Annotated in this window: 46 protein-coding genes and 2 riboswitches (1 of these 48 cut by a window edge); of the genes, 37 read left to right on the top strand and 9 right to left on the bottom strand. The window is 56.3% G+C overall.

What is annotated here, in order from left to right:
- Positions 1-126 precede the first annotated feature (126 nt).
- Positions 127-891, top strand: a complete 765-nt coding sequence (locus tag AC0B60_RS04365) for a VC0807 family protein (RefSeq protein ID WP_465084336.1) — start codon at positions 127-129, stop codon at positions 889-891.
- Positions 892-1,007: 116 nt separating this feature from the next.
- On the opposite strand, the gene gyrB is transcribed toward AC0B60_RS04365, so the two are convergent.
- The 5 genes from gyrB to dnaA form a co-directional block, all read right to left on the bottom strand.
- The gene (gene gyrB, locus AC0B60_RS04360; protein ID WP_465084334.1) at positions 1,008-3,422 is read right to left on the bottom strand and encodes a DNA topoisomerase (ATP-hydrolyzing) subunit B; all 2,415 of its coding nucleotides are present in this window, start codon (positions 3,420-3,422) and stop codon (positions 1,008-1,010) included.
- A 72-nt stretch (positions 3,423-3,494) separates the two neighbouring features.
- A complete protein-coding gene (gene recF / locus AC0B60_RS04355) occupies positions 3,495-4,637 on the bottom strand; it encodes a DNA replication/repair protein RecF (RefSeq protein ID WP_465084332.1) in 1,143 nt (380 codons plus the stop codon).
- Positions 4,638-4,739: 102 nt separating this feature from the next.
- On the bottom strand, positions 4,740-6,011 hold the full coding sequence (locus AC0B60_RS04350; protein ID WP_465084330.1) for an ABC1 kinase family protein: 1,272 nt from the start codon (positions 6,009-6,011) through the stop codon (positions 4,740-4,742).
- A gap of 49 nt (positions 6,012-6,060) precedes the next feature.
- Positions 6,061-7,164 (bottom strand): DNA polymerase III subunit beta, encoded by a 1,104-nt coding sequence (gene dnaN / locus AC0B60_RS04345; protein ID WP_465084328.1) that lies wholly within the window; start codon positions 7,162-7,164, stop codon positions 6,061-6,063.
- A gap of 56 nt (positions 7,165-7,220) precedes the next feature.
- Positions 7,221-8,672, bottom strand: coding sequence for a chromosomal replication initiator protein DnaA (dnaA, locus tag AC0B60_RS04340; RefSeq protein WP_465084326.1), 1,452 nt, complete (start codon positions 8,670-8,672; stop codon positions 7,221-7,223).
- Between the two features lie 643 nt (positions 8,673-9,315).
- On the opposite strand from dnaA, the gene rpmH reads away from it, so the two are divergent.
- From rpmH to AC0B60_RS04300, 8 genes are all read left to right on the top strand, one after another.
- Complete coding sequence (rpmH, locus tag AC0B60_RS04335) at positions 9,316-9,450, top strand: 50S ribosomal protein L34 (RefSeq protein ID WP_008172542.1); 135 nt, start codon at positions 9,316-9,318, stop codon at positions 9,448-9,450.
- A gap of 15 nt (positions 9,451-9,465) precedes the next feature.
- Positions 9,466-9,873, top strand: a complete 408-nt coding sequence (gene rnpA, locus AC0B60_RS04330) for a ribonuclease P protein component (protein WP_465084324.1) — start codon at positions 9,466-9,468, stop codon at positions 9,871-9,873.
- The gene (yidD, locus tag AC0B60_RS04325; protein WP_465084322.1) at positions 9,873-10,166 is read left to right on the top strand and encodes a membrane protein insertion efficiency factor YidD; all 294 of its coding nucleotides are present in this window, start codon (positions 9,873-9,875) and stop codon (positions 10,164-10,166) included. The genes rnpA and yidD overlap by 1 nt, the downstream gene beginning before the upstream one ends.
- A 4-nt stretch (positions 10,167-10,170) precedes the next feature.
- On the top strand, positions 10,171-11,883 hold the full coding sequence (gene yidC / locus AC0B60_RS04320) for a membrane protein insertase YidC (protein ID WP_465084321.1): 1,713 nt from the start codon (positions 10,171-10,173) through the stop codon (positions 11,881-11,883).
- 90 nt (positions 11,884-11,973) lie between these two features.
- Complete coding sequence (gene mnmE / locus AC0B60_RS04315; protein WP_465084319.1) at positions 11,974-13,344, top strand: tRNA uridine-5-carboxymethylaminomethyl(34) synthesis GTPase MnmE; 1,371 nt, start codon at positions 11,974-11,976, stop codon at positions 13,342-13,344.
- Positions 13,345-13,430: 86 nt separating this feature from the next.
- A complete protein-coding gene (locus AC0B60_RS04310) occupies positions 13,431-14,282 on the top strand; it encodes a tetratricopeptide repeat protein (RefSeq protein WP_465084317.1) in 852 nt (283 codons plus the stop codon).
- A 24-nt stretch (positions 14,283-14,306) separates the two neighbouring features.
- Entirely contained in the window at positions 14,307-16,676 is a 2,370-nt protein-coding gene (locus tag AC0B60_RS04305; RefSeq protein WP_465084315.1) for a bifunctional diguanylate cyclase/phosphodiesterase, read from the top strand.
- Between the two features lie 147 nt (positions 16,677-16,823).
- Positions 16,824-17,558: a substrate-binding periplasmic protein gene (locus AC0B60_RS04300; protein WP_465084314.1), complete on the top strand. Its 735-nt coding sequence runs from the start codon at positions 16,824-16,826 to the stop codon at positions 17,556-17,558.
- Between the two features lie 25 nt (positions 17,559-17,583).
- Here AC0B60_RS04300 and AC0B60_RS04295 read toward each other — a convergent pair whose 3' ends face one another.
- Positions 17,584-19,404 (bottom strand): acyl-CoA dehydrogenase C-terminal domain-containing protein, encoded by a 1,821-nt coding sequence (locus AC0B60_RS04295; protein WP_465084312.1) that lies wholly within the window; start codon positions 19,402-19,404, stop codon positions 17,584-17,586.
- Positions 19,405-19,623: 219 nt separating this feature from the next.
- On the opposite strand from AC0B60_RS04295, the gene AC0B60_RS04290 reads away from it, so the two are divergent.
- From AC0B60_RS04290 to AC0B60_RS04280, 3 genes are read left to right on the top strand one after another with little or no spacing between them, the layout of a single operon-like run.
- Complete coding sequence (locus tag AC0B60_RS04290; RefSeq protein ID WP_465084311.1) at positions 19,624-20,184, top strand: DUF3833 domain-containing protein; 561 nt, start codon at positions 19,624-19,626, stop codon at positions 20,182-20,184.
- Between the two features lie 58 nt (positions 20,185-20,242).
- Positions 20,243-21,337 (top strand): efflux RND transporter periplasmic adaptor subunit, encoded by a 1,095-nt coding sequence (locus AC0B60_RS04285; RefSeq protein ID WP_465084310.1) that lies wholly within the window; start codon positions 20,243-20,245, stop codon positions 21,335-21,337.
- A 3-nt stretch (positions 21,338-21,340) separates the two neighbouring features.
- Positions 21,341-24,490, top strand: a complete 3,150-nt coding sequence (locus AC0B60_RS04280) for an efflux RND transporter permease subunit (protein WP_465084309.1) — start codon at positions 21,341-21,343, stop codon at positions 24,488-24,490.
- Positions 24,491-24,500: 10 nt separating this feature from the next.
- On the opposite strand, the gene AC0B60_RS04275 is transcribed toward AC0B60_RS04280, so the two are convergent.
- A complete protein-coding gene (locus tag AC0B60_RS04275) occupies positions 24,501-25,775 on the bottom strand; it encodes an EAL domain-containing protein (RefSeq protein WP_465084307.1) in 1,275 nt (424 codons plus the stop codon).
- Positions 25,776-26,424: 649 nt separating this feature from the next.
- Between AC0B60_RS04275 and mnmG the strand changes: the two genes are divergently transcribed.
- The 19 genes from mnmG (at position 26,425) to nhaB (ending at position 48,115) form a co-directional block, all read left to right on the top strand.
- Complete coding sequence (gene mnmG, locus AC0B60_RS04270; RefSeq protein ID WP_465084305.1) at positions 26,425-28,311, top strand: tRNA uridine-5-carboxymethylaminomethyl(34) synthesis enzyme MnmG; 1,887 nt, start codon at positions 26,425-26,427, stop codon at positions 28,309-28,311.
- A gap of 8 nt (positions 28,312-28,319) precedes the next feature.
- Positions 28,320-28,997, top strand: coding sequence for a 16S rRNA (guanine(527)-N(7))-methyltransferase RsmG (gene rsmG, locus AC0B60_RS04265; protein ID WP_465084303.1), 678 nt, complete (start codon positions 28,320-28,322; stop codon positions 28,995-28,997).
- The gene (locus tag AC0B60_RS04260; protein ID WP_465084301.1) at positions 28,985-29,779 is read left to right on the top strand and encodes a ParA family protein; all 795 of its coding nucleotides are present in this window, start codon (positions 28,985-28,987) and stop codon (positions 29,777-29,779) included. Before rsmG ends, AC0B60_RS04260 begins: the two co-directional genes overlap by 13 nt.
- 52 nt (positions 29,780-29,831) lie before the next feature.
- On the top strand, positions 29,832-30,704 hold the full coding sequence (locus AC0B60_RS04255) for a ParB/RepB/Spo0J family partition protein (RefSeq protein WP_036212072.1): 873 nt from the start codon (positions 29,832-29,834) through the stop codon (positions 30,702-30,704).
- A gap of 312 nt (positions 30,705-31,016) precedes the next feature.
- Positions 31,017-31,415, top strand: a complete 399-nt coding sequence (locus AC0B60_RS04250) for a F0F1 ATP synthase subunit I (RefSeq protein ID WP_465084299.1) — start codon at positions 31,017-31,019, stop codon at positions 31,413-31,415.
- A gap of 19 nt (positions 31,416-31,434) precedes the next feature.
- The gene (atpB, locus tag AC0B60_RS04245; RefSeq protein ID WP_465084297.1) at positions 31,435-32,307 is read left to right on the top strand and encodes a F0F1 ATP synthase subunit A; all 873 of its coding nucleotides are present in this window, start codon (positions 31,435-31,437) and stop codon (positions 32,305-32,307) included.
- Positions 32,308-32,380: 73 nt separating this feature from the next.
- Positions 32,381-32,638 carry a F0F1 ATP synthase subunit C gene (gene atpE / locus AC0B60_RS04240; protein ID WP_012138088.1) on the top strand — a complete coding sequence of 86 codons (258 nt, stop codon included), beginning with the start codon at positions 32,381-32,383 and terminating at the stop codon, positions 32,636-32,638.
- A gap of 66 nt (positions 32,639-32,704) precedes the next feature.
- A complete protein-coding gene (locus tag AC0B60_RS04235; RefSeq protein WP_465084295.1) occupies positions 32,705-33,175 on the top strand; it encodes a F0F1 ATP synthase subunit B in 471 nt (156 codons plus the stop codon).
- Between the two features lie 15 nt (positions 33,176-33,190).
- Entirely contained in the window at positions 33,191-33,727 is a 537-nt protein-coding gene (locus AC0B60_RS04230; RefSeq protein WP_465084293.1) for a F0F1 ATP synthase subunit delta, read from the top strand.
- Between the two features lie 28 nt (positions 33,728-33,755).
- Positions 33,756-35,300 carry a F0F1 ATP synthase subunit alpha gene (atpA, locus tag AC0B60_RS04225; RefSeq protein WP_465084291.1) on the top strand — a complete coding sequence of 515 codons (1,545 nt, stop codon included), beginning with the start codon at positions 33,756-33,758 and terminating at the stop codon, positions 35,298-35,300.
- A gap of 71 nt (positions 35,301-35,371) precedes the next feature.
- Positions 35,372-36,235, top strand: coding sequence for a F0F1 ATP synthase subunit gamma (gene atpG, locus AC0B60_RS04220; RefSeq protein ID WP_465084289.1), 864 nt, complete (start codon positions 35,372-35,374; stop codon positions 36,233-36,235).
- Between the two features lie 54 nt (positions 36,236-36,289).
- Positions 36,290-37,684 carry a F0F1 ATP synthase subunit beta gene (gene atpD / locus AC0B60_RS04215; protein ID WP_465084288.1) on the top strand — a complete coding sequence of 465 codons (1,395 nt, stop codon included), beginning with the start codon at positions 36,290-36,292 and terminating at the stop codon, positions 37,682-37,684.
- Positions 37,685-37,731: 47 nt separating this feature from the next.
- Positions 37,732-38,154 (top strand): F0F1 ATP synthase subunit epsilon, encoded by a 423-nt coding sequence (locus AC0B60_RS04210; protein WP_465084287.1) that lies wholly within the window; start codon positions 37,732-37,734, stop codon positions 38,152-38,154.
- 142 nt (positions 38,155-38,296) lie between these two features.
- Positions 38,297-39,661 carry a bifunctional UDP-N-acetylglucosamine diphosphorylase/glucosamine-1-phosphate N-acetyltransferase GlmU gene (gene glmU, locus AC0B60_RS04205; protein WP_465084286.1) on the top strand — a complete coding sequence of 455 codons (1,365 nt, stop codon included), beginning with the start codon at positions 38,297-38,299 and terminating at the stop codon, positions 39,659-39,661.
- A gap of 34 nt (positions 39,662-39,695) precedes the next feature.
- Positions 39,696-41,528 (top strand): glutamine--fructose-6-phosphate transaminase (isomerizing), encoded by a 1,833-nt coding sequence (gene glmS / locus AC0B60_RS04200; RefSeq protein WP_465084284.1) that lies wholly within the window; start codon positions 39,696-39,698, stop codon positions 41,526-41,528.
- A 146-nt stretch (positions 41,529-41,674) separates the two neighbouring features.
- Positions 41,675-41,773: riboswitch (glycine riboswitch) on the top strand.
- Positions 41,774-41,936: 163 nt separating this feature from the next.
- Positions 41,937-43,181, top strand: a complete 1,245-nt coding sequence (locus AC0B60_RS04195; RefSeq protein ID WP_465084282.1) for a D-amino acid dehydrogenase — start codon at positions 41,937-41,939, stop codon at positions 43,179-43,181.
- The gene (locus AC0B60_RS04190; RefSeq protein WP_465084280.1) at positions 43,181-44,143 is read left to right on the top strand and encodes a helix-turn-helix transcriptional regulator; all 963 of its coding nucleotides are present in this window, start codon (positions 43,181-43,183) and stop codon (positions 44,141-44,143) included. The genes AC0B60_RS04195 and AC0B60_RS04190 overlap by 1 nt, the downstream gene beginning before the upstream one ends.
- 111 nt (positions 44,144-44,254) lie before the next feature.
- Positions 44,255-46,357, top strand: a complete 2,103-nt coding sequence (locus AC0B60_RS04185; RefSeq protein ID WP_465084278.1) for a TonB-dependent siderophore receptor — start codon at positions 44,255-44,257, stop codon at positions 46,355-46,357.
- A gap of 252 nt (positions 46,358-46,609) precedes the next feature.
- Positions 46,610-48,115, top strand: coding sequence for a sodium/proton antiporter NhaB (gene nhaB, locus AC0B60_RS04180; RefSeq protein ID WP_288353156.1), 1,506 nt, complete (start codon positions 46,610-46,612; stop codon positions 48,113-48,115).
- Here the strand turns inward: nhaB and AC0B60_RS04175 are convergent.
- Positions 48,102-48,836: a DUF3047 domain-containing protein gene (locus AC0B60_RS04175; RefSeq protein WP_465084276.1), complete on the bottom strand. Its 735-nt coding sequence runs from the start codon at positions 48,834-48,836 to the stop codon at positions 48,102-48,104. The genes nhaB and AC0B60_RS04175 overlap by 14 nt on opposite strands.
- A gap of 101 nt (positions 48,837-48,937) precedes the next feature.
- Positions 48,938-49,146: riboswitch (cobalamin riboswitch) on the top strand.
- Positions 49,147-49,256: 110 nt separating this feature from the next.
- Between AC0B60_RS04175 and AC0B60_RS04170 the strand changes: the two genes are divergently transcribed.
- Positions 49,257-52,022 (top strand): ribonucleoside-diphosphate reductase subunit alpha, encoded by a 2,766-nt coding sequence (locus AC0B60_RS04170; RefSeq protein ID WP_465084274.1) that lies wholly within the window; start codon positions 49,257-49,259, stop codon positions 52,020-52,022.
- A gap of 34 nt (positions 52,023-52,056) precedes the next feature.
- Positions 52,057-53,115, top strand: coding sequence for a ribonucleotide-diphosphate reductase subunit beta (locus AC0B60_RS04165; RefSeq protein WP_465084272.1), 1,059 nt, complete (start codon positions 52,057-52,059; stop codon positions 53,113-53,115).
- 4 nt (positions 53,116-53,119) lie between these two features.
- On the opposite strand, the gene AC0B60_RS04160 is transcribed toward AC0B60_RS04165, so the two are convergent.
- On the bottom strand, positions 53,120-54,022 hold the full coding sequence (locus tag AC0B60_RS04160; protein ID WP_465084271.1) for a LysR family transcriptional regulator: 903 nt from the start codon (positions 54,020-54,022) through the stop codon (positions 53,120-53,122).
- 91 nt (positions 54,023-54,113) lie between these two features.
- Here AC0B60_RS04160 and AC0B60_RS04155 point away from each other — a divergent pair, with 91 nt between their 5' ends.
- The 4 genes from AC0B60_RS04155 to AC0B60_RS04140 all read left to right on the top strand — a co-directional run.
- Positions 54,114-54,986 carry a sterol desaturase family protein gene (locus AC0B60_RS04155; protein WP_465084269.1) on the top strand — a complete coding sequence of 291 codons (873 nt, stop codon included), beginning with the start codon at positions 54,114-54,116 and terminating at the stop codon, positions 54,984-54,986.
- A 249-nt stretch (positions 54,987-55,235) separates the two neighbouring features.
- Complete coding sequence (locus tag AC0B60_RS04150) at positions 55,236-56,291, top strand: diguanylate cyclase domain-containing protein (protein ID WP_465084267.1); 1,056 nt, start codon at positions 55,236-55,238, stop codon at positions 56,289-56,291.
- Between the two features lie 126 nt (positions 56,292-56,417).
- A complete protein-coding gene (locus AC0B60_RS04145; RefSeq protein WP_091644436.1) occupies positions 56,418-56,930 on the top strand; it encodes a hypothetical protein in 513 nt (170 codons plus the stop codon).
- Positions 56,931-56,999: 69 nt separating this feature from the next.
- Positions 57,000-57,671, top strand: partial view of a surface lipoprotein assembly modifier gene (locus AC0B60_RS04140; protein WP_465084265.1) — the 5' portion only. It continues 297 nt past the right edge of the window; only the first 672 of its 969 coding nucleotides appear in the window; it begins with the start codon at positions 57,000-57,002; its stop codon lies beyond the right edge, outside the window.

The following is a 57,671-nucleotide window of genomic DNA, read 5'->3' as shown; positions in this document are numbered from 1 at the left end:
GCGTTGGCGGGCCGGTACCGCCGACCTCGGTTACTCACACTCACGGTTTCATCGTATACTGCCTGACGACTTTTTCGGTATGCTGGATTTCACCGGCATCACTTCCCCGAACGATCAGGCTGATTTATGACCGACCCGGAAACCCAATCACCACCGACCCACAAGCCAAGGCCCTGGGTTGATCTACTCGTCAGTATCGTCATTCCCTCCGTCATTCTCATGAAGTTGAGCGGGGATGAATACTTGGGCAGTGTCCTGGCCTTGGTCATCGGGCTTGCGTTCCCCCTTGGATGGGGGTTGTTCGAATTGGTTCGCTATCGTAAATATAACTTTATTGCGGTACTCGGCATCGTCAGCGTGGGCCTGACCGGCGGTATCGGCTTGATGGAGCTGGATGCAGGCTGGCTGGCAATCAAGGAAGCTGCTGTGCCCGCCGTCATCGGTATAGCAGTGCTTGTTTCAACCCGTACACGCTATCCGCTGGTTAGAACGTTGCTCTACAACCCGTCCGTGCTGAACGTCGACAAGATTCAGGCGGTGCTGAAAGAGAACGGAAGTGAGGAGGAGTTCGACGCGCGCCTGCTCAAGGCCAGTTATTTCTTCAGCCTGACCTTCCTGTTCTCCTCCATCATGAATTACGTGTTGGCCAAGTGGATTGTTACCAGCCCGTCTGGAACCCAGGCGTTCAATGAGGAATTGGGCAGGATGACGCTGGTGAGCTACCCCATGATTGCCATTCCCTCGATGATCATGATGATCGCCATTTTCTACTACCTTTGGCGCTCCATCCGCCGTCTTACCGGCTACACCCTTGAGGATGTTATGGCGCCACACCTTGGGGCCCAGCACGACGGCAAGTCCTCCGACACATCCACGGGTAACGGTGGTTGATCCCGGAATCCCACGTTTAATTCAGTCAACTTACTGAATTAAAAAGAAAAAGGCGACCATCTGGTCGCCTTTTTCATGGGCCCGGATAAACCGGGCCAGACCACGAAGCCCCGCAATCACACGTCCAGGTTAGTCACCTCAAGGGCGTTACTCTGGATGAACAGGCGCCGTGGTTCGACGTCATCGCCCATCAGGGTAGTGAAGATCTGGTCCGCCGCAATGGCATCCTCAATGGTAACCTTCATCATGCGACGAGTCTCCGGATCCATGGTGGTTTCCCACAACTGCTCCGGGTTCATCTCGCCCAGCCCCTTGTAGCGCTGAATGTTCAAGCCCCGCTGGGCCTCCTTCATCAGCCAGTCCAGTGCGCCCTCGAATGAAAGCACCGCTTGCTTGCGCTCGCCACGCTGGATGTAGGCGCCGTCTTCAATCAACCCGTCAAGCGTCTCACCCATCCTGGCAATAGCCGTGTAAGAGGACGACTCGAAGAACTCATGGCTGAACACGTGGTTATGGGGAATCCCGTGCACATAAATCACCACCTTCGGCAGGTAGAGATTACGTTCCGTGTCCTTTTCCACCGAGAATGTGTACTTGGTACCGGTGCGGGTATCCAGCTGCAGCCCGTCACCCAGGCGGGCCACCCAACGAGCCACTTCCGTCTCTTCCTTCAGGTGTTCCGGCTTCAGGGTCACGTTGTCCAGCATTTGTTGGAGTACCTTGGCCGGATAGGCCCGGGACAGACGATCAATCATCGCCATCACCGCCTGGTAATCCTTCACCATCGTTTCCAGAGCGGAGTCCTTGATGGCCGGTGCTTCCGGATTCACATAGAGCTGGGCGCCTTCCAGGGCGGTCTGTGTCAGGTAAGCTTCCTTGGCCTTTTCGTCTTTCAAGTACTGCTCCTGCTTGCCACGCTTGACCTTGTACAGCGGAGGCATGGCAATAAATACATGGCCGCGCTCAATGATTTCACGCATCTGACGAAACAGGAAGGTGAGTAGCAGCGTGCGGATATGGGAACCGTCCACGTCCGCATCGGTCATGATAATCAGGGAGTGGTAGCGAAGTTTTTCGGGATTGAATTCCTCTCGCCCGATGCCGCAACCCAGTGCAGTGATGAGTGTACCCACTTCCACCGAGGACAACATCTTGTCAAAACGGGCTTTCTCCACGTTCAATATCTTACCCTTGAGGGGCAGTATGGCCTGTGTTTTCCGATCGCGCCCCTGTTTAGCGCTGCCACCGGCGGAATCACCCTCCACAATGAACAGTTCGGAGAGAGCAGGGTCTTTCTCCTGGCAATCCGCCAACTTACCCGGCAAACCAGCAATATCCAGTGCCCCCTTGCGGCGCGTCATGTCACGGGCTTTTCGAGCCGCTTCACGAGCACGGGCCGCTTCAATCATCTTGTTGACGATCAGCTTGGCCTCATTGGGCTGCTCCTGCAGGAAGTCCGCAAAGGATTGATACAGCTCTTGCTCGACCGCGGTCTTGACCTCGGAAGAAACCAGCTTGTCCTTGGTCTGGGACGAGAACTTAGGATCAGGAACCTTCACGCTGATAATGGCCGTCAGACCCTCTCGGGCGTCGTCACCGGAAGTGCTAACCTTAGCCTTTTTACCCAGCCCTTCGTGCTCAATGTAGTTGTTGAGCGAACGGGTCAGGGCGGCACGGAAGCCAGCAAGGTGGGTACCACCATCACGCTGCGGGATGTTGTTGGTAAAGGTGTAGATGTTCTCCTGGAAGGCATCGTTCCACTGCATGGCCACTTCCACAGCGATACCGTCTTCACGTTCCTTGATGAAATGAAAGACACGGTTGATCGGGGTTTTGTTGGAGTTCAGGTGCTCAACAAAGGCACGTAGGCCACCCTCGTATTCGAATACCTCTTCCTTTCCACTACGCTCATCCTGCAGACGGATACGCACGCCGCTGTTCAGGAACGCCAACTCCCGCAGGCGCTTGGCCAAAATGTCCCAGTGGAATTCAATGCTGGTAAACGTCTCTGGAGAGGGAATGAAATGAACCTTCGTACCACTGGCATCGGTATCGCCAACCACATCGAGCGGAGCTTTTGGTACGCCATTGTTGTAGGTTTGCTCATACACCTTGCCATCACGTCGAATGGTCAGCGTAAGCGAAGAGGAGAGGGCATTCACCACCGACACCCCAACACCGTGAAGCCCGCCAGAGACCTTGTAGCTGTTGTCATCAAACTTACCACCGGCATGGAGAACCGTCATGATGACTTCGGCAGCGGAGACGCCTTCTTCCTTGTGAAGGTCCACCGGGATTCCACGGCCGTTATCCCTGACCGTAACCGATTCGTCCGGATGGATAATCACCCCTATTTCAGAACAGTGCCCAGCCAACGCCTCGTCAATGGAGTTATCCACCAGCTCGAAGACCATGTGGTGCAGGCCGGTGCCATCGTCAGTGTCACCGATGTACATACCGGGCCGCTTCCGAACGGCATCCAGTCCTTTCAATACCTTGATGCTTGAGGAGTTGTAGTTCGATTCACTCATTAGGATACTCCTGAAGGGTGATTTCCCGGCGTGACGCCATTGCCGCTGTTATTACAGAGCGTTGAAAGTGGATCATCCGGGTTCCTGTTCTTCCGTCAATTTGCCATGTTCCACGTGGAACAATCTGTATTCCGGCATTGTGTGCCGCCATAATTCGTCCGGCCTGGGAGCCTCTATCGATGTCACAAACACCTGACAGCGTAATTCGTAGAGTTTTTGGGCCAGCATGGCCCTATGGACCACATCCAACTCTGCATTGATATCGTCCAGCAGAAAGGTAACCTGCTTCCCAAGATCGCTTAGCACCATGCCTTGTGCGATCTTCATCAATATGACCAATGTCTTTTGTTGACCCCGGGAGAAGGTTTCTGCCACCGGTCTCCCCTGGAATCGCAAGCGAATGTCAGCCCGGTTAGGGCCGTACAGGGTATGGCCCATTTTTAGTTCTTGCTCCCGATGCGAGCGTAGTACCTCGACCAGGGGTTGACTAGCGTCCCAGCCGACGTAATAGTCCAGCTTGAGTCCATCAACCCAGGGCGCATCTATCTCACCGAGTAAACTGTAAAAAGCCTTGGTAAAAAGCCGAAAGGTTTCGTTCCGGGCTTGCGTCAGGCGCTCTGCCAACTCCGTGTACTGTGAATCCCAGACCTTCATCAGAGCTTCGTCTATTCTACCATTTCTCAGGATCTGATTCCGCTGTGACGTCACTCTTTGACACTGTTGCCACACCGAAGCAAACGAAGGTTCCACGTGGAACACGGCCCAGTCGAGAAACTGTCGGCGTTTACCGGGTCCACCGGCAACAATATCGAACACCCCCGGATCAATAACCGAGACAGGTAGATGGCGGGCAAGCGAAGATAGATTACGAACTGCTTCCCCGTCGACTCGGAGGGTGGTTTCTTTGGCGGTCCCGTCCCTGGAAATACCAACACGGTGTTTCAATTCTCCAGGCGAAGACAACGGTTCTCCCACCTCTGACATTCCGTTATCCAAACCGCCGAACACCGTTAATTTCTGTTGGCCGTGACTAACCACCGCCTGATGTCGACTCACCCGAAATGAACGGCCGAGCCCCAGGTAGCCAATGGCTTCCAGTACACTGGTTTTTCCACTGCCGTTGGCGCCATACAACAGATTTATGGAAGGTGAGAAACTAACCGGCGCGGGAGAAAGATTGCGAAAATATTCCGATTGAAGTTTAACGAGCGCCATAGGTCACGATAGGTTATCAACCTGTAGGAGACGGGAAACAAAAGGGCAGCGTGCCATTCGACAACGCTGCCCCAGTGTACAAAACCTTGCGGGTGAACGCGATTAATGCAGCATATTCAACCGTTCGTCCATAAAGACGTCCATTTCCGGCGCCAGTATGTGAACGTAACGGTCGAAATACAGAAACTGCTTCAGCAGGAGCGCAAACTCCCTAGGAAAATGCAGCCCGTGGCCTTCACCAATTCGTACCATGTCCATCAGGATATTGTTCACGTCATCCTCAGCCTGGTCGGCCTGATAGGGAACTTCATCCGGCACCATGGTATCCATTTGCTGGTAGAGGCGCCGCAGGTCGGCGGCCAGTTCCGCAACCTGAACCTTTTGGTGAGTGATACCGATACGAATCATGGCATCGGCCATACCTTCAAAATTGCCCACCATAACCGTTGAAATGAAATCGCTGACCGCCTGCCAGGTATCCGGGCGGATGCGCCCAACGATACCAAAATCGATAAAACCAACTCGGCCATCTTTCAGCACCATCAAATTCCCCGCGTGAACATCGGCGTGGAAAAACTCACACTGGGTGAGACTGGAGAACCAGGTGTTCATCGCGGTAATTAGCGTACGCTCTGGATCACGGGCGTAACCTCGGATGCTTTCAAGATCCGTCAGCGGCACACCGTGGAAACGCTCCATGGTAAGAATGCGACGAGTACTGCAACTTTCATAAACCCGGGGCACGGTGGCGTCTTCGTTATGGGTGTTATGGAGAAATTCCCGGAACACTTTAAGGTTGTTCGCTTCTTTGATGAAGTCGCATTCCTCCATCATGGTGCGTTGGATTTCCTCCACAATCCCGGACAGCGAAGTCCAGGACAGTTTGGGCGCCAGGGTCTCCAGTATTTTCGCGGACAGGTACAGGAAATTGAGATCCGTCAGCAGAATGTTTTCCACACCCGGCTTTTGCACCTTGATCACCACATCCTCACCGGTGACGAGCTTCGCGGCATGAACCTGAGCAATCGACGCCGATGCCAAAGCCACCGGGTCAATGTCAGAGTAGACGTCTTCGATCGGACGGCCCAATTCATCCCGGATAATCTTCCGGATCACACTGAATGGTAAGCTTGGTGTGCGGTCCAGGCAGTACTGGAATTCCTCAACGTATTCCTTGGGGAAAAACGTGGGGGAGCTGGCAATAAACTGGCCGAGCTTGATGTAGGTGGCACCCAGGGATTCAAAGGTCTGCCGGAGCAATCGCGGCGCCGGCGGCCGATCGCCCCGCACCCAGTTCACTCCGGCGCGCCCCAGTACCGACACGGTCTGACCGATTCGAAAGGCACCCTTGAGGCTGTTTGTCACCGTTCCCATGACTCTTTTCCTTACTGATCCGGTAAATACTGAAACCGATCCAGCTGACCTACAGCCGCATCGGCATTACGACATAGAGGCAACGATTGTCGTTCTCGGCCTCGATCAACGCACTGCTATTGGGATTGGCCAGAGTAATCTTGACCTGATCCTCATCCAGCGCATTCATCACGTCCACCAGGTAGCCTACATTAAAGCCAATCTGAAGTGATTCGCCTTGATACTCGACCGGCAGCGCGTCTTCAGCCTGTTCCTGGTCCGGGTTATTGGCAAATACCTGCAACTCGTTGGGCGCCAGGTTCAGGCGTACACCACGAATATTTTCATGGGAAAGAATACCCGCACGCTGCAGTGTGTTCTTGAGGGTGGCACGATCAGCCAGAACAACTTTATCGCCACCTCGGGGAATCACCCGGTTATAGTCGGGGAACTTGCCTTCGATCAACTTCGAGGTAAAGGTATAGGAACCAACCGTCGCCCTCAGATGATTATCTCCGATCACCAGCGTCACCGGGGTTTCCACATCGTCCAGCAAGCGCGCCAACTCGAGAACCCCCTTGCGCGGCACAATAACCTGCCGGGGCTCGGGGCAACCGGTTGGCAAATCAAAATGCGCCATGGCCAGGCGATGGCCGTCGGTGGCCACGGTACGAACGTGATCCTTATCAACTTCCAGCAACAGCCCGTTCAAATAATAACGCACATCCTGTTGCGCCATCGCAAAGGCGGTGGCATCAAACATTCGGCTGAGCTCTTTCTGGGGCAGTTCCAGGCCGAAACTTTCCGCATCATCCTCAACGTTGGGAAAATGCTCCGCCGGCAAGGTCGACAACGTAAAGTGACTGGCACCACAACGCAGATGAAGGCGGTCGCCCTCCAACGCCAATTCAATCGGCGCCTCGTCACCCAACGCCCGGCAAATATCGGACAGCTTCCGCGCCGGCACCGTAATACGGCCTGGCTGGTCAACGTGCACCGGTGACACCCGGCCCACCAGTTCCACTTCCATATTGGTTCCAGTGAGGGTGAGGCTATTGTCCTCAGCCACCAGCAACACGTTGGAGAGAACGGGCATCGTCTGTTTTCGCTCCACCACACCGGCAATGGACTGAAGGGGGGTAAGCAGAGATTCTCGGCTGATCGTCAGTTTCATGGCACTCAGCATTCTTTTATTGGAAGGTGAATGTGTATTGGCCGCTGCGAACCCGGTCAGGTTGTCAGTAGCCGCATAAAGTTCTGATAATCCTCACGGATGCCAGGATCCGTTTCCTGCAGCTCTATGATCTTTTTGCAGGCATGCAGTACCGTGGTGTGATCACGGCCACCAAACGCATCGCCAATTTCCGGCAAGCTGTGATTGGTCAGTTCCTTGGCCAGGGACATGGCAACCTGCCTTGGCCGGGTTACAGTTCGGGTGCGCCGTTTTGACAACAGATCGGCCACCTTGATCTTGTAGTACTCCGCCACTGTGCGCTGGATATTGTCGATGCTGACCTGCTTTTCATGCAGCGCCAACAGATCCTTGAGGCTTTCCCGGATAAACGGCGGCGTGATTTCCGAACCAGTGAAGTGAGCATTCGCTATCACTAGTCGCAGCGCCCCCTCTAGCTCACGGACGTTCGACCGAATTTTCTGGGCGATAAAAAACGCCGCCTCGCTGCTGAGTTTGACGTTTACCTGTTCTGCTTTTTTCATCAGGATGGCGACCCTCGTTTCCAGCTCGGGCGGCTCTACCATGACGGTCAGACCCCAGCCGAAACGGGACTTGAGGCGCTCTTCCATATCCACAATTTCCTTCGGAAAGCGGTCACAGGTCACAATCACCTGTTGCCCACCTTCCAGTAACGCATTGAAGGTATGGAAGAATTCCTCCTGGGAGCGCTCCTTGCGGGCAAAAAACTGAATATCATCAATTAATAGAGCGTCCACAGAGCGGTAATAGCGCTTGAATTCATTGATGGCGTTCAACTGAAGTGCTTTTACCATATCCGCCACAAAACGCTCGGAGCGAAGATAGGCCACCTTGGCCCTGGGATTGCGCCTTACAATGTCATTGCCAATAGCATGCATCAGGTGAGTCTTACCCAGGCCCACACCACCATACAAAAACAGTGGGTTATAGGCCCCGCCGGGATTTTCAGCCACCTGCATTGAGGCCGCACGAGCCAACTGGTTCGACTTACCCTCCACAAAGGTGTCAAAGGTAAAGCCTTCATTCAGGAAACTCTGGTGCTTGATGTCCCCTTCAACCTGGACCGAGCGCCGTTCGCTGGTGCTCTTGGCCTTCACCGAAGGCGTGGTCACTGTGGCCGCAACGCCCTTTTCCTCTTCCGTTACCCGGCTACCCGCTTCCTCCTGTTCGGCCGCCACACCACTGACCGCATTCTCAGAACGGACCACCAGGTCCGACGACCGTGGCGCAGACCCCACCTTCATATCGATTCGAGGTGCCTGACCACCGTGCAAATCCTTCAAGACTTCTTCAATTCTTCTGAGGTATTTTTCGTTCACCCAGTCCATGACGAACCGATTGGGTGCAAACAGCATCAACTGACCCTCGCGGTGATCCGACTGCAAGGGTCTGAGCCAGGTGTTGAATTGCTGGGCGGGAAACTCGTCCCGGAGTACTTCCAGACACTGATGCCATATATTGTTCGGCACGACAGTCTTGCCTCCGATGCCTCAGAAATTTCTCGTCACAGATCTCCATGACCCGACGAAAGAGATGACCAAGGATTCTAACCTGAGCACCTCCCGAGTGAAAGAGCGAAACGCATTTAATAAACAGCCTGTGGAAAGTTATTTTCTTTTATTTCAAATTTTTACAGACTTACCTACAGGCTTGTGTACAGAAATAAAGAGTAGAAAAAGTTACCCACAGACCTTTGTGCACAAACGGCGCTCAACCCTGTGGACGACACCCCGATGTTCGGTGGATAAATCGCGATCTGAGCAAACCTACGACTTACCCACATTTCCTGCCCCAGATATACACAGACCTCACCCCCACTTCTCAACCACTTTATAAACCATTCAATCCGCTGTTTCTAAATCAATTCCATCGTTTTTCCACAGAAAAAGGCCTGCCTAATAACAGTAATAATAATCCTTAAAGAGAATACAAAAAGACCTAATGAATTTATTACTCGAACCGTGAATCAACGCAGATGGAAATAACCCGTGACTGGTCTCGAATAACCATTGAATTCCACCGCCACATTGCATAGAATGCCGCTCCTGTTTTGGCTGTTCATTTTCCAGCCAACAATTGAATTTCCAACATCTGTAATGTGAGACCGACACCATGAAAAGAACGTTTCAACCAAGCGTACTGAAGCGTAAGCGCGTTCACGGTTTCCGTGCCCGCATGGCAACCGCCAACGGCCGTAAGGTAATTTCCCGTCGTCGCGCCAAGGGCCGTGCCCGTCTGTCTGCATAAGACATTGACCGCCTGATGAAGGCTTTGACCTTTCCAAAATCGTCCCGGCTACTCAAGCCATCCGATTACGGCAAAGTCTTCGACGACGTACAGTTAAGGGTTCCGCACCGACATTTCCTGATCCTGGCCACACCCAATTCCCTGGGGCACGCCAGGATTGGTTTGGTGTTTTCAAAGAAGAATCTCAAACTGGCGGTACAGCGAAACCGCGTTAAACGCCGGGTTCGGGAAACCTTCAGGCACGAAAGGGAATACCCTGCCCTGGATATCGTGGTTCTTGGACGGCGAGGATTGACGGAGCTTGATAATGCCGCGCTCAATGCTACCCTGACGGAGCTCTGGGCACGCCTCAGGAAGAAAAACCGCCAGCTCCAGAAACCAACTTCATCGGAACTTTCCGATACCGGCAAAGGAACGGGTTAATGCGCAAACTGTTGCTCCTGCCCATCCGAGTCTACCAGTACGCGATCAGCCCGATGATGGCCAGTCATTGCCGTCACTACCCTACTTGTTCCCAATACGCTGTCGAAGCCATCACTGCCCACGGTGCCATTAGAGGCCTTTTTCTTACGGTCAAACGTCTAATGAGGTGTCATCCATGGGCAAAAGGCGGGTATGATCCCGTTCCGGGCACTGACGTTCGCACTGAAGTAATACCTTCTATCTGCTGCGGGCCGGCCAGCCAAACCCATAACACTAACCAGACCAAACAGTAAGTTTATGGATATTCAACGCATTGTATTATTTGCCGGCCTTGCCATTGTCAGTTACATGATGGTGCTTGCCTGGAACGAAGACTATAACCAGCCGCAGACCCAACCCGCTACGGAACAGGCGAGTACCGGTACCCAGCCTGCATCGACCGATGACATGACTCTCCCGACTGAGAGCGCTGGTGGCTCGGATACCTCGAATGAAGAGTTCACCACTCCGGAAGGCGAAAGCCAGACAATATCAGCCTCGGAGACCTCCTCAGTTTCTGCCAGTGATCAACTCATCACCGTGCGCACTGATGTCTACGAGCTAAAGATTGACCGTGTAGGCGGTAACCTGATTGAGAGTTCTCTGCTGCAGCACGACCGGTCACTCGACAGTGAGGAATCACTGAGGTTGTTGACCAATACCAGCAAGCGCACCTACATCATGGAAAGCGGGCTGATCGGCCGCGATGGCATTGACAGCAAACGCAACGGCAGTGCTCCAGTGTACAACGCGTCTGCTTCAGAGTATGAACTGCGGGAAGGTGAGAACACACTGACGGTCGATCTCACCTTCACCACAGACAACAATGTCGAAGTCACTAAACAGTATCTGTTTAGTCGGAACAGTTACGAAATCGATGTTCGTTACTCGATCAACAACCAATCCGATAGCGTCTGGCAGGCAAATATGACGGGCAAGATTGTCCGTGATCAGGCACCGGACCCCACGGCTCAGAATAGTCTTGGTATACGTGCCTTCCTGGGCATGGTAGTCAGCTCACCGGAAGATCCTTACGAGAAGTTCGATTTCGACGACCTCTCGGAAAATCCGATCAACCAGTCGGTGACCAGTGGCTGGTTGGCCTTCCTCCAGCATTACTTCCTGGCCGCCTGGGTTCCCGAAAGGGATCAGCCCGCTCAGTTCCAGTCCACTCGTCGTGGTCCGCTCTATGTGATGGGCTTCGTGTACCCAGCGACTGTCGTGGAGCCGGGTGAAACCAGCGAAGTATCTGCCAAGGCCTATGTGGGGCCGAAGATCATTGAGCGTCTTGAAAATGTAGCCCCGAACCTCGACCGGACCGTCGATTTCGGTTTCCTGTTCTTTATTGCCCTGCCACTGTTCATTATTCTCGACTGGTTCCACGGACTGGTTGGCAACTGGGGTGTGGCTATCATCCTGTTGACGGTCCTGGTCAAAGCGGTGTTTTTCAAATTGTCAGCGACCAGCTACCGGTCCATGGCTAGAATGCGGGCAGTGGCTCCCCAGCTGACACGGTTGAAAGAACTGTACGGCGATGATCGCCAGCGAATGTCCCAGGAAATGATGGCGTTGTACAAACGGGAGAAGATAAATCCGTTAGGTGGCTGTCTGCCGATTCTGGTACAGATGCCCGTCTTTATATCCCTGTACTGGGTGCTGTTTGAAAGTGTCCAACTGAGACATGCTCCCTTCATGCTGTGGATCCAGGATCTGTCGGTGATGGACCCCTATTTCATCTTGCCGATCCTGATGGGTGCCAGCATGATGTTGCAGATGAGTCTGAACCCGACACCGCCGGACCCAATGCAGGCGAAGATCATGAAGCTGATGCCGCTGATCTTTACCGTGTTCTTCCTCTGGTTCCCGGCAGGCCTGGTTCTGTACTGGTTGGTCAACAACATCCTGTCCATTAGCCAGCAGTGGTACATTACCCGCAAGATCGAAGCGGAAGTCGCGAACAAGAAAAGCTGACCGGTCATTCAACGGTTCCAGTGATTGCGGAGGCTCCTTTTGGGAGCCTCTGTTATTTCAGGGGGTCCAAGGGGCAAGGGGATAGTAACGATGTTTTATGCCACCGATACCATTGCCGCAATTGCTACGGCACCGGGCCAGTCCGGTGTGGGTATTGTTCGGGTATCTGGCCCACAGGCGACGGCGATTGCACGCCAGATGTTGGGATTTGAACCGAAGCCGCGTTACGCCCATTATGGGTCGTTCCTCGACACTCGGGGCGAACTGATCGACGAGGGTATCGGGCTGTACTTTCCCAATCCCCATTCGTTTACCGGTGAGGATGTCTTTGAACTCCAGGGCCATGGTGGCACCGTTATTCTCGACTTGTTGTTGCGGACGGTGTGTGAACTTGGAGCCCGCTTGGCAAGGCCCGGCGAATTTTCGGAACGGGCTTTCCTTAATGACAAACTGGACCTGACCCAGGCCGAGGCTATCGCTGACTTGATTGAAAGCAGCTCGGAGCAGGCAGCGCGCTGTGCGGTCCGGTCCCTGCAAGGGGTATTCTCCCGCCGGATCGATGCCTTGGTTGAGGCGGTTACCCACTTACGAATCTACGTCGAAGCTGCGATCGATTTCCCGGAAGAGGAAATCGATTTTCTGGCCGATGGCAAGGTGGCGAACGACCTGCAAGCCATTATTCAGGACCTGAATATTATCCTTGCGGAGGCCCAGCAGGGCACCATTCTCCGGGATGGTATGAAGGTGGTGATTGCTGGCCGTCCTAACGCCGGTAAGTCCAGCCTGCTTAATGCCCTGGCAGGACGGGAGGCGGCCATTGTAACGGCCGTTGAGGGCACCACCCGGGATGTTTTGCGAGAACATATCCATATAGATGGTATGCCCCTGCACATCATTGATACCGCCGGCCTGCGGGACAGCCCTGACGAAGTGGAACAGATTGGAATTGCCAGGGCCTGGGACGAGATTCGTCAGGCCGACCGTATATTATTGATGGTGGATGCGACCACTACACCGAAAACCGAACCCCATCAACTATGGCCGGACTTCATCGACCAGTTACCGCCTGGAGCGCCCCTGACCGTCATCCGTAACAAAGTGGACCTGACTGACGAACCTGCGGGCATCGAGCAACTGGACGCCGGTGCCGCACCGGTGGTGCGCATTGCGGCCAAATCAGCGGACGGTCTGGACGTGCTGCGCGACCACCTGAAGCAGTGCATGGGATTTGCCAGTACCACCGAAGGCGGCTTTATTGCTCGGCGTCGTCACTTGGATGCCCTTGAGCGGGCACGTGTTTCCCTGTTGCAAGGTGAGGACCAGTTACAGGGCTACGGAGCCGGTGAACTATTGGCAGAAGACCTTCGTGCTGCCCAGGATGCGTTGGGCGAAATCACAGGTGTAATGACGCCTGATGATTTACTGGGGAAAATCTTCAGCAGCTTCTGCATCGGCAAATAAGCCTCGAAAGAAACGGTTTGAACTGGCCTTCTTCCATGTAAAACTAGTCGCTTCATTGACTGCTGAAAACGGCTAGTGAGTTATAGATGTATCGTCCGTATTCCTGTCTTCTAATCATTCTGCTGCTCGGTGGATGCGCTGGCATCGATGGTGATCGTCTGTCCAAGGCGTCATCAGATGTGCTGAAGCGTACAGGCCAGGTGATGAAGCAGCTCGTTTCCGGGCCAGAGGGGGATCCCTACAAACCGGAGCGGGAGGCGTTGTTCGATCAGCCCTACATTGACCCACTGACGGACTACCTGGCTCAGCATGACGATGATCCGCAACGGACTGAGGTGCTCCAACTAATCAGGCAGGAACGTGACCGGCGTTGCAACATCATTGCACAGAAATACGCCAGCAGGCCGGCGACAGAAGCGATGCTCGGGCGCTATCGTTCTGGCTACGCCTATTCCTGTCCGAAGCAGGTTGCGGCTTTCAGTGAGCGGGTAAGTCGCCAACCCCCTGAACCAGAAACGCATACTGCGCCCACCGATACTGACGCCATCGCCAATACCGTCACGGAAGGGCCCACCGGAATATCCGACCAGGCCCTGAGCAATTGTTACCTGCTGACCACCATCCGTAACTACAGTGCGGCCCGGGAGGCCTGTCGCACGCCTGCCAACAATGGCGATGTACGCTCCCAGGCCAATATGGCGATCATTGCCCATGCCTACGAGGACTACGCCAGAGCGCGGGAGTGGGCGCGGAAAGCCGCACCCACCTCCGGTGATGCCGCTTTCCTGTTGGGGCAGATGTATGAGGCAGGTCGAGGTGTTTCGCAGGACCTGGAGCAGGCCGTCCATTGGTATACAGAGGCCGCGCAGCAAGGACACAAGGAAGCTCAGGCGGCTCTTGACCGTTACCCGCAATTATTGCCCCCCGGTGACACCTGATCCACTGCGAAAGGATATCCCCTTATGCCAGGGACGCTTACAAGCCGCCCGAACTACCGTAAAAACCTCTCTTATCGACAGTCCATCATGTTGATGCTGGGTTTACTGTTGCTGGTCTTTGTTGCCGGGATGCTGTTGTTGTCGAGTCTTAATCTTAGCTATTCACGGGACGCCCTGTCTGACGTTCGTCATCAGCAGATCAGCGAGGTTGTGGGCGCCGGACTGTCGCGGATTAACGCGCGACAGTCCGCACTGGCAAGTTATACCACCTCCCTGGCGAACGTCGGCGAAAGCTTCCACGAGATGATGAAAATCGAAATGGTCGGTAACAATGCCACCGAGCTACGAAGCCGGTTGGAGCACACTCTCAGGGCCCACCTACAGGATTTCGAGGGGGCTGCTGGCGCCGGACTCTGGTTTGAACCCGGTGTATTATCGGAAGCCGGCGTCAGCTACATGCCTTACTTTTTGAAGGACACGACCGATGGTGTCATTTCGCGGCTGGACACTGAGGCACGCTTTGAGCACTATCGCAACGCGCCCTGGTTTGCTCGCACCCTGGAAGCGCGATGGACGCCCAACTCCGATAATTCGGGCCAAGTGTACTGGTCTCCGGTCTATTTCGATCTCAATACCGAACGAGCGGTCCTGGCGATCGCCAGCCCGATGTATGATCGTCAGGGAAACATACTGGGAATGGCTACTACAGCTTGGGGGGCGGATCAGGTCATTGATGCAGTCAGCCGCATCACGGTCACCGAACAGAGCTTTACCTTCCTGAATGACCGCAACAACCGTAACCTCTCGAGTCTCAGCCAGGGAGAGGATAGTCGCGAGGAACAGGCACTGATTGACGCCGTCCTGGCGCTTGAGCTTAACGGGAATGTTGATCAGTCTTCCCCATCCGATCTCTCCGGAGTGCTGACGACCCAAAGCCTGACCGTTGGCAACCGAGACTACGAACTCTACTACGCGGCGAGTGCCGGTGGCATGGTGTACGGTGCAGGCGTTCCGAAGGACGAAATAGATGCGGTTCTGCGCCCCATGGAGCGCACCAATCACCGCATTCTGTTTGGTACGGGGTCAGCGATGCTGTTGCTAAGCCTGTATCTGTTGTACCGGATTATCCAGTTGATTCGGGAATTACAGGCGTCCTATACCGATGAACTCACCGGCCTGCACAACCGTGTTCGACTGCTTCGTGACCTTCAGAGCCGCGACGCTGCCGCACTGCTGATCATTAACCTGGACCGTTTCAATCAAATCAACAGCCTGTTTGGGAATGTCTGCGGTGATCATGTGTTGCTGACGATTGCCACACGCCTGGTCACTTTTTCTGAGCAGAGCCGTTACGCCATTTCCAGGGTTTATCGTCTTCCTGGCGACGAATTCGCCATTCTCACCCCTGCGATGTCGCCGGAAACCGTGTATGAACTCGCCGCTCAGGTGCGACAACTGGTGAGCGGTGAACGGGTCTACTGGAAGCAACAGCGGCTGACAGTGGATATCAGCATAGGTATTGCCCAACGTGGAAAAAGAAAGCGCGGAAACGCCGCGGATCAATTGGTCAGCCAGGCAAAAGTGGCGGTGCTTCAGGCACGTGAACAGGGTCGCCATTACCTGTTGTATGATCCAGCGGTCGGGATTGAAGAGAATTATGAGAACAACCTTTATTGGGCCAACCGCCTGCGGGAAGCCATTCATCATGACCGCCTGATGCCCTGGTTTCAGCCAATTCACGATAACCAGAGTGGCCGTATCTGCAAGTACGAGTGCCTGGTGAGAATGGTAGAACCGGATGGCAGCGTGATCAGTGCTGGCCGCTTTATGGACATTGCCAATAAACTGCGACTGAATCGGCGTATTACCGAACTGATGATCGAGAAGTGTTTCGCCTGTTTTACCGGCCGCGAAGAGGAGTTTTCAATCAACCTTTCCTATGGCGATATTACCGACTCGGAAACAGTCGGACGAATCCTTGAGGCTCTGGAATCGTCTGGTATTGGCAACCGTGTCATCTTCGAGATCCTGGAATCTGACGGCATCACCGATTATGGATACATTCGATCGTTCATCGAACAGGTAAAGCCGTTTGGCTGCCGGATTGCCATTGACGATTTTGGAACTGGCTACTCCAATTTCGCCCACCTGTTGAGCCTTAACGTAGACATCATCAAGATCGATGGCAGCCTGATTCGTAATCTCCACGAGGATCACACGGCGTTTCTGGTAACCAGTGGCATTGTCCAGTTCGCTCGCAGTCTGGACATTCAAACGGTGGCGGAGTTTGTCCACAACGAGTCGGTGCAGGCAAGGGTACGGGAGTTAGGGATCGACTTTTCCCAAGGCGAATACTTCAGCATGCCGGTGCCAGCCCCCGGGTCTGCAGACTAGTCAGACGCGGGTTCATTCCCTTACGAAAACACACATTTTTATTGTCAAACACCGTGAAAACCTGGGGTAGACTCCGGCGACATAGAGAGTGACGCCAGCTCATGGCGACCACGCATATCAAGGAGATAAACCGTGCGGCACCTGCCAATGTTCTTACTCGCTGCCCTCGTCTTGATGACGGGTGTTTCCAGCGCTCAGGCTTCAGACAAGCTGTATCTGTACACTGAAAACTTTCCCCCCTACAACATGAGCGCCACCGGCCGGGCGTTCGAGCATAACGGCACCAACATTGACGGTCTGTGCACGGAAATGGTCAAGGCCCTCCTGAACAACACCGATCTGGATTACGTGATCAAGCTGCGCAACTGGGATTATGGTTACAACCGGGCGCTCAGCAAGCGCAACCACGGTATCTTCTGCACTACCTACACGGAGTCCCGCGCGCCGCGTTTCAAATGGGTCGGCCCGCTGACCCGGAACCTGTGGACCATTTTCGCGCCGGCGGGTACAAACCTGCAGATTGATCGGCTTGAGGATGCCAGGGAGCTGCGTTTTGGCGGCTACCGCAACGACGTTATGACCGAATACCTGTTAGAGCGCGGCTACGAAGTGTCCACGCTGGACAGTGATGACCTCAACCCGAAACGGCTGGAGCTCGGCCAGATTGACCTGTGGATCGCAGATCGGCTGGCCGGCCCTTATTTTGCGTCCCAGCAGAATGTGGAGGGGCTGGAGCCGGTTTACTCGTTTAACGATACTGAACTTTTCCTGGCGATCAACCTGGATACGCCGGATGCCACAGTCGAGAAACTCAAAGCCGGGCTTCGAAAGGTCCATGAAACCGGCATGTTTGAGGCCATCGAAACCAAGTACGGCCTGTAAGGCCGTACCACAGACCGCCTCCGCCTCAGTCGGTGAAGGCCATGTGCTCGGGCGCCAGTTGCATCAGGCTTCTTGTCGGGCTCAACATTCCGGTTGCATGGGCCTGGGCCCGGGGCAGCAGGCGTTCGTAGTAGAACTCTGCCGTGGCCAGCTTGGCGCGGTAAAAGTCTTCCGAGTCGGTACCCCCCTTTTCCAGCTTGTCTGAGGCTACGGCGGCCATTCGTGCCCACATGTAGGCCATGGTCACGTAGCCGCTGTACATCAGGAAATCGTTGGCAGCGGAACTCACGACATCGCGGTCCTTGCGGGCGGCCAGCATTAGCCGCACCGTGAGCACGTTCCACTGGGCGGTAAGCTTGAGCAACTCTACCGAGAAAGGCCTCACCCGCTTGTCGGTCAGTGATTTGCGGGCAAAGTTGGCAACTCTGAGGGTGAACTCCCTGACCGCCCCGCCCTGAGTCATCAGCAGTACCTTACGGCCCAGCAGATCCAGCGCCTGGATACCAGTGGTGCCCTCATAGAGGGTGGCAATGCGGGTGTCGCGGACAATCTGTTCCATGCCGTGCTCGCGGATATAGCCGTGGCCCCCGAATACCTGTACTCCCAGATTGGCGGCCTCATTGCCCAGCTCGGTAAGGAAGCCTTTCAGAATGGGGGTCAGGAAGCCCAGCCTGTCATCATAGGAGTCGGCTTTCTCCGCATCCCCAGTGGTGTGGCCTTCCACCATGTGATCAGCCAGTCGGGCTGAGTAGTACAGCATGGCACGACCACCCTCGGCGATGGCTTTCTGGGTCAGCAGCATGCGGCGCACATCGGCATGATGAATCAGGCTATCCGCCACCTGATCGGGTTCTTTCTTACCCGACAGGGCGCGCATGGACCGGCGTTCTTTGGCGTAATCCAGTGCCCACTGGTAGGACAGTTCCGCCGGGCCGACACCCTGGATGGCAGTGCCGATCCGCGCGGTGTTCATGAAGGTGAACATGCAGTTCAGTCCTTCGTTCTCGGGGCCGATCAGGAAACCGGTGGCGTCATCGAAGTTCATCACGCAGGTGGCCGAGGCCTTGATCCCCATTTTCTTTTCCAGGCTGCCGCAGGTCACGCCATTGGCTTTGCCAACGCCGCCATTCCCGTCGGGCAGGAATTTGGGCACGATGAACAGGCTGATGCCTCGGGTGCCTTTGGGCGCATCCGGCAAGCGGGCCAGCACAATGTGAACGATGTTCTCGGTCAGGTCATGGTCACCGGAGGAAATGAAGATCTTGGTACCTGAGAGCTTGAAGCTGCCGTCTCCCTGAGGTGCCGCTTTGGTTTTCACCTGTCCCAGATCGGTCCCGCACTGGGGTTCGGTCAGGCACATGGTGCCCCCCCAGCGGCCTTCGGTCAGCGGCACCAGGTAGGTTTGTTTCTGGTCTTCGCTGCCATGCAGGAAGATGGTGTTCATAGCCCCCATCGACAAGCCTGGGTACATGGAGAAAGACCAGTTGGCAGTACCCATCATCTCCTGTTTGAACAGGCCCATGGAGGCCGGCAGCCCCTGCCCGCCATACTCCTCCGGGGCAGACAGACCCTGCCAGCCACCCTGCGCATACTGTTGATAGGCTTCACGGTAGCCCGTGGGAGTGATCACTTCGCCGTTATCCAGTTGGCAGCCTTCCTCGTCGCCGCTCTGATAGAGCGGGCTCAATACCTCTTCGCAGAATTTGCCGCATTCGTTGAGTATCGCATCGACGATATCCGGAGTGGCGTTCTCGCCGGTTTTCAAACGTGTGTAGTGCCCCGGGTAGTCGAAAACCTCGTTGAGCAGGAACTTCATGTCGCGTAGGGGTGCCTTGTACACCGGCATAGCAAATACCTCTGTGGTTCTGTTTGCATTGCCCGATGTTTTACGGCATTGCCGGCGACCTGCCATTGACGGAAACCGCCATGCCCCCTGTCAAAAAGGACAATTGGCTGAAATGACGAAAGCATGAACGCAGACGTTCTCTAATGATCGATAACAACGCGAAGGGCGTATTTGAAGGGCCGATCATCCATTGTAAATTGCCAGGAGAGTGTAAATATCATGCAAATATCGATTGGGACGAACAGGATCACTGGTTTGCCCCGCTGTCTCTGGTTATTGTTGGCGACAGTGTTGCTTGCGGGCTGTGCCGGGCCGGCGCTTGAGGATTATAGTGACCGAATGCCGGTATTGACGCCTCAGGAATTTTTTACCGGCGAACTTTCTGCCCGGGGCGTGGTCAAGGATTTCTCGGGCGAAGTGATTCGCACTTTCGATGCGGACATTTCTGCCAGTTGGGACAGCAACGGCGTCGGCACCCTGAACGAAGAGTTCCGTTTTGACGACGGCGAAGTCCAGACCCGGGTGTGGACGCTGACACCCGACAACGGCGCATTGAACGCCGACGCTGGCGATGTCGTGGAGCCGGGCACAATGCGTTGGCAAGGCAATGCCATAAACATGAATTATGTCCTGCGGGTGTCCTACGGCGACGGCACCATTGACGTCCGCATGGATGACTGGATGTACTTGATTACACCGGACACCCTAATCAACCAGACCACCATGACGAAATGGGGGATTGAAGTCGGGGAGATCGTGCTGGTGATCAGCAAACGTTAGCCCGCATTGAACCTGCAGCCGGTTGTTGGGGCACAATCAAGCAAACGGATAAAGCATTATGGTTAAGCAATGGTTGATCGCTCTGATACTCGTGGCCCTGGCGGCCGGGGGGGCATTCTCCTGGCAGCACCTGAGTGGGGAGGAGGCGGCGAATGCCCAGAGGGAACGCCCCGCAAGCAAAGTGAATACGGTCACCCCCGAAATGGAGCTGGTCAGTGACACTGTCAGGGCAGTTGGCAGCCTTCGGGCCCGGGATCAGGTGGAACTGACCACCGAGGTCAGCGGTCGTGTTGTCGAAATGAATCTTGATGCCGGAAAACGGGTCCAGTCCGGTGACCTTTTGTTGCGTCTGGACGATCGCCAGGCAAGCGCTGATCTGCAAGTGGCGCAAGCCACCCTCTCCGACGCCCGCCGCCAGTATGATCGCGCCCGGAAACTCCAGGCCAATAACAGTATTTCCCAGTCCCAGGTTGATGAATTGCGCACCGCCGTTGACGTGGCGGAAGCCCAGCGCGAGGCGGCTCGTACCCGCCTTGACAACCACCGTGTTGAAGCACCGTTTGCCGGGGTTATTGGTCTCTCCGATATCAGTCTGGGAACTTATCTCAGTGCAGGCACGCCAGTGGCAACTCTGGACTCCACCACCAAGATGGAATTGGGGTTCGCGATTCCCGAAAGATTCCTCGGCCAGATCAACATTGGCCAGATGGTAAGCGGCACCTCGCCGGCCTACACCGGAGAAACCTTTGGCGGCGAACTTGTGGAGTTGGGCACACGAATTGATGAGCTGAGCCGAACACTGCCGGTGCGGGCCCTAATTGACAATCCCGATGGCAAACTCAGGCCGGGCCAGTTCATGTCTGCCACGCTGACACTCCGGGAACGTGAATCCCTGGTTATTCCCGAGCAGGCAGTGATGATTCGCGGTGACGAGAAGTACGTGTTTGTGGCCGAAGACGGTATTGCCCGACGGGTATCGGTGACCCTGGGGTCACGGATGCCCGGCCTGGTCGAGATCATTGACGGGTTGTCGTTGGATGAACAGGTGATAGTAACCGGCCAGGATCGCCTGAGCAGTGGCGACAGGATCAGTGTGGTGGAAGGGGAAAATGTGATTCCCGACAACCGCTTTGCCAACTCCCTGGAGTCCTGATCCGTGATCCTGTCCGATGTCTCCATTAAACGTCCGGTTTTCGCGACGGTTCTCAGCCTCCTCATTGTGGTTTTCGGACTGGCAGCGTTATTGGGGCTTCCGGTGCGGGAGTATCCGGACATTGACCCACCCGTGGTGTCCATATCCACGGATTACATTGGTGCTGCGGCCGAAGTGGTCGACACCCAGATAACCCAGGTCGTGGAAGGGGCGATCAGCGGCATCGAAGGTATTCGCTCCATTGAGTCCTCCACCGAACAGGGTGAATCCCGTACCAGCATAGAATTTACCATTTCCCGCAACGTCGACATCGCTGCCAACGATGTGCGCGATGCCGTGTCCCGCATTGCCGATCAACTGCCCGAAGAGGCCGAGGCACCGGTCGTCCAGAAGGCCGACTCAGACGCCCGCCCGATGATGTGGGTGACCCTGCGCAGTGACATCTGGGACAGTGCGGAATTGAGCGATTTTGCCGAACGGGTGCTTGCCGACCGACTGTCCGTACTGGATGGCGTTGCCAACGTACGCATTGGTGGTGAGCGGCGTTACGCCATCCGGGTCTGGCTGGACCGCGAACGGCTGGCGGCGCGGGATATCACCGTGGCTGAAGTCGAGCGTTCACTGCGAGCCAATAACGTTGAACTGCCAGCCGGCTCGGTGGACTCTTCCACCCGCAACTTCACGGTGCGTGCGGAAGGCCGGCTCACCAATGTGGAGCAGTTCCGTGATCTGGTGGTTCGCCGCGACGGCAATGACTTGCTGCGCCTGGGCGAGGTGGCCAATGTCCAGATGGGGGTTGAGTCCGATGTCAGCCGACTGCGGGCCAACGGCAAGACCGCGATCGGCATGGGTATCATTCGTCAGTCCAAGGCCAACACGGTGGCAGTGTCCGATGCTGTGCGCGCGGAGCTTGAAAAGATCCGCGAGACGCTGCCCCCGGAAGTGACGATTGCCGAGAGCTATGACGAGTCCATTTTCATTCGCGCGTCGATCAAGGAAGTGGTGTTTACTCTTGCGATTGCCGTGTCCCTGGTCATTCTGGTGATCTTCCTGTTCCTGCGGTCCTGGAGGGCCACCCTGATTCCGGCGGTGACCATCCCGGTGGCGGTTATCGGCGCCTTTATCGGGCTGGGCTTCCTCGGTTTCTCCATCAACGTACTGACCCTGCTCGCAGTGATTCTGGCCATCGGTCTGGTGGTGGACGACGCCATCGTCATGCTGGAAAACATCCAGCGCCGGATCGATGAGGGTGAACCGCCATTGCTGGCGTCTTATCGCGGTGCCAAGCAGGTGGCGTTCGCGGTCATTGCCACCACGCTCACCCTGGTTGCGGTGTTTGTGCCAATCTCCTTTATGGGCGGCAACATCGGGCGACTGTTTGCCGAGTTCGGGTTCACCCTGGCAGCGGCGGTGGTGGTATCCAGCCTGGTGGCGCTCACCCTGGCGCCCATGCTGTGTTCAAAATGGTTGCGGCATAGCCCGGAATCGGCGGAAGGACACCGCCTGTGGGCGGCCAGTGAAAAAGTGCTGAATGGTCTGACCCAAGGCTACGAACGTATGCTCAGCTTCTCCCTCAACCAGCCCGGCTTGTTGCTGGGCCTTGGGCTTGTTGGGCTTATCGTTGCCATAGTAATTTTCCCAAGATTGCCGCAGGAGTTGGCGCCCACGGAAGATCGGGGCGTGATCATTATGCCAACCAGCGCCCCCCGGGGTTCGACGGTCGAGTTCACAGACCACTACGTGCGTAAGGCGGAGCAGGAACTGTTGCCCTACCTGGAGCAGGGTGTCTCCAATCGGTTGCTGTCGATCGTTGGCTTCCGCGATGAAGAGGACAACGCCTTCATGATCATGGGCCTGGTGCCTTGGGAGGATCGTGATGTCAAACAACAGCAGATTACCAGCGAACTGCGGGGCAAACTCGGCCAAATTACAGGTATTCGCGCCATCGCGGTGAACCCACCAGGGCTAGGCCAGCGCGGCTTTGACCAACCGGTGGAATTCGTGGTGGCCGGGCCGGATTACGAAAGTGTGCAGGCCTGGAGTGAGGAAATCGTCGAGCGAGCGAAGGACAACCCGAACCTGCTGAACCTGGAGACCGATTTTGAACTGACCCGCCCTGAGCTGCGGGTGTCCATTGACCGGGAGCGCGCCGCGGACCTGGATGTCACTATCGAAGATGTGGGCCTGACACTGCAGACCATGTTGGCATCACGGCAGGTGACCACCTACCTGGATCGGGGCCGGGAGTACGACGTGATCCTTCAGGCAGCGGACGCTGACCGTGCAACGCCGTCGGACCTGGGGCAGATTTTCCTGCGCCCCCGCGAGGGCGGCACGCTGATTCCCTTGCAGGCGCTTGTCTCGGTCGAGGAAATCGGTGCCAATCCTGATCTGCGGCGCATCGACCGGTTGCCGGCAGTGGTCATTAGTGCCTCCCTGGCCGATGGCTATGATCTGGGTTCGGCACTGACGTATCTGAACAACCTGGCGGTGGATAACCTGCCGCCGGAGGCGAGGGTGAGCTACAAGGGGCTATCGCGGGAATTCCAGGAATCGTCGTCGGCGATCTACGTCACCTTTGGTCTGGCATTTGTGATTGTCTTTCTGGTGTTGGCCGCCCAGTTCGAAAGCTGGATTCACCCGCTGATCATTATGCTATCGGTACCATTGGCGGTTACCGGAGCCTTACTAGGCCTGTGGTGGGCCGGCATCAGCCTGAATATCTACAGCCAGATTGGCATCATCATGTTGCTGGGTTTGATGGCGAAGAACGGCATATTGATTGTCGAGTTTGCCAACCAGCTCCGGGACAAGGGCTATGAGGTGAAGGACGCCATTCTGGAAGGTGCCAGCCTGCGCTTCCGGCCGGTGCTGATGACCACCATATCCACGGTCTTCGGTGCCGTGCCGTTGGTGCTCGCAACGGGCGCGGGGGCGGAAAGCCGGGCGTCGATCGGTATCGTTATCCTCGGCGGGCTGGTGTTCGCTACCACCCTGACCCTGTTCATCATTCCGGTTCTCTATAACCTGCTGGCGCGGTTTGCCAAGTCCACCAACGCGATTGCACTGGAACTTGAAAAGCAGGCCAGCCAATCCCCCGGTGGCCGCGGCATGACGGCCGCCCCGCAATCAAAAGAGATGGATCAGTTCTGACGACCAGTGCTCAGAGTGTTTGTGGAAAACATAACTGGCCGCCGAAGAGTTCATCGGGGTGCAGATCCGCACAGAAGACCTGTCGACTATTGTCGCTGGTGAGCGAGGTAGACAGGGTGACCGTACGAATGGCATCCGGTAGTGCTACATAGGGCCGCGATGCGTTGATGTGTTGCGGGCGTGCGACAGCGTTACGGAAGTATTCCCGATGTGCCCAGCAGGCTCCGGCGGAGTGGTACAGCGGATTGAAATCCTGTGGGGCAAAGTGGCGAGTGCCGAAGGCGAGATTGCCCTGTTGGACGCCCTCCCGATCCAGCAGGAAGCAGCGCTTGATACCGCTGATGCGAAGCATGGATTCGCAGGCCGAGGTGAACGCCTCTCCCCGCGCCAGTCGGTGGCAGGTCTCAAGGATCTCAAAGCGCAGCAGGCGCAGGAAGTCGTTATGATCCGAACTTTCCTGCAGCGTTGATTCCCGTGAGTGATTCATCACCAATTTGAGGCCTGCCTCACGTTCCTCCACCAGAGCCGGACTTACCTCACCTGGCCTGCCCAACAGAAAGCCCTGCAGTAAGTCTGCTTCAGTCGCCAGGGCAATTTTGGCCTGGGCCTCGCTTTCAATACCTTCCAGAAGCACCAGGCTGCCGCTCTCACGGATCATCCGTACCAGGCTTTCCAGCAACAGGCGGGCACGGTGATGTTGCTCGGCATTGACCAGCAGGCTTCGGTCCAGCTTTACAATCATCGGATCCATTCGCCAGAGCCGTTCGAAATTGGAGTCCCCCACGCCGAAATCGTCGATGGCAATGCGGAAGCCTTTGGTCTTGGCCATGTGGATGAACTTCAGCAAGGCGTCGGGATCATCACTGGCAGTTTCTACCAACTCTAGGACCACCCGGTCCGGGGCAATGCCACAGGATCGGCAATGGTCCACCAGCCGATCCAGGGAAGAGGCGGGGTGGATGCAGGTTTCCGGATTAATGTTGAGGAATAGCCAGACCGGCATTGTGTGCCCGGCAAACTGTTCCAGGTGGCGATGCAACAGGAAACTGTCCAGTTCCACCGTCTGTTCGCTGCTATCGGCACGACTGAATAACTCCGCTGGCGAGACCGGCTGCTGATCCCGGGTAACACGCACCAGAGCCTCGAACCCAACGAGCTTCTGATGAGTGGGGCTTAGGATCGGCTGATACGCAGAACTGAAATCAAGGTCTGCGAAGATACTCTCACGATAAGGAGATTGGGTACGCAATTTCCGATGCCGGGAAAGTGAAATAACACGGTTCATGGTCAGGGTCCTTCAACAATGAAGCCATCCTGGGCCCTAGCTGAAATGTGAATGAAAGTGAGTATTTCTGGCGAATTTCATGCCAGGTTGCCAGAAAACCAACGGTTAACGGCTTTATCTAGCGTCAATAAAATATGACGTGTTGCTGGTGATTGAATTAACGCACCGTTGAGGTGCGGTTTGGAGCGATAAATTCTCCCTACGCCCACCAAACGCACATTACGATATCGGCGGCGGGCCCTCTTTCTCGCTGATGGCACGAAGTTGTGGATAATTTATTGGATAACCTTCGGATAAGCTTTGGTTAAATTAAATTTAAACTATATAAAACAAATAGTTAAAGTGTCTTTGAGGGTGTTTTTGACAAGGTCATATATGTGGATAACTTTCTTGAAAAGTTTTCTTAGGAGGTATCCACAACCCGCTGATATCTGTCGTATTTCGGTACTCCATTTCTCGTGGAACTCATCGCGAAACAACAGCGTCTGGGCCGGTGTCATTTCGGGGCCTTTCTGTTATTGGCCTTTCTGGTTAAAATTTGCACATTCTGACTGCAATTTGTCGGGTGAGGCGTTATACTCCCGGCCCTGATTTTCAAGCTGTTTTTACGCCCAGAATTTTCTGAGTACCCGTTTGCCGAGGTGATGTTGTGGATTATCCGACCCGTTTCGATGTAATTGTCATTGGTGGTGGCCATGCCGGCACTGAAGCCGCACTGGCAGCTGCACGCATGGGGTCCCAGACCCTGCTGCTGACCCACAACATTGAGACCCTGGGCCAGATGTCCTGCAACCCCGCTATCGGAGGTATTGGCAAGAGCCATCTGGTCAAGGAAATAGATGCCCTCGGCGGCGCCATGGCCATGGCAACCGATAAGGCCGGCATCCAGTTCCGCGTGCTGAACTCCCGCAAGGGCCCTGCGGTTCGCGCGACCCGTGCCCAAGCGGACCGGGTGTTATACAAGGCGGCCATCCGCGAAATCCTGGAGAACCAGCCCAACCTGACTTTGTTCCAGCAGGCCGCAGACGATCTGATTGTGGACGGTGAGCGCATCACTGGCGTGGTCACCCAGTCAGGTATTCGTTTCCGTGCGCCCACGGTGGTACTGACCACCGGAACCTTCCTTGGCGGTGTTATCCACATCGGCATGCAGCAGCATTCTGGTGGCCGTGCCGGTGACGCACCGGCGAATGCGCTGGCACAGCGTTTACGTGAACTGCCATTCAACGTCGGGCGCTTGAAAACCGGCACCCCGCCCCGTATTGACGCCCGCAGCGTAGATTTCTCAGTGATGCAGGAGCAGTGGGGCGATGATCCGGCTCCGCTGATGTCGTTCCTCGGATCTCGCGAGCAGCATCCTGAGCAGGTGTGTTGCTACGTCACCCGTACTACCGAACAGACCCACGACATTATTCGCAGCGGTTTTGATCGTTCGCCCATGTTTGCCGGTAACATCGAAGGTATCGGACCTCGCTACTGCCCCTCCATCGAGGACAAGGTCAACCGTTTTGCTGACAAGGACTCGCACCAGATTTTCGTGGAACCAGAGGGGCTGACCACCAATGAGTTATACCCCAACGGCATCTCCACCAGCCTGCCGTTCGATATCCAGCTTGCTGCTGTGCGCACCATTCCCGGTTTCGAGAGTGCCCACATTACGCGGCCCGGCTACGCCATTGAGTACGACTTCCTGAATCCACAGGATCTGCGCCACACCCTGGAAACCAAATTCATCCAGGGCCTGTACTTTGCGGGACAGATCAACGGCACCACCGGTTATGAAGAGGCCGGTGCCCAAGGTCTTCTCGCAGGTATCAACGCGGCATTACGTGCCCAGGACAAGGACGAATGGTACCCCCGTCGTGACGAAGCTTACCTTGGCGTACTGGTGGACGACTTGATCACCATGGGCACCTCCGAGCCCTACCGCATGTTTACCAGCCGTGCCGAATACCGGCTGATTCTGCGGGAGGACAACGCTGACCTTCGCCTGACGGAAACCGGCCACAAGCTGGGGCTGGTGGATGATCATCGCTGGCAGACGTTCAATCACAAGCGTGAAGCCATCGCGGCTGAACGTCAGCGCCTGGAAACCACTCGAATTCACCCGGGCACGGCCGGTGGCGACGCGGCCAACAGCCACCTGCGTCAGCCTATGAACCGCGACCAGACCCTCGCGGAGCTGCTGCGTCGCCCGGAAATCAATTACAGGCATATTGCCGCCATGGCCGTGGGCCAAGCGGACGATCCGGCGGTGGCCGATCAGGTGGAAATCGAGATCAAGTACGAGGGCTATATCTCCCGTCAGGCGGACGAAATCGAGCGCCTGCGCCGGAACGAAAATACCCGTTTACCGGATGATATTGATTTCGACGCGATTGGTGGCCTGTCCAACGAGATCAAGCAGAAACTCAAGGAAGTGCGGCCGGAAACCGTGGCCCAGGCTTCGCGTATCCAGGGCGTGACCCCGGCAGCGATTTCCCAGGTGCTGGTGCATCTCAAGAAGCGCGATCTGCTGCGCAAGCAATCCGCCTGAGTGCGCCCATGAGCGATGCACTTTGGCAACGCCAGCTCAGTGAGGGTCTGGCCGATCTGAATCTGGAACTGGACAGCGCCAGCCAGCAACAGCTGCTGGCGTTTCTCTCATTGCTGAACAAGTGGAACCGGGCCTACAACCTGACGGCCGTGCGGGAGCCACGGCAGATGGTGTCGCGGCAGTTGCTGGACAGCCTCAGTATCTTGCCCTTCGTCACAGCCAACCATTTGCTGGATGTGGGCGCCGGCGGCGGCCTCCCGGGGATTCCACTGGCGATTGCGTTACCTCACAAGCGGTTTACCCTGTTGGACAGCAACAGCAAGAAAACCCGGTTTCTGACGCAATGTGTGCTGGAGCTTGGCCTTAAGAACGTCGACATTATTCACGGCCGCGCTGAAAGCTGCGATCCTGCCGTTCAGTACCATCAGATCAGTAGCCGGGCTTTTACGGCATTGGATAACCTGATTACCTGGTGTGGGCACTTGCTCGCGGATGAGGGCGAGTTCCTTGCCATGAAAGGCCAGTTTCCGGATGATGAGGTAGCTGCCCTACCAGCTGGTTGGCAGGTAACATCCCGGCGGTCATTATCAGTGCCAGGCTCGGACGGAGACCGTCACCTGTTGGTGATCCGGCGGGGGGCGAACGATGAGAATTTCACCAAAGGAGGCGAGTCATGGCGCGTGTGATTGCAGTGACCAATCAGAAAGGCGGTGTGGGTAAAACCACCACCTGCGTCAACCTGGCTGCCTCGCTGGCTGCGACCAAGCGCCGCGTGTTGTTGGTGGATATGGACCCTCAGGGTAATGCCACCATGGGCAGCGGTGTGGACAAAAATGCCCTGGAGCTTTCCGGCTACGACATGCTCACTAAACGGTCAACGGCAGCCGAGGTGATCTTCCGGGCGGAGGTTTCCGGCTTCGATATTCTTCCTGCCAACGGCGATTTGACCGCAGCTGAAGTGGAGCTGATGAACGAGATTGGTCGCGAACACCGCCTGCGCCTGGCTATCAACAAGGTTCGGGAAAACTACGATTACATCCTGATCGATTGCCCGCCTTCTCTCAGTCTGCTGACCGTGAATGCCTTGTCGGCGGCTGACACCGTGTTAATCCCCATGCAGTGTGAATACTATGCGTTAGAGGGATTGGCGGCGCTGATGAATACGGTCGAGCAGATTCAGGAAACCGTCAACCCGGACCTGCAGGTGGAGGGTATCCTGCGTACCATGTATGACCCCCGCAACAGCCTGACCCTGGATGTTTCAGGCCAGCTCAGCGAGTTTTTCGGTGACAAGGTCTACCGCGCGGTGATCCCCCGCAACGTGAGACTGGCGGAAGCTCCGAGCTATGGTATGCCAGCACTGAAATACGATCGCGCGTCCAAAGGAGCGGTGGCCTACCTGGCCCTGGCCGGCGAGATGGTACGCCGGCATGGATCGCAAAAGACATCCGCGGCCGTTGCCGTGTAAACTACTCCCTCCTTTGCACACAGATATTTCATCGGGAAGAATGACAAACACCATGGCGGCGAAGAAACGAGGACTGGGTGAGCGCGGATTGGGCGCTCTGTTGCAGGGCTCCAGGGTCAACCTGGACCAGGAACTGAAGGATCACGACGGTGAGCTCCGGGAAGTTCCGATAGACCTGATCCAACGTGGCCGGTTCCAGCCTCGCCGTGACATGGACCCGGCGGCTCTTCAGGAACTGGCCGACTCCATTCGCCAGCAGGGTGTGATGCAGCCTGTTGTGGTGCGTCCTATTGCGGAAGGCCGCTTTGAGTTGATCGCTGGCGAGCGCCGCTGGCGGGCCACCCAGATGGCCGAACTGGACCGTATTCCCGCCATTATCCGTGACGTGCCGGATGATGCCGCCATCGCCATGGCGCTGATTGAGAATATCCAGCGCGAGAATCTCAATCCCATCGAAGAAGCCTTTGCGCTGCAGCGCCTGCAGGACGAGTTCGGCCTGACCCAGGCCCAGGTGGCCGAAGCGGTGGGTAAGTCCCGCACCACCATCACCAATCTGTTGCGCCTGATCAGTCTGTCGGAAGACGTTCGCGTCATGCTGGAACACGGCGATCTTGAAATGGGCCATGGCCGGGCCATGCTCACTCTGCAACCCGAACAGCAGATGCAGGTAGCGAGACAGGTAGTGGCAAAATCCCTGTCGGTACGGCAGACAGAAGCCCTGGTTCGCCGGGTGCAACAGGAATCGCCGAACCGTAAGAAAGCCAAGGGTGAAGTGGATCCTAACATCCGCGCCCTGCAGGACGACCTCGCCGAGCGACTCGGTGCCCGGGTGTCGATTGACCACGGTCAGCGTGGCAAGGGCAAACTGGTGATTGAGTACACTTCCCTCGACGAGTTGGATGGCATTCTGGGCCACATCAAGTAACGTCCTTGGCAATGTTTTCACAGTGTCACTGTTAACAATTTAGTGTTGGCAATCTGCGACCAACGACGAGGTACCAAAGGCCAGTTTTGACTAGGTACCACTACATATAGTGCTACCCCTTCGTGTTGGTGCCTATTTGTGTCCCGAATTCCCCCAGCGCCAGCTTTTCTGCGTGTTTCAGGGCGGAGAGCCAGTTCCGGTTTTGTTGATTCGTGTAGATTGAACACATATAATCTGCGGCGCTTGTATCGGTGTATCTGTCTAAATTTCGAACATCACCGACCCAAAGCGGTGTAACACCCGGGAAACGACATGACGAAGGCTCAACCGGGCGGAATCCAACGCCCGCCACTGGCACGATGGTTTGTCATAGAATGTGTGGTATTGGTCATCGTCAGTCTGGCATTCCTCTTTAAAGGCCAGGTGTCCGGTTATTCAGCACTGCTGGGGGGGCTTATTTTTCTTCTGCCCCATGGCTATTTTGCGTTCAAGGCATTCCGCTATTCCGGCGCGCGGTCTGCCAGGCAAATCATAAGCTCTTTCTACCAGGGTGAGGCCGGCAAGCTCATCCTGTGCGCCATCCTGTTTACGATGGTGTTTAAATGGATTCAGCCGCTTGATATTGCGGCACTTTTTTTATCATTTGCGATCATGTTGGTCACCAATTGGTTGACTCCGCTTCTGGCGGGCCGCAGAACGCAGCGAAGCTAACAGGACCTGAGAGAACGTTATGGCAGGCAGCGCATCAGAGTATATTCAGCACCACCTCCAGAATCTCACCTATGGAAAACTTCCGGCCGGCTATGAGCGTGCTGATGGTTCGGTGACGTCGGAAGCGGGCTGGACCATGGCCCACAACGCCCGGGAAGCCTCTGATATGGGGTTCTGGGCTGTTCATGTGGATTCGCTCGGATGGGCGGTTGGCCTGGGCCTGATTTTCCTGATCCTTTTCCGTATGGCCGCCAAGCGTGCTACTTCAGATCAGCCTGGCGGGCTGCAGAACTTCGTTGAAATCATGATCGAGTTTGTCGATACCAGCGTGAAGGAAACTTTCCACGGCAGGAACAAGGTTATCGCTCCTCTCGCATTGACGATTTTCTGCTGGGTCTTTCTGATGAACCTGATGGACCTGGTGCCGGTCGACTTCCTGCCCCAACTGTTCCACATGATGGGTCTGGAATACATGAAGGTGGTACCGACCACTGACGTAAACGTCACACTGGGCATGTCGCTCTCCGTGTTCTTCCTGATCATCTACTACAGCATCAAGGTCAAAGGCGTCGGTGGCTTTGTTGGAGAACTGACTCTGCACCCGTTCTCCTCAGACAACTTTTTCCTCAAAGTGCTGCTGGTACCGGTTAACCTCCTGCTGGAAGGTGTGAGCCTGCTGGCCAAGCCCATTTCACTGGCACTGCGTCTATTCGGTAACCTTTATGCCGGTGAATTGATCTTTATCCTGATTGCCCTGCTGCCGTTCTGGGCACAGTGGGCACTGTCTGTACCCTGGGCCATTTTCCACATTCTGATCATTACGCTGCAGGCGTTCATCTTTATGATGCTGACGATTGTTTACCTGAGCATGGCTCACGAAGACAGTCATTGATCGGAACCGTAAAACCGTAGTTTTAAAACCAAAACCCTTAAACTGAAAACCTAACTGAAAACTGGGAGTTATCATGGAAACTGTAGTTGGAATGACCGCGATTGCCGTTGCACTGCTGATCGGCCTGGGCGCACTGGGTACTGCTATCGGCTTTGGTATCCTCGGTGGCAAATTCCTGGAAGGCGCTGCGCGTCAGCCAGAAATGACTCCGATGCTGCAGGTTAAAATGTTCATCGTTGCAGGCCTGCTGGACGCCGTAACCATGATCGGTGTTGGTATCGCACTGTTCTTCACTTTCGCCAACCCGTTTGTCGGCCAGATCGCCGGTTAATCGAGTCGCCACCGGAGCTGGACTCCGGACTGATGATTCTTTACACAACAGGCGAGAGGTGAAGACGTGAACATTAATTTGACGATGATTGGTCAAGCCATCGCGTTCTTTATCTTTGTCGTGTTCTGCATGAAATATGTGTGGCCGCCGATTATGGCCGCACTGCAGGAACGTCAAAAGAAGATCGCTGACGGACTGGCTGCCTCAGACCGCGCCGCGCGCGATCTGGAACTGGCTCAGGAAAAGTCAGCTCAGGAACTGCGTGAAGCCAAGCAGCAAGCCGCTGGTCTGATCGAACAGGCCAACAAGCGAGCGTCCCAAATTGTCGAAGCGTCCAAAGATGACGCCCGCAAGGAAGGTGAGAAGCTGATTGAGCAGGCCAAGGCCGAAATTGAGCAGGAGCGCAATCAGGCTCGTGACGCATTGCGTGCAGAAATTGCAGCCATCGCGGTCGCTGGTGCTGAGAAGATCCTGGAAACCTCTGTCGATGCCAACAAGCACAGTGAGATGCTGGACAAGCTGGCAGCAGAACTCTAAACGACGAGGTTTATCATGGCACAACTGAGAACGCTGGCCCGCCCTTACGCAAAGGCAGCATTTTCGGCCGCTCAGGACCAGAAGCAACTGGCTGAATGGTCCGAAGTGCTAACCGTTGCCGGGCAGATTTCAGCGAACGAAGACATTCGACAGCTTCTCGCCAGTCCAGGCACTGAAGAGCAGAAGAAGGCAGAAATGATTCTGGAATGCGTTGAAGGTAACGTGACGGAATCGGTTCGTAACTTTCTGATGATTCTGGCGGATAATCGCCGGTTGAGCCTTCTGCCTGAGATTGCAGCGCTCTTCAACACGTACCGGGCTGACTTTGAGCGCACTGTTGATATTGAAGTCACCTCTGCATATGAGTTGACCGACGAACAACAGCAGAAGCTCGCCCAGGCACTATCGACCAAACTCGAGCGCCAAGTGTCACTCGCAGCGTCAATGGACAAGGCTTTGATCGGAGGTGTGATCGTTCGCACCGGCGATATGGTGATTGACGCATCTGTACGCGGAAAGCTGACCAAACTGGCCGACGCTCTGGGCTCCTGATTTCAGCACAAGGTTTGAGGATAAAGGCATGCAGCAACTGAATCCATCCGAGATCAGTGACATCATCAAAAAGAGAATCGAAAAACTCGATATTTCTTCCGATGCAAAGAACGAAGGTACGATCCTCTCCGTTTCTGACGGTATCGTACTGATCCACGGTCTTGCCGACGTTATGTACGGCGAGATGATTGAATTTGCCAACGGTATATTCGGTATGGCCCTGAACCTGGAGCGTGATTCCGTGGGCGCGGTTGTACTGGGTGACTACGAAGGACTGGCGGAAGGCCAGAAGGTTCGTTGTACCGGTCGCATCCTGGAAGTACCGGTTGGCCCCGAATTGATGGGCCGCGTTGTTGACGGTCTGGGTAATGCCATCGACGGTAAAGGCGAACTGGGCACATCCCAGACGTCACCGGTTGAAAAGGTTGCTCCAGGCGTTATCGCACGTCAATCTGTCGATGAGCCGGTTCAGACCGGTCTGAAAGCGATCGATACCATGGTGCCAATCGGCCGTGGCCAGCGTGAGCTGATCATCGGCGACCGTCAGATTGGTAAGACCGCCGTCGCCATCGACGCGATCATCAACCAGAAAGACTCCGGCATCAAGTGTATCTATGTCGCAGTCGGCCAGAAGCAGTCTTCCATTGCCGCCGTTGTGCGCAAGTTGGAAGAGCATGGTGCGATGGACCATACCATCGTGGTTGCCGCCGGTGCCGCCGACCCTGCAGCGATGCAGTTCCTGGCGCCGTACTCCGGCACGTCCATGGGTGAATATTTCCGTGACCGCGGTGAAGACGCCCTGATCATCTATGATGATCTGTCCAAGCAGGCCGTGGCATACCGCCAGATCTCCCTGCTGCTGCGTCGTCCGCCGGGCCGTGAAGCCTATCCGGGTGACGTTTTCTACCTGCACTCCCGTCTGCTGGAGCGCGCGTCCCGGATCAACGCCGATGAAGTCGAAAAGCTGACCAACGGCGAAGTTAAAGGCCAGACTGGTTCCCTGACTGCGCTGCCGATCATCGAGACCCAGGCCGGCGACGTTTCGGCGTTCGTACCGACTAACGTAATCTCGATCACCGACGGCCAGATCTTCCTCGAGACCAACCTGTTCAACTCCGGCATTCGTCCGGCAATGAACGCGGGCGTCTCGGTATCTCGGGTGGGCGGTTCGGCCCAGACCAAGATCATGAAAAAGCTCGGCGGTAATATCCGTCTGGCACTGGCCCAGTATCGTGAACTGGCAGCTTTCGCACAGTTCGCTTCCGACCTTGACGAAGCGACCCGTAAGCAGCTTGAACACGGTCAGCGAGTGACCGAACTGATGAAGCAGAACCAGTACAGCCCGATGTCCGTGGCTGAGATGGGTACTGTTCTGTTCGCAGCCAACGAAGGCTTCCTGGACGACGTTGATGTCGACAATGTAGTGAAGTTCGAAGCAATCATGCTCGACTGGATGCGGTCCGAGCAGAAAGAACTTCTCGACAAGATCAACGAGAAAGGCGATTACAACGATGAAATCGCTGCGGGCCTGAAAGCTGCACTTGAGAAATTCAAGACCACTCAGAGCTGGTAACGAATGGGCCTGCAATGCGTTGTAGGCCGATTTACGAGCAGTGAGTGTCTAACTTGAGAAGGCAGTGAGTTATGGCCGGCGGAAAAGAAATACGTAACCAGATATCCAGCATCAAGAGTACGCAGAAGATCACCAGCGCCATGGAAATGGTGGCTGCGAGCAAGATGCGTAAGGCTCAGGAACGCATGAAGGCAACACGCCCTTATGCGGAAAAGATGCGTCAGGTTATCGGGCACATTGCCAAGGCGAACGTTCAGTACAAACATCCCTTCATGGTTGAGCGAGAAGTTAAGCGCGTAGGCTATGTGGTGGTGTCTAGTGATCGTGGCCTGTGTGGTGGTCTGAACATCAACCTGTTCAAAGCGCTTGTCCGTGACATGCGAGCGTGGAAAGAGAAAGGAGTTGAGGCTGATCTGTGCGCCATCGGGCAGAAAGGTGCTTCTTTCTTCAGGAGCTATGGCGGTAACGTCGTTGCGGCGCTGACCCATCTGGGGGACAGCCCGAGCTCCGACAAACTCATCGGCAACGTCAAAGTCATGTTGGATGCGTTCTCGGAAGGCAAGATCGACCGTTTGTATCTGGTCAGCAACGAGTTCGAAAACACCATGACCCAAACCCCGCAGGTCGAGCAGATTCTGCCGCTGCCTCCGGGGGAAGACGAGGAAGAGATCAAGAACCAGTGGGATTATCTCTACGAGCCCGATGCCAGGCAGATCCTCGATGGCCTTCTGCCACGTTACATTGAATCCCAGGTGTACCAGGGTGTGGTGGAAAATCTGGCATGTGAACAGGCCGCCCGTATGATCGCCATGAAGAGCGCAACCGACAACGCCGGTGGCATCATCGACGAGCTTCAGTTGGCTTATAACAAGGCGCGTCAGGCAGCCATCACCCAAGAGATTTCGGAGATTGTCAGCGGCGCGGCTTCGGTCTGATCCGCCAGCAATCCAACTGGTTTTATTGACTATCAAGATAACGAGGAACCGAGCATGAGTAGCGGACACATCGTTCAGATCATTGGCGCGGTTATCGACGTGGAATTTCCACGTGACTCCGTACCCAACGTATATGACGCACTGCTGCTTGAAGGTGGCGAAACAACTCTGGAAGTCCAGCAGCAGCTGGGTGACGGCATTGTTCGTACCATCGCGATGGGCAGCACCGAAGGCCTGAAGCGTGGCCTGAAAGCAGACAACACCGGTAAGGCTATTTCCGTGCCGGTCGGTACCCAGACTCTGGGCCGTATCATGGACGTACTGGGTCGTCCTATCGACGAACAGGGCGAGATCGGCGAAGAAGAACGCTGGGGTATCCACCGCAAGGCACCGGGCTATGCCGACCAGGCGGCGTCCGCAGACCTGCTGGAAACCGGCATCAAGGTTATCGACCTGATCTGCCCGTTCGCCAAAGGTGGTAAGGTTGGCCTGTTCGGTGGTGCCGGTGTTGGTAAGACCGTCAACATGATGGAGCTGATCAACAACATCGCGAAAGAGCACTCCGGTCTCTCCGTATTCGCCGGTGTTGGTGAGCGGACCCGTGAAGGTAACGACTTCTACTACGAAATGAAGGACTCCAACGTCCTTGATAAAGTAGCGATGGTCTACGGCCAGATGAACGAGCCTCCCGGAAACCGTCTTCGTGTAGCCCTGACCGGCCTGACTATGGCTGAGAAGTTCCGTGATGAAGGTCGTGACGTCCTGTTGTTCGTCGACAACATCTACCGTTACACACTGGCCGGTACCGAGGTATCTGCACTGCTGGGCCGTATGCCGTCTGCAGTAGGTTACCAGCCGACACTGGCCCAGGAGATGGGTGAGCTGCAGGAGCGTATTACCTCCACCAAGACTGGTTCCATCACGTCCATCCAGGCGGTCTATGTACCGGCGGATGACTTGACTGACCCGTCACCAGCGACCACTTTCTCCCACCTTGACGCGACTGTAGTACTGAGCCGTGACATCGCTTCCAAGGGTATCTACCCGGCGATCGACCCGCTCGACTCCACATCACGTCAGTTGGACCCGCTGGTGATTGGTAACGAGCACTACGAAGTGGCTCGTGGCGTGCAGACCAACCTGCAGCGCTACAAAGAGCTGAAAGACATCATCGCGATTCTGGGTATGGACGAGCTGTCAGAAGAAGACAAGCTGACCGTTGCCCGGGCCCGTAAGATCGAGCGTTTTCTGTCCCAGCCGTTCCACGTTGCTGAAGTGTTCACCGGTTCGCCCGGTAAGTATGTTTCCCTAAAGGAAACCATCAGCAGCTTTAAGGGCATCCTCAACGGCGACTATGATGACATGCCTGAGCAGGCGTTCTACATGGTTGGTACCATTGAGGAAGCGGTCGAGAAAGCGAAGGAAATGAAGAGCAAGGCGAAGAAGTAATCTGAGCCTCAAGCGCTTGTTTCCGGATCGATCAAAGAGGCAACAACATGGGTATGACCGTGCATTGTGACGTGGTAAGTGCCGAAACAAAGATCTATTCCGGATTGGTTGAAATGCTGATCGCAGCCGGCTCTGAAGGTGACCTGGGTATTGCCCCGGGTCATACGCCGCTGCTGACCCAGCTTAAGCCGGGTCCCATCCGGATAATCAAACAGGGCGGAGAGGAAGAAATCCTCTATGTGTCCGGTGGTTATCTGGAGGTTCAGCCGAATCTGGTGACGCTGCTCGCGGACACTGCTGTCCGTGCCAAGGATGTGGACGAAGCAGCGGCGTTGGAGGCTCAGCGTGAAGCTGAGAAGGCACTCGCCAACCAAACTGGTGAATTCGAGTATTCCCGTGCTGCCGCTGAACTGGCCGAGGCTGTTGCTCAGCTTCGAACCATTCAGCAGCTGCGCAACAAGATGCGTTAAGCATTTTTGTTCGGGACTGCCGATCACCAAAACCGCATCCTGAGTAGCCTGAGAACAGCGAAACGTTGTCAGGCAACCAAGGATGCGGTTTTTTTGTTTTCAGGCACCGAAATTGGCTACCAATCCGGAGCGTGGTAATCGTATGACTCCCCTTCACGTTGTGATTCTGGCTGCAGGCCAGGGTTCGAGAATGAAATCGTCGCTGCCCAAGGTTCTCCACCGGGTGGCGGGCAAACCCATGCTTCATCACGTTGTTGATACCGCGCGCCAGTTGGGCGCCTCCGGTATCCATGGCGTCATTGGTCATGGTGCGGATCAGGTTCGGCAGATCACTCCCGCCGACGATCTCATCTGGGCGTTGCAAGAAGAACAGCTGGGTACGGGCCACGCGGTTGCCCAGGCCCTGCCGGCTCTGCCAGATGAAGCACGGGTGTTGATTCTCTATGGTGATGTACCATTAACCAAAGTCGAAACGCTTGAGAACATGGTTGCTCAAGTAAGTGATCGTTCACTTGCGTTGTTGACTGTGAACCTGGAAACGCCGGACGGTTACGGACGCATTCTGCGGGATGACAACGACAAGGTTCGCGCGATTGTCGAACAGAAGGATGCCACCGACGCTCAGAAGGATATACGGGAGGTGAATACTGGCATCCTGGCGGTCTCGGCACGTCACTTGAAGGAATGGTTGCCGCAGCTCTCCAATCGTAATGCTCAAGGTGAATACTACCTGACCGACATCATTGCCATGGCGGCTGATCGCGGAGTGGAGATTGCCGTTGCCCAGCCTGCTAGCGAATACGAAGTCCAGGGCGTTAATAACCGTCTTCAACTCGCCGAACTTGAGCGCTGGGTGCAGCGTCAGGAAGCGGACAGGTTGATGACTGAGGGCGCAACCCTGGCCGATCCGGCCCGTATTGATGTGCGTGGCGAGTTGACCGTAGGCCAGGACGTCCTGATCGATGTTAATGTGGTGTTTGAAGGCAAGGTGTCCCTGGCGGATGGCGTTAGTGTTGGCCCGGGCTGTGTGATTCGGGACAGCCATATCTCGGCCGGTGCAAAAATCGAAGCGCACTCGCTGATCGACGGCTCGGAAGTGGGGGCGGGTGCCAGTATTGGGCCTTTCGCCCGCCTCCGGCCGGGTACCCGACTGGCTGCCAACACCAAGGTTGGGAATTTTGTCGAGACCAAAAAAGCTGACGTGGGAGAGGGCAGCAAGATCAACCACCTCAGTTACGTTGGCGATGCCTCACTTGGCCGTAACGTAAATGTGGGTGCAGGAACCATCACCTGTAATTATGATGGGGTGAATAAATACAGAACCGTTATTGGTGATGGCGTATTTGTGGGTTCCAACACCTCATTGGTGGCACCGGTCAGCGTGGCCGCCGAGTCTACCGTCGGTGCGGGTTCGACCATCACCCGTGATGTGGCGGAAAGCGAACTGGCGGTAGCCCGGGCCCGCCAACGTAATATTTCCGGCTGGGAACGGCCGGCGAAAAAGTGATTTAAACGATTTACAACGGACAGGTGACAGCGACATGTGTGGCATTGTAGGTGCGGTATCGGAAAGGGACGTTCAGGGAATTCTTCTCGAAGGCCTGCGCCGTTTGGAATACCGGGGCTATGACTCTGCCGGTATGGCCGTGATTGATGGCAAACAAGCCATTAACCGGGCCCGGGAAGTAGGTAAAGTGGCCGCTCTGGCCGATGTCATGACTGGCAACGGGCTTGAGGGAGCCGCCGGTATCGCACATACCCGCTGGGCGACCCACGGTGAACCCTCCCAGATCAATGCACACCCGCATATGTCCGGTGATCGCCTGGCCATTGTCCATAACGGTATTATTGAGAACTATCAGGAGCTGCGGGAAGAACTGAAAGCCGAGGGGTTTGAGTTCACCTCCCAGACGGACACAGAAGTCGTTGCGCACCTTATCGAAAAGCAGTTCCGTCTAAGCAACAGCCTTTACGAGGCCGTGAGTACCGCGATTGAACGTTTGCGTGGTGCGTTTGCGCTGGCAGTGATCCACGCTGATGAACCGGACCATATGGTGGTTTGCCGTGAAGGCAGCCCGTTGGTGGTGGGTGTGGGTATTGGAGAGAACTTCATTGCCTCCGACCAGCTCGCGTTGCTACCGGTTACCGACCGCTTCATGTTCCTTGAAGAAGGCGATATCGCCGATATCCGCCGTGATCGAATCGAGATCCACGATCGCAACAAGCAACCGGTGGAGCGTGCGGTTACCCGCTTTGAACACAGCCAGGACGCCGCCGAAAAAGGCGAGTACCGCCATTTCATGCTCAAGGAAATCCATGAGCAGCCGCGGGTCATCCGCGCCACAACGGAAGGCCGAGTGACCAACACCCGCGTGCTGGAACAGGCGCTTGGTACCCAGGCCGGCAACCTGCTGGAAGACGTTCGCCATGTTCAGATCATCGCCTGTGGGACCAGTTACCACGCTGGCATGGTCGCGCGCTACTGGATAGAAGACCTGGCGGGCGTGCCCTGTTCCGTGGAAGTGGCCTCCGAGTTTCGTTATCGGAAACATGTGATTCAGCCGGATACCCTGTTCCTGTGTATCTCCCAATCCGGAGAAACCGCCGATACCCTCGCGGCGCTGCGCCAGGCCAAGAAAGCCGGTTTCCGTGCCGCCATGGCCATCTGCAACGTACCGGGGAGCTCTTTGGTGCGGGAGTCCGATCTGGTGATCATGACGCAGGCCGGCCCGGAAATCGGCGTTGCCTCCACCAAGGCGTTCACCACCCAGCTTACCGCGCTATTGATCTTCACCCTGGCATTGGCTCGCCACAACGGCCTGGAAGAGTCTCGGGAAGCAGAGATTGTTGAGGCTATTCGCCTGCTACCCGGTCAGGTGGATCAGATCTTGGCACTGGATGGCGATATCGCCGAGATGTCGAAGTCCTTCATGGACAAGAACCACAGTCTATTCCTGGGCCGCGGTGCCATGTTCCCAGTGGCTCTGGAAGGTGCACTGAAACTCAAGGAAATCTCCTACATTCACGCCGAAGCGTATCCGGCCGGTGAGCTCAAGCACGGTCCCCTTGCCTTGGTGGACGGGGAGATGCCGGTGGTCACAGTGGCGCCCAATAATGAGCTGCTGGAAAAGCTGAAGTCCAATCTGGAAGAAGTTCGCGCCCGCGGTGGCGAGTTGTTTGTATTTGCTGACCAGGCAGCGGACGTACGGCCACAGGAAGGTATCCACGTGATGCCGCTGCCGTCGGTACACCCGATCACCTCACCGATTGTCTATACTGTGCCATTGCAGTTGCTGTCGTATCATGTGGCCGTGCTGAAAGGCACGGACGTGGACCAGCCCCGGAATCTGGCGAAGAGTGTCACAGTTGAGTAAATCTCCCTGCTGTTGGGGGTGCTATGATTTTGGTGATGACTTATCTGGTTTGGCGCTTTTAACTTAAGGCGTCAATTGAGGAAGAGGTTTTGTAGCGCTGCGTTATTTGCTACTTTGCGAAGCAGACTTGCATTTATTGCAGACAGAAGGTGTTAGCGGGAGAGATCGTGTCACACATTGGTGTGGCCGGCGCCGAAGGAGCAACTGCCCCGGAAACTCTCAGGCAAAAGGACCGCTGACATAAAGACTTTCCGAAGAGTTGCCAACGACTGCGTCCGTTGGCACACCGAAGGAGCAAGCGACCGGTTCTGTTGGAACGGTGCGTGAATCTCTCAGGTACAGTGACGGAAGGGGTGCTTTCTACCATGCTGTGGAGAAAGGAAACCCTGGACGCCCCTGGAGAGTGTTATGAAGCGAATTGCAGTTATTGGCGGTGGTATCACGGGTATCACCACCGCTTACACCCTGGCCAAGCGCGGCCTGGATGTGACGGTCTACGAGAAACACCGTTACGCGGCGATGGAAACGTCCTTTGCCAATGGTGGTCAGTTGTCCGCCTCCAACGCCGAGGTCTGGAACAACTGGCAGACCATCATCAAGGGCCTTAAGTGGATGTCCCGCAGGGATGCGCCGCTACTGGTCAACCCCAAGCCTTCCTGGCACAAACTGAGCTGGTTCGCCGAATTCATCGCTGCGATTCCTCAATATGAACAGAACACCACGGAAACTGCCCGCCTTGCGATTGCCGCCCGCGATCACCTGTTTGCCTGGGCGCAGGACGAAGGAATCGACTTTGATCTGAAGAAGCAGGGCATCCTCCATATCTACCGTGACAAGGCCGGGTTCGACCATGCTGCGAATGTTTCCAGGTTACTGGCCGCCGGCGGCCTGGAGCGTCGGGCTGTCACGCCCGAGGAAATGCGCGCCATCGAGCCCACGTTGGCGGGGACCTATTATGGCGGTTTCTATACCGAAAGTGATTCAACCGGTGACATCCACAAGTTCACCAACGGCCTGGCGGACGCGATCCTGCGCCTCGGCGTCAAAACCTGCTATGGACACTCGGTGACCGAGCTTAGTGCGGACGGGTCCCATGCTTGGGTAACCTCCCATGACGGCGAGGAGCAGACCCGCGACACTTTTGATGGTGTGGTGATCTGTGCGGGTGTGGGTAGCCGGGAACTGGCCGCCAAGCTGGGGGACCGAGTCAACATATACCCGGTGAAGGGATATTCCATCACCGTTGAGCTGGACGATCAGGCCTCTCAGAAGGCAGCGCCGACAGTCAGTTTGCTGGACGATGCCACTAAGATCGTGACCAGTCGCCTGGGAGATGATCGTTTCCGGGTTGCGGGTACGGCGGAATTCAGCGGTTACAACCGTGATATCCGGGATGACCGTATCCAGCCGCTTACCCGCTGGGTCGAGCAGTGTTTCCCCGGGGTTTGTACCCGCCGCGTCGTACCCTGGGCGGGACTGCGCCCCATGCTGCCCAATATGATGCCGCGAGTCGGGCCGGGCCGGTTGCCCACCGTGTTCTATAACACGGGGCATGGTCATCTGGGCTGGACCCTGTCTGCAATTACCGCTGAGATGCTGGCGGACGCCGTTGAGTCAGCGTCGTCAGGCACAACAGTGAGTGCCGCTGGCTAGTGTGGGGCAATCGTGCCGAATTAACGTCATTCGGCAGGCAGGATTTCCTGGCGTTTGGCCGCGACTACGGAATCAGCTACCGCTTTCCCGACGTCGACGGTCATAGCGCCCCCGATGATGAACTTACCATCGCCCGGGGGCGAATCGATGAAACCCCGCTACCTTCGGGGTTTCGTTTCACTCATTCCGACCTGACGATCTCCCACAGCTACGAATCGGTGTCGCTGGGCCATGCGCCCCTGTTGATGGTGATCGTGCTCGAAGGGCGCATTCGCCTGTCGGTTGGTGCGGTCGAGCGGGAGCTTGGAAGTGGCATGGCCGCCAGCCTGCAGCTACGACCGGAGTACGCACTGGCAGCCTATCAGCCCGCCGGCCAACGTCTGGAAACCATTGTGTTGGCCTTTGATCCCGGTGGCCCGTTGCCGGCGCACACTGAACAGGGTTCTCTGCGAACTCTGCTCAGGGGGGTGCAGGACCCAGTGGTGCTGTGGGACGTTCCACCGGTTCTCATGACGGCTCTTGAGCAATCCCTTGACGTCAGGCTGCCCGAGACTCAGAAAACACTGGTGCTGGAAGGTCTGGCGCTGCAGTTGGTGGGTTATGGTCTTCCGGAGCAGGTGCCAGCGATTGAGAGGAAAAGTCGTGCTTCCTCCCAGGAGCATCAGCGCCTGGAGGCTATTCGTCAATTGCTAGAATTCGCCCCGACGGAAGATTACTCCCTGACGGATCTCGCCAGCCGCGCCGCAATGAGCCCCAGCAGTTTGCGTAGTAAATTCCGTGCGACCTACGGATTGTCGGTGTTCGGGTATCTGCGTAAGTGTCGGTTGAACCTGGCCTGGCATTACCTGGAGCAGGGCTACTCCGTTCAGCAGGCGGCCCACCGGTCTGGCTATCGGCATGCCACCAACTTTGCGACTGCGTTCCGTCGCCAGTTCGGTGTTTCTCCCAAAACCGTCGTCTGAATCATAGGGTTTGTCGTTTCACATACAAAATCTGTCACTTGGCATATCTAATTCTGGATCTAAAAGCGAATAATTCGCATTAAATTATCGTTAGACCCAAGTGAGGTTTTCATGTTCCGACATTCCCGTTTGTCATTTGCGGTTGCCATGGCCCTTGTCGGTGTCACCGGCGCGCCATTAGCCGTTGCCCAGGAACAGGGCGAACCGAAAATGCTGGATGCGCTAAACGTAACAGCGACCCGCAGCGCCACGAAAACCGATACCCCGGTGATTGAAACCCCGCAATCAGTATCTGTTGTCAGCCGCGAAGACTGGGAAGAAAAAGGCGCCCGCACGGTGCAGCGCGCCGCCAGCTATACCCCGGGTGTGGGTACGAACCAGGTGGGGTCTTCCAACCGCTACGATTATCTGATTCTCCGCGGTTTTTCCGATGGCAGTATCAACAACACCTATCTGGATGGCCTGCGGGTGATGAACGACGGTGGCTCCTACAGCTCCTTTGCCATTGATCCCTGGTTCCTTGAGCGTATGGAGATTGTCAAAGGCCCGACCTCTGTTCTATACGGCCAGGGCTCCCCTGGCGGGATTGTTGCCCTGACCAGCAAGCGTCCGGAGTTCCGGGATGGGGGTGAAATTCGTGTCTCGCTCGGCAACAACGCCCAGCGCAGCTTTGCCTTTGATGTCACCGGCCCGGTGGGTGATGAACAACGGGTGGCCTATCGTGTGACCGGTATTGCCTCGGCTGCCGACGCGCAACAGGACCATGTGGAGCTGGATCGCCGCGCCATTGCCCCGTCACTGACCTGGGAAATGACCGACGATACCAGCCTGACGCTGCTGGCTTACCTCCAGCGCGATCCGGAGGGTGGCTATCACAGCGGTTTGCCGTACGAGGGCACGGTGGAATCTCGCAATGGCCAGAAAATCGACAACACCTTCTTTGAGGGCGAACCGGACTACGACCTGTTCCGGCGCGACATGACCATGGTGGGGTACGATCTGGAGCATCGAATCAACCGCGATTGGTCCGTCTTGCAGAAAGCCCGCTATCTGGATTCGGACGTTGAGTTGAAACAGGTCTATGCCTATGGCTGGGCCTCGGCCACTGAGCTTAACCGTTTCTACTCCGGTGGCGATGAGGATCTGCATTCGCTTACGGTCGATAACCAGATCCAGGGGGAAGTGGCGACCGGCGCCGTGGATCACACCGTTCTGGTGGGGGTGGACTACCAACAGCGTGAGAACGATGTGGTCTGGCCGTCGGGCGCCTTCCCGGCCATTGATGCGTTTAATCCTGAGTACGGTGCCGAACCCACCGCCCTGTATCCCCCGCAGCGCAATCTCCGAAAGCAGAAACAGACCGGGGTCTATCTGCAGGACCAACTGGCTACCGGCGGCTGGCGGCTGACGTTGGGTGGCCGTCACGACTGGGTGGAGATCGAGAACACCAATCGTGACAGCGGTGTCGTGGCAGAGCTGGACGAAACCCAGTTCAGTGGCCGCGCCGGACTGCTCTACCTGTTCGACAACGGCATCGCCCCCTACGTCTCCTACTCCACGTCGTTTTCGCCCAGTGCTTATACCGACGAGAGCGGCGACCTGCTGGCCCCCAGTGAAGGCAAGCAGATTGAAACCGGGCTGAGATACCAGCCAGTGGGAACCACGGATCTGTACACGCTCTCGTTGTTCCGCATCCAACAGGAAAACCTGGCCACCAAGCTGCCGCAGGAGTCCTTCTACCGCAGCATCGGCGAGATTGAATCCCAGGGTGTGGAACTGGAGGCCAAAGCACAGCTGACGGAGAACCTGAATGTCCAGGCTGGGTATGCGTTCACGGACGTCACCTTTGAGAAGTCCGAGGCCTATCGCGAGGGCAATACCGCCAGCCAGGTGCCGGAACACCAACTGACCCTGTGGGCGGGCTACCGGTTCTCACGGGGAGTTCTCAACGGTGCCAACGCCGGATTGGGTGTCCGTCACATCGCGGATATCTACGCTGATGACGCCAATACTGAAAAGGTGCCGGACTACACTCTGGTGGATCTGGCCCTGGGCTACGATTTCAGCAAACTCGGCCTGGAAGGCGTTTCTACCCGGCTGAATGTGAACAACCTGCTGGACAAGGAATACGTGGCGTCCTGCTATAACAGCCTGGAGTTCTGTTACTTCGGCGCTGAGCGTAACGTGACGGCGTCGGTTTCCTACCGATTCTGATCACGAGTGGAAAGTGACGAGGGGCAAAACAAACTCTGAGCGCTGAAAATAGAGTCGATTCCGACTCTGTTTTTAAGTAATATTACGAAACTCTTTTGAGTGGTCGTCCGGCCACTCTTCCTTGTTTCATGTAAGACCAAATAGGCACTCACCCTGTACCTTTGGGGAATTACCGGTTACACATATATCAAGGAAGATGCGGGCCTTCTGCCACACAATTCCAACAAACCGTTTACTCAGAAGATTCCCGCAATGCCCACAACCGTTCTCTCCGGCTTTACCCACAACTTCCTGGGTAATGCGCCCACCTGGTACAAACAGGTTATCCTGCTTTTCCTGATTGCCAACCCCCTGATTGTCTGGACCCTTGGCCCGGCCGTGGCCGGTTGGGCGTTGGTGGGGGAGTTTATCTTTACCCTGGCCATGGCGCTGAAGTGCTACCCACTGTTGCCCGGTGGGTTGCTGGCGATTGAAGCCCTGTTGGTGGGTATGACGTCAGCGGACGCGGTGTACCACGAGGTGTTGGTGAACTTCCCGGTCATCCTGCTTCTGATGTTCATGGTGGCTGGCATCTACTTTATGAAAGAGCTGCTGCTCGTGACGTTTACCCAGATCCTGGTGGGTGTGCGGTCAAAGTCCGCGTTGTCACTGCTGTTCTGTGCTGCTGCGGCCGTTCTATCCGCGTTCCTGGACGCGCTTACCGTCACCGCAGTCATCATCAGTGTCGCTGTCGGTTTTTACTCGGTGTACCACAAGGTTGCCTCCGGCAAGGGTTATCATCACTCTGATCACAACGCCAACAGCGATGAACACGTGATTGAGTTGCACCGGGAAGACCTGGACAAGTTCCGGGCCTTTCTGCGTAGCCTGCTGATGCACGGTGCTATTGGAACGGCCTTGGGGGGAGTCTCCACCATGGTGGGCGAGCCCCAGAACCTGCTGATCGCCAAGGTAGTAGGGTGGGACTTTGTCAGTTTCTTCCTGCGCATGGCGCCGGTGAGCCTGCCGGTGCTGGTGGCCGGCCTGACCACCTGCTGGCTTTTGGAAAAGCTGCGCTGGTTTGGGTATGGCGCCCGGTTGCCCAAGCCTGTCCGCCAGGTACTGGAAGAGTTTGCTGACAACGAGCGCACCAAGCGCACGAAAGCCGACCAGGCTGCCCTGTGGGTGCAGGCGATGGCGGCTCTGGTACTGGTTGTTGGGCTGGCGTTTCACCTGGCAGAGGTGGGATTGATTGGCCTTCTGGTGATTATCCTGATCACCTCGTTCACCGGTGTTACAGACGAACACCAGATCGGCAAAGCCTTTCAGGAGTCGTTGCCGTTTACCTCGCTGTTGGTCGTATTTTTTGCCATTGTTGCGGTCATTCACGAGCAACACCTGTTCAAGCCGATCATCGATTTTGTGCTCAGCCTGCCGCAGGATCAGCAGCCGGGCATGTTCTTTATTGCGAACGGGCTGTTGTCGATGATCAGCGACAATGTGTTTGTAGCCACCGTGTATATCAGTGAAATCAAACAGGCGCTGGACGCCGGCAGTATCGACTACGAGCATTTCCAGGAGCTGGCCATCGCCATCAATACCGGCACCAACCTACCCAGTGTGGCCACACCCAACGGCCAGGCAGCGTTTCTGTTTCTGCTGACGTCTGCAATCGCCCCGCTGGTGCGGTTGTCCTACGGGCGGATGGTTGTGATGGCGTTTCCCTATACCATCGTGATGGGTGCGGTGGGCCTGTTTTGCGTCATCAATCTGGTTTGACCAGGCTGACATCGCCATACCAGGCAGTAGCAGATGCTCCGGTGTTGTCGGAATCCGACATGATGGCGACGCCCACCAGCTTTGGTGGCTCGCGGTCAAAGGCCTTGCGGTAGTCCGCAACGATATCGCGTTCCACCGTGACCCATTCGCCAGTGTTGGTGACGCCGGAGTTCACCGCGACCATCATCGTGGTATCGGTGAAGGGGTTGGCAACGATCTCTCCGACCGGCAGCCGGTTCGCCCAGATGTAGTTCAGCGCATTGCCCGGCAGTTCCTCCCCGAACACCACTTCCACGGTCTTGCGTTTCGCGCGCTCGAAAAAGCCGGCTTCGTCCGGCTCGAACTCAAAAGCCACGTAGATTCGCGCGGGGTAGTCATCGCCCTCCTTTTTACGGGCGTTTCCCTGCTCATAGACGTTCGACACTTTCCACCGCCAGCGCAGGATCAGCGAATCCCCGGGTTCGACAGACACCCTTGCAATAAGCCCGGAGGCGCTGTTGTCCGTGGTGGCCTCGACCACCTGTTCGCCGTTGTCGTCCGTCAGCTGATAGCGACTGTGGCGGTCGATCTTCGGAAACTCCATCGGTTCCCAGCCATCTTCCAGGGACGTTATGGCTGAAAACGCGGTGATCAGCGAGTTTTCGGCACTGTCTGCCAGGGCTGTGGCTGCGATCATCGAAAGCGCCAGGGCGGCCGTCAGGTATCTCCGTAAAGGACTCATGGGATGCTCCTATGCTTTTGTTCACTGACCGGTCTCTGTCGGAAAAGTGCCTTGTTGTGATTAATCTTAGCCTATATAGTGTTTATATCCTTGGCTTGGTACCAGATATAGCGATCAAAGGTTAATCAATCACTGATCGCGATTATCACGGTACTGGGAATCCGGTGAGACTCCGGAACTGACGCGCAGCGGTATTGGGGAACGAGCGTGGCACAAAGACACTGGCGAATGCCGGGAAGTCGCCACGCAAGGCCGAGCCAACAGGCTCACGCCCCTGAGTCCGAAGACCTGCCTGGGAACACAACTGCACCTTCGCGTATCAAGGTGAGCAGATCGGTTTTGTGTTGTCTCTGTTCAGAGCGATGCTCGCCCCTGCGTACGCGAAGGTCTTTGCATAAACGCGTACTCAGGAGAACGGACATGTCTACCGCCACTCTGGCCGAGCCCGGCCAATCTGCCTCATCCAGCACTGCTTCCCTACAGGTTATTAAACGTAACGGCGCTCTGGTTGGATTCAACGCCAGCAAAATCAGCGTTGCTGTGACCAAAGCATTTCTTGCCGTCGAAGGCGATGAAGCCGCGGGCTCAGCCCGTATCCACGATTCCGTGGAACAGGTTACGAATCAGGTCATGCAGGCCATCAGCCGCCGCTTGAAAGCCGGCGGGAAGGTGCATATTGAAGATATTCAGGACCAAGTGGAACTGGCGTTGATGCGTGCGGAGGAGCAGAAAGTGGCCCGCGCTTACGTCCTCTACCGGGAAGCTCATGCTCAGGAGCGGGCCAGCCTGGAGCCGGTTGAGGCGCATCCCACGCTGACCGTGAAGAAGGCGGGCGGCGACGTTGCACCGCTGGATCTGGGGCTAATGAAAGTCCAGGTTGAACGTGCCAGCCAGGGATTGGAGGGCATCAATGGTGAATCTCTGGTGGAAGGGGCGCTGAGGAATCTTTACGACGGTATCGCTGAGGAAGAGGTGTTGTCTGCGTTGATCATGACTGCCCGTGGTCGCATTGAGCAGGAGCCTGACTACAGTGCTGTGACCGCTCGCCTGCTGCTGGAACAACTTCGGCTGGAAACCGCGACCGCCCTGAAGCTGCCCCTAAGTTTGCCGCTGGCGGAAATTTACCCGCAGGCCCTGAGCACCTTTATTGAACAGGGTATCCACTACGAACTGTTGGATGACGCCATGGCGGCGTTCGACCTGGAACGCCTGGGTGCCGCCCTCAAGCCGGAGCGGGACCATCAGTTTGGTTTCCTGGGCCTGCAGACCCTCTACGACCGCTATTTCCTCAACTGGAAAGGTGACCGGCTGGAATTGCCCCAGGTCTTCTTCATGCGCGTGTCCATGGGCCTTGCGCTGCAGGAGGATGACCCCAATGCCCGGGCCATTGAGTTCTACGACCTGCTGTCATCGTTCGACTACATGGCCTCCACTCCGACCCTGTTTAACAGTGGTACTCGCCATTCCCAGCTGTCGTCCTGCTACCTCACCACCGTACAGGATGACCTTGAAGGTATTTACGGTGCCATCCGCGACAACGCCATGTTGTCCAAGTGGGCTGGCGGCCTGGGTAACGACTGGACACCGGTCCGTGCGCTGGGCTCCCATATCAAAGGCACGAACGGCAGCAGCCAGGGCGTGGTGCCATTTCTGAAAGTGGTGAACGACACGGCGGTGGCGGTGAATCAGGGCGGCAAGCGAAAGGGCGCCGTGTGCGCATACCTGGAAAGCTGGCACCTGGATATTGAGGAGTTCCTGGAGCTACGCAAGAACACCGGCGATGAACGTCGTCGTACCCATGACATGAACACCGCCAATTGGGTACCGGACCTACTGATCGAACGCATGCGCAGTGATCAGGACTGGACCCTGTTCTCGCCAAACGACACTCCGGACCTGCATGATCTGTACGGCAATGCGTTCAGGGAACGCTATGAGGAGTACGAGGCGATGGCAGCCAGGGGCGAGATCACCCTGTTCAAGACGGTGTCTGCCAAACAGCTCTGGCGCAAGATGCTGACCGTGCTGTTCGAGACCGGTCATCCGTGGATTGCCTTCAAGGACCCATGCAATCTGCGATCGCCTCAGCAGCACCGGGGCGTGGTGCACAGCTCCAATCTATGCACCGAAATCACCCTGAACACCAGTGCGGATGAGATCGCCGTGTGCAACCTGGGGTCCATCAACCTGGCGGCCCATGTCCACAACGGTGAGCTGGATGTCCAGCGCCTCGAACGCACGATTAATACTGCGGTTCGCATGCTCGATAATGTGGTCGACATCAATTACTACGCAGTGCCCCAGGCCAGGAACTCGAATTTCAAGCATCGGCCCGTTGGCCTGGGCCTGATGGGCTTCCAGGATGCGCTGTATCGGCTCAATCTGCCCTACACCAGCCCGGAAGCGGTGGAGTTTGCCGATGTGGCGATGGAGCAGATCAGTTATTTCGCGATCCGGGCCTCGGCGGCGCTGGCCGGTGAACGCGGTGCCTACGAGACCTACGAAGGCTCGTTGTGGCACGAGGGAGTTTTACCCATTGATTCCATTAATCTGCTGAAGGCGAACCGCCGTGACGGCGATTTGAGCCTCAACACCGACACCCGCCTCGACTGGACGCCCGTGCGGGAACTCATCTCCCGCAATGGCATGCGTAACAGCAATGTGATGGCCATTGCGCCAACGGCGACCATCTCCAACATCGTCGGTGTGTCCCAGTCCATCGAACCGGCGTACCAGAACCTGTTCGTGAAATCGAATCTCTCCGGCGAGTTCACCGTGGTCAATCCGTCGCTGGTGCGTGATCTGAAAGCAGAAGGCCTTTGGGACAACGTGATGGTGAACGATCTCAAGTACTTCGATGGCAGTGTGCAGCAGATTGATCGCATTCCGGCAGAACTGAAGGCCCGGTACGCCACCGCCTTTGAGATCGATGCCCGCTGGCTGGTGGAGGCGGCGGCCAGGCGCCAGAAATGGCTGGATCAGGCCCAGAGCCTGAACCTCTACATGGCGCAACCCAGTGGCAGGAAGCTGGACGAGCTGTACCAACTGGCCTGGGAGCGGGGGCTGAAAACCACCTATTACCTGCGTTCACTGGGGGCCACGGGCGCCGAGAAAACCGCCCCGGTAGCGGCCCCGCAGCCACAGGTATGCAGCATTGATGAACCGGATTGCGAAGCCTGCCAGTAACTCCGACCGCCACCAAGAATTGTGAGGTAAACAGATGCTTAACTGGGACGACGAATCAAACACTCAAACCCGCCTGGCCACCCAAGACGGACCGGCCCCGGTCAATGTCGATGACAAGCGGGTTATCAACGGTGAAACCGACATCAATCAGCTGGCACCCTTCAAGTATCCCTGGGCCTGGGAATACTTCATGAACGCCAACAAGAACCACTGGACGCCGCTGGATGTGAACATGGCGCAGGATGTTCACGACTACCACCATCGCCTGTCCGCACCGGAAAAGCACGTGTATGAGAACGTGCTGGCGTATCTGACGACGTCCGACATCCTCGCCATGCGCAATATAGGTCTGGCGGTGATGGAAAAAATGAGTGCCCCGGAACTGCAGATTTATCAGGCGCGGCAGGTGTACGAGGAAGCCATGCACACCTGGGCCTATCAGCACTGCATTGAAACCCTCAACCTGGACCAGAGCGAGATCTACAACCGCTATCGGGTGGTTCCAGCCATCAACGGCAAGATCCAGATGGCCAACCGTCGGCTGGATGCCGCCATGCGCTCTGATATGAATCTGCGCAACCGGGACGACCTGCAGGAATTCATTATGTCCTACCTCTTCTTCGCGGCAGTGTTTGAAGGTGCCTGGTTCTACAACGGTTTCAGCCCCATCTTCGCATTACAGCGTCGGGGCCTGATGCGGGGCACCGGTGAGCAACTGCAGTACATCCTGCGGGACGAAGCCATGCATTTCTCGTTCGGGCTGAAAGTGGTGAACCAGATCCTGGAAGAGGAAAACATCACGCTGGACCCCAAAGCCGTGCGCGATATGTGGGACGAGTCCGAAGCCGCTGAAACCGCCTACGCCAACTACATCCTGCGGGATCCGATCCTGGGCTACTCCGCGGAGTACCACAGCGAACAGTTCCGCTTTGTGGCCAATCGCCGGGCCAGAACCGTAGGCCTGGACGAGCCGTTCCCGGGTGCGAAAAACGTCTCACCCTGGCTGGACGAGCAGGCCACCCTGCGCAAGGAAAAGAACTTTTTCGAAACCCGGGTGATTGAGTACCAGACGGGTGCGCAACTGGAATGGTAAGGCGTCAGTCTGTGACACTTTCCATCAGGCGCTGGCGGAACCACAAGTGGGCCGGGTCGTTGTCCATCACCGGGGCCCACAACAGGTAAACCGGTAACGGTGGCACATGTACCGGAAACGGCAGGGTCTTCAGCCCGAATGCCTGGGCGTACTGCTGGGCCAGACGTTCGGGCACCGTGGCAATCATGTCGGAGCGGCTGCACGTAGCCAGGATGCTGGCGAACTGGGTTACCCGGGCCCCGGTTCGCCGCTGCCAACCCGGCTCGTTGAGGATCTGGTCCAGGGGCAAGCGTCGGTTCCGATCCGGCAGTACAACGTGTTCGGCGTCCAGAAACTGCTGTTTGCTGCAATCTCTCCGCAGGTCGGGGTGGTCCTGTCGTGCCACCACCGCAAGCCGCTCCGCGAGAAGCACTTGCCGCCGTAATCGTTCGTTCTCCGTTGCAAAGGCATCCACGGCAAGATCCGCTTCGGCGGTATACAGCCTCTGGGGCATGTCATCGCCGGCCAGGGCGACCTCCACCACCACATTTGGCGCCTCGCTTCTCAGGCGTGTCAGTAACGTTGGTAACACCACCATTTCGAAATAGTCGTTGCTGAGTACGCGAAAGCGGCGCTGGCTGGTGCCTGGTACGAAGCGATTGGCCGGATCCAGCGTATCCCGCATGGCGCCTAACTGCTGGCTGAGGCTTCTGTGCAGCTCACGGGCGCGGGGCGTCGGCACCATACCCTGATGGGTACGCACAAACAGGGGATCACCCAGGGTATGACGCAGGCGCTGCAATGCGGCACTGATCGCCGGTTGGCTCATGCCCAGGGTGTCTGCAGCACGGGAGAGTTGCCCGGCTTCCATAATCGCGTCGAATACCGGCAGCAGGTTGAGGTCGACACTTCGTAAATTCAGCTTCATGGATAATACTTATACCAAATATTGAATAGAAAAATATAGCTCTCCCCAGTAGCGTCAGAAGACGTACAAACCCTCGTCTCGGAGAACAATAATGGACGATCAGAAACTGACGATGCTGGTTACGGCTTTTATTGTGGTCACAGCCCTCTGGGAGGTGCTAAGCGGCCGTACCCGTGAAGGTCGCAAGAACAGGCAGGATTGGCGCATGGCGTTCCTGGCCACGTTCATGATGGTGGCCGTGCAGCGGCCGCTGGTACTGCTGTTGCTGACGCTTGGCCTGTCAACGCTGCTTCCCGGCAGCGCTGGCTCATTGGCCTGGCTTGAGCAGGCGTACTTCTGGCCCACTCTGATTGTGTTTTTCTGTGTGGAAGAATTTATCCACGGCAGTTTCCACCTGTTTGCCCACCGGCGTCGCCCCAATAACAGGCTTCTGCAATGGGTTCAGGCGTTCTACAAGATGAGCCACCGCCCGCACCACATGTCGGGGGGCCAGGACAACAAGGGCCAATTGACGGTAACGCAGACCTTCGTCAATGGCTGGGCCTGGTGGCTGATCATGCCCAACTACACCTTCCAGTTGCTGTGTCTTTATCTGGGGCTGGTAGAGGTGTTCCTGATTGCTACCGCCTTCAAGGGGCTATGGGCGGCCCATACTCACGTGAACTGGAATTATGACCTGTATTTTCACAACCACCGCTGGGCCTGGGTGCGCAAGACCATGTGGGCACTGGCGCATATCCTGGTTTTTCCCACTCAGCATCACCATCATCACGCACGCGGGCCCAATTCAGCCAAGAATGTGACCTCCACGCTGGCGATCTACGATTGGCTGGTGTTTGGCACCCTCGCCATTGAAACCAGCAAACCCAAGGTCTATGGCTGGCGTCAGAAAGACCACGAGGCGAACAGCGCGCTGAAGCGCTATTTCTGCTGGGATGTGCGCTCCTATGTGCCGAAAGGCTGAAGATTGAGGCTCAAAATAGCCATGCTGGAAAGGTGACCTGAAAAATTGCCGGGTATGAGACCTTCTTGCCCGGCCCGGGCTCGACCAAGGTAATCGGTGTCGAGGTATGGGTCTGCGCCAGACGCATAAAGATGAACATTTGTTCACAATACCAATGCTGAGTGCTATGTTGAATGCAAGAAGCTTCTTCTATCACCTTCCGTTGTTGCCACATTCTGGAAGATGCTTCTTATGGGGGAGCCGGCGCTTATGGGGGCGGAGGAAAATAATACCGATCAGGAGATCATCGCCCGGCTTCGTGAGAAAGCCGAACGGCTGGAGCGTCTTGAAACCAGGCTCGAGACCCTGGAGAAGGAACATAAAGCACTGATGGACAGCAAGACCCAGCTGTCTGGTCAGCTCACCAGATACCACCGAAGCCTGGAAGAGTGGGAGTGGTTCTTCGAGCATTCCGTTCAGATGCTCTGCATCGCGGGACTGGACGGCCATTTCAAACGGGTTAACGCTGCTTTTGCCAACACGCTGGGGTACACCAAGGATGAGTTGATATCCCGCCCGTTCGCCGAGTTCGTGCATCCGGACGACCTGGCCAAAACTCGAAGGGAGCTCGAAGGGCTTGGCACCGGTCGCGACAGCATCAGCTTTGAGAACCGCTATCGCGCCAAGGACGGAAGCTGGCGCTGGATTGCCTGGTATTGCCCTGCTATCAGCAATATCACCACCAAACTCTTTGCCATTGCCCGGGATATCACCGAAGACCGGCTTAAGGAAGCGGCGATCCTCTACAAGGCCTCCCACGACTCACTCACCGGTTTGCACAACCGCTCCGCTTTTGAGGAGAACCTCGAAGACGCCATTGCCCAGCAAGTGCGCAATCCAACGGGTGAGGTGGTGCTGTACATAGTGGATATCGACGGTTTCAAGGAAGTGAACGACCGCTATGGCCACATCACCGGGGACCATCTGCTACAGGTCCTCGCCAGGAGGTTTCGCGATATTCAGCGCACGGGGGAGATGGTGGCGAGAGTTGGTGGTGATGAGTTTGCCTTTGTGGTGGACGGAAACACGCAGGAGTTAGGTTACTATCCCTGTGAGCCTTTGGCCGAACGGATCATTGCCCAGGCCAGTGAACCGGTCGAGCTGAATGAGGGGTCGGTTACCGTAGGTTGCAGCGTGGGGATTGCAACCTTCCCCGGAACCGCCGCCGATTTTTGTTCGCTGATTGTCCAGGCTGACAAGGCCATGTACGCCACCAAGAAATCCGGAAAGAACGGTTTTCGCAAATTTGATCCCTCGCTGAACTGATGGAGCATAAATGACCGAATATTTTATCCAGACGTCTACTTTTCCGATCACCATGGAATAAATCCCTTTCTCAGTCGTCTCCCTGATGAAAGCCACCCGAAACGGGTAAATCAGGAGGACGTAACCATGAAAAAGCATGTACTGACACTCGCAATCTGTTCCATTCTTTCCACCGGCGTTTTCGCCGCAGAAGGGTCTGGCGCGGCCAATGCAAACGCTCAGGCTGAGACCAACATGAGTGCGGAAGCCAGCACCCGCAACGGTGTTTCCGCGAATGGTGGTGCCTCTGCAAGCGCAGAGGGTAGTGTCAACGGCGAAGCCGCTCGAGACGAAGCTGCCGACCAACGCCAGGCGGCCAGTGAAGAAGCCCGCGGAAGGGCCGATCAGGCGGTCAGCGCTGGCGTTGAAACCGGCCAGAAGGTGCGAGCCACCGCCGATGCTACAGCGGACACAGCTCGCGATGAAGCTGGTGAGAAGCGCGAACAGGCGCAAGAGCGCATGAATGAGACCCGAAATGCTGAAATTCGCGCTGAAACCAATCAGCAGATCGGAACGTCTGTATCTGAGAGCGTCCGGAGTGAAGTGCAGAACACCGTCAAGGGGACCGTGAAAGGGTCCGGCAGTGGCGGCCTGCTGTAACCATTCCTCCAGACTCGCCGGGCCATAGGGCCCGGCTTTCTTTTGGACGCCCAAGTGAAAGGAGCAGACATGCAGTTGATTCAACGTATTTTGACCTTGCCCCTGGCCATTGGCCTGGCGTCACCGGCATTGATGGTTCAGGCGCAGGAGAAAGCGTCAGCGAACGGTTACCTTGAAGGCGGTTATGAGCACGACAGCAACGTGACCGTGGATGAACTGAACACGTCCGCCGATGAGAGCGATCAGGCCTGGGTTTTCGACGCCGGTCTGGAAGGCATCCTGAAACCCACCGAGCGATTAAACGTGACACTCGGCTACTCGCTGTCGGGCAGACGGTACCAGAACCTTGATGAGTTCGATCAGAACATTCACCTGCTCTCGGCCGATGTCAGTTATGACTTCGACCCGGTCACCGTTGGCTCCAGTTATTACTATTCCCACGCAACCCTGGGGTCAGACCCGTTCCTCGATTTCCGGCGTGCCAGTGTCTACCTGGGCAGCCTGCTCGCGGAGGACGTCTATCTGCGGGGCAGCCTGCAGGACAAGCGCAAGGAATTTGATGACAGTGATGCGCGGGATGCCGAGATAAAAGGCGCCAGTCTGGATGCATTCTTCTTTTTCAACCAGGCCCAGAGCCACTTTCTACTCGGTCTCGACGGTGATCGCGAAGATGCGGAAGCGAAAGCCTACGACAATGACCTGCTTCGCGTTCGGGTAGCGTTGGTGCATCGGTTTACCCTG

This window comes from Marinobacter sp. V34 (genome assembly GCF_055524115.1).
Note: the sequence above shows the minus strand (reverse complement) of the source record. Positions and strands in the feature narration are given on the sequence as shown.

Excerpts from the sequence above, each read along its gene's own strand:
- glmS (WP_465084284.1), top strand. The coding sequence starts at position 39,696 with ATGTGTGGCATTGTAGGTGCGGTATCGGAAAGGGACGTTCAGGGAATT.
- AC0B60_RS04150 (WP_465084267.1), top strand. The coding sequence starts at position 55,236 with ATGGGGGCGGAGGAAAATAATACCGATCAGGAGATCATCGCCCGGCTT.
- AC0B60_RS04185 (WP_465084278.1), top strand. The coding sequence starts at position 44,255 with ATGTTCCGACATTCCCGTTTGTCATTTGCGGTTGCCATGGCCCTTGTC.
- AC0B60_RS04175 (WP_465084276.1), bottom strand. The coding sequence starts at position 48,836 with ATGAGTCCTTTACGGAGATACCTGACGGCCGCCCTGGCGCTTTCGATG.
- AC0B60_RS04160 (WP_465084271.1), bottom strand. The coding sequence starts at position 54,022 with ATGAAGCTGAATTTACGAAGTGTCGACCTCAACCTGCTGCCGGTATTC.
- AC0B60_RS04275 (WP_465084307.1), bottom strand. The coding sequence starts at position 25,775 with ATGAACCGTGTTATTTCACTTTCCCGGCATCGGAAATTGCGTACCCAA.
- atpD (WP_465084288.1), top strand. The coding sequence starts at position 36,290 with ATGAGTAGCGGACACATCGTTCAGATCATTGGCGCGGTTATCGACGTG.
- atpG (WP_465084289.1), top strand. The coding sequence starts at position 35,372 with ATGGCCGGCGGAAAAGAAATACGTAACCAGATATCCAGCATCAAGAGT.
- rnpA (WP_465084324.1), top strand. The coding sequence starts at position 9,466 with ATGAAGGCTTTGACCTTTCCAAAATCGTCCCGGCTACTCAAGCCATCC.
- mnmE (WP_465084319.1), top strand. The coding sequence starts at position 11,974 with ATGTTTTATGCCACCGATACCATTGCCGCAATTGCTACGGCACCGGGC.
- AC0B60_RS04155 (WP_465084269.1), top strand. The coding sequence starts at position 54,114 with ATGGACGATCAGAAACTGACGATGCTGGTTACGGCTTTTATTGTGGTC.
- AC0B60_RS04250 (WP_465084299.1), top strand. The coding sequence starts at position 31,017 with ATGACGAAGGCTCAACCGGGCGGAATCCAACGCCCGCCACTGGCACGA.
- AC0B60_RS04195 (WP_465084282.1), top strand. The coding sequence starts at position 41,937 with ATGAAGCGAATTGCAGTTATTGGCGGTGGTATCACGGGTATCACCACC.
- AC0B60_RS04350 (WP_465084330.1), bottom strand. The coding sequence starts at position 6,011 with ATGGGAACGGTGACAAACAGCCTCAAGGGTGCCTTTCGAATCGGTCAG.
- AC0B60_RS04170 (WP_465084274.1), top strand. The coding sequence starts at position 49,257 with ATGTCTACCGCCACTCTGGCCGAGCCCGGCCAATCTGCCTCATCCAGC.
- dnaN (WP_465084328.1), bottom strand. The coding sequence starts at position 7,164 with ATGAAACTGACGATCAGCCGAGAATCTCTGCTTACCCCCCTTCAGTCC.
- AC0B60_RS04310 (WP_465084317.1), top strand. The coding sequence starts at position 13,431 with ATGTATCGTCCGTATTCCTGTCTTCTAATCATTCTGCTGCTCGGTGGA.
- yidC (WP_465084321.1), top strand. The coding sequence starts at position 10,171 with ATGGATATTCAACGCATTGTATTATTTGCCGGCCTTGCCATTGTCAGT.
- AC0B60_RS04165 (WP_465084272.1), top strand. The coding sequence starts at position 52,057 with ATGCTTAACTGGGACGACGAATCAAACACTCAAACCCGCCTGGCCACC.
- AC0B60_RS04210 (WP_465084287.1), top strand. The coding sequence starts at position 37,732 with ATGGGTATGACCGTGCATTGTGACGTGGTAAGTGCCGAAACAAAGATC.
- AC0B60_RS04255 (WP_036212072.1), top strand. The coding sequence starts at position 29,832 with ATGGCGGCGAAGAAACGAGGACTGGGTGAGCGCGGATTGGGCGCTCTG.
- glmU (WP_465084286.1), top strand. The coding sequence starts at position 38,297 with ATGACTCCCCTTCACGTTGTGATTCTGGCTGCAGGCCAGGGTTCGAGA.
- atpA (WP_465084291.1), top strand. The coding sequence starts at position 33,756 with ATGCAGCAACTGAATCCATCCGAGATCAGTGACATCATCAAAAAGAGA.
- AC0B60_RS04365 (WP_465084336.1), top strand. The coding sequence starts at position 127 with ATGACCGACCCGGAAACCCAATCACCACCGACCCACAAGCCAAGGCCC.
- atpE (WP_012138088.1), top strand. The coding sequence starts at position 32,381 with ATGGAAACTGTAGTTGGAATGACCGCGATTGCCGTTGCACTGCTGATC.
- AC0B60_RS04145 (WP_091644436.1), top strand. The coding sequence starts at position 56,418 with ATGAAAAAGCATGTACTGACACTCGCAATCTGTTCCATTCTTTCCACC.
- yidD (WP_465084322.1), top strand. The coding sequence starts at position 9,873 with ATGCGCAAACTGTTGCTCCTGCCCATCCGAGTCTACCAGTACGCGATC.
- rpmH (WP_008172542.1), top strand. The coding sequence starts at position 9,316 with ATGAAAAGAACGTTTCAACCAAGCGTACTGAAGCGTAAGCGCGTTCAC.
- AC0B60_RS04290 (WP_465084311.1), top strand. The coding sequence starts at position 19,624 with ATGCAAATATCGATTGGGACGAACAGGATCACTGGTTTGCCCCGCTGT.
- AC0B60_RS04230 (WP_465084293.1), top strand. The coding sequence starts at position 33,191 with ATGGCACAACTGAGAACGCTGGCCCGCCCTTACGCAAAGGCAGCATTT.
- AC0B60_RS04295 (WP_465084312.1), bottom strand. The coding sequence starts at position 19,404 with ATGCCGGTGTACAAGGCACCCCTACGCGACATGAAGTTCCTGCTCAAC.
- AC0B60_RS04260 (WP_465084301.1), top strand. The coding sequence starts at position 28,985 with ATGGCGCGTGTGATTGCAGTGACCAATCAGAAAGGCGGTGTGGGTAAA.
- gyrB (WP_465084334.1), bottom strand. The coding sequence starts at position 3,422 with ATGAGTGAATCGAACTACAACTCCTCAAGCATCAAGGTATTGAAAGGA.
- AC0B60_RS04305 (WP_465084315.1), top strand. The coding sequence starts at position 14,307 with ATGCCAGGGACGCTTACAAGCCGCCCGAACTACCGTAAAAACCTCTCT.
- AC0B60_RS04285 (WP_465084310.1), top strand. The coding sequence starts at position 20,243 with ATGGTTAAGCAATGGTTGATCGCTCTGATACTCGTGGCCCTGGCGGCC.
- atpB (WP_465084297.1), top strand. The coding sequence starts at position 31,435 with ATGGCAGGCAGCGCATCAGAGTATATTCAGCACCACCTCCAGAATCTC.
- nhaB (WP_288353156.1), top strand. The coding sequence starts at position 46,610 with ATGCCCACAACCGTTCTCTCCGGCTTTACCCACAACTTCCTGGGTAAT.
- AC0B60_RS04300 (WP_465084314.1), top strand. The coding sequence starts at position 16,824 with ATGTTCTTACTCGCTGCCCTCGTCTTGATGACGGGTGTTTCCAGCGCT.
- recF (WP_465084332.1), bottom strand. The coding sequence starts at position 4,637 with ATGGCGCTCGTTAAACTTCAATCGGAATATTTTCGCAATCTTTCTCCC.
- rsmG (WP_465084303.1), top strand. The coding sequence starts at position 28,320 with ATGAGCGATGCACTTTGGCAACGCCAGCTCAGTGAGGGTCTGGCCGAT.